General features: G+C 39.3%; 52 protein-coding genes and 1 pseudogene. 14 read left to right on the top strand and 39 right to left on the bottom strand.

Annotated elements, in window-relative coordinates; translation table 11 throughout:
- Positions 1-55 precede the first annotated feature (55 nt).
- The 7 genes and pseudogenes from hslU to JW794_01600 all read right to left on the bottom strand — a co-directional run bounded on the left by hslU (position 56) and on the right by JW794_01600 (position 8,117).
- Complete coding sequence (hslU, locus tag JW794_01630; GenBank protein ID MBN2016826.1) at positions 56-1,447, bottom strand: ATP-dependent protease ATPase subunit HslU; 1,392 nt, start codon at positions 1,445-1,447, stop codon at positions 56-58.
- On the bottom strand, positions 1,447-1,986 hold the full coding sequence (hslV, locus tag JW794_01625) for an ATP-dependent protease subunit HslV (GenBank protein ID MBN2016825.1): 540 nt from the start codon (positions 1,984-1,986) through the stop codon (positions 1,447-1,449). The genes hslU and hslV overlap by 1 nt, the downstream gene beginning before the upstream one ends.
- A 61-nt stretch (positions 1,987-2,047) precedes the next feature.
- A pseudogene (gene ftsH / locus JW794_01620) lies at positions 2,048-3,898 on the bottom strand (ATP-dependent zinc metalloprotease FtsH).
- Positions 3,899-4,435: a hypoxanthine phosphoribosyltransferase gene (gene hpt, locus JW794_01615; GenBank protein MBN2016824.1), complete on the bottom strand. Its 537-nt coding sequence runs from the start codon at positions 4,433-4,435 to the stop codon at positions 3,899-3,901. It lies immediately after the preceding pseudogene.
- Positions 4,436-4,514: 79 nt separating this feature from the next.
- Entirely contained in the window at positions 4,515-5,927 is a 1,413-nt protein-coding gene (gene tilS / locus JW794_01610) for a tRNA lysidine(34) synthetase TilS (protein ID MBN2016823.1), read from the bottom strand.
- Between the two features lie 3 nt (positions 5,928-5,930).
- Positions 5,931-6,515: an indolepyruvate oxidoreductase subunit beta gene (locus JW794_01605; GenBank protein ID MBN2016822.1), complete on the bottom strand. Its 585-nt coding sequence runs from the start codon at positions 6,513-6,515 to the stop codon at positions 5,931-5,933.
- A gap of 12 nt (positions 6,516-6,527) precedes the next feature.
- Positions 6,528-8,117: an indolepyruvate ferredoxin oxidoreductase gene (locus JW794_01600; GenBank protein ID MBN2016821.1), complete on the bottom strand. Its 1,590-nt coding sequence runs from the start codon at positions 8,115-8,117 to the stop codon at positions 6,528-6,530.
- A gap of 136 nt (positions 8,118-8,253) precedes the next feature.
- Here JW794_01600 and JW794_01595 point away from each other — a divergent pair, with 136 nt between their 5' ends.
- The 4 genes from JW794_01595 (at position 8,254) to JW794_01580 (ending at position 12,024) form a co-directional block, all read left to right on the top strand.
- Positions 8,254-8,673 carry a GNAT family N-acetyltransferase gene (locus JW794_01595; protein ID MBN2016820.1) on the top strand — a complete coding sequence of 140 codons (420 nt, stop codon included), beginning with the start codon at positions 8,254-8,256 and terminating at the stop codon, positions 8,671-8,673.
- A gap of 50 nt (positions 8,674-8,723) precedes the next feature.
- A complete protein-coding gene (locus JW794_01590; GenBank protein MBN2016819.1) occupies positions 8,724-9,545 on the top strand; it encodes a hypothetical protein in 822 nt (273 codons plus the stop codon).
- Positions 9,546-10,404: 859 nt separating this feature from the next.
- Positions 10,405-10,839 (top strand): nuclear transport factor 2 family protein, encoded by a 435-nt coding sequence (locus JW794_01585; protein MBN2016818.1) that lies wholly within the window; start codon positions 10,405-10,407, stop codon positions 10,837-10,839.
- A 3-nt stretch (positions 10,840-10,842) separates the two neighbouring features.
- Positions 10,843-12,024, top strand: coding sequence for a YcaQ family DNA glycosylase (locus JW794_01580; GenBank protein ID MBN2016817.1), 1,182 nt, complete (start codon positions 10,843-10,845; stop codon positions 12,022-12,024).
- A gap of 18 nt (positions 12,025-12,042) precedes the next feature.
- On the opposite strand, the gene JW794_01575 is transcribed toward JW794_01580, so the two are convergent.
- On the bottom strand, positions 12,043-12,291 hold the full coding sequence (locus JW794_01575; protein ID MBN2016816.1) for a hypothetical protein: 249 nt from the start codon (positions 12,289-12,291) through the stop codon (positions 12,043-12,045).
- Positions 12,292-12,484: 193 nt separating this feature from the next.
- Here JW794_01575 and JW794_01570 point away from each other — a divergent pair, with 193 nt between their 5' ends.
- Positions 12,485-13,117 (top strand): DUF998 domain-containing protein, encoded by a 633-nt coding sequence (locus tag JW794_01570; GenBank protein MBN2016815.1) that lies wholly within the window; start codon positions 12,485-12,487, stop codon positions 13,115-13,117.
- A gap of 205 nt (positions 13,118-13,322) precedes the next feature.
- Here JW794_01570 and JW794_01565 read toward each other — a convergent pair whose 3' ends face one another.
- The 6 genes from JW794_01565 to JW794_01540 all read right to left on the bottom strand — a co-directional run bounded on the left by JW794_01565 (position 13,323) and on the right by JW794_01540 (position 18,733).
- Positions 13,323-14,009 (bottom strand): deoxynucleoside kinase, encoded by a 687-nt coding sequence (locus tag JW794_01565; GenBank protein ID MBN2016814.1) that lies wholly within the window; start codon positions 14,007-14,009, stop codon positions 13,323-13,325.
- A 256-nt stretch (positions 14,010-14,265) separates the two neighbouring features.
- A complete protein-coding gene (gene era, locus JW794_01560; GenBank protein MBN2016813.1) occupies positions 14,266-15,159 on the bottom strand; it encodes a GTPase Era in 894 nt (297 codons plus the stop codon).
- Positions 15,152-16,162, bottom strand: coding sequence for a DNA polymerase III subunit delta (gene holA, locus JW794_01555; GenBank protein ID MBN2016812.1), 1,011 nt, complete (start codon positions 16,160-16,162; stop codon positions 15,152-15,154). The genes era and holA overlap by 8 nt, the downstream gene beginning before the upstream one ends.
- Positions 16,155-16,754 carry an SMC-Scp complex subunit ScpB gene (scpB, locus tag JW794_01550; GenBank protein MBN2016811.1) on the bottom strand — a complete coding sequence of 200 codons (600 nt, stop codon included), beginning with the start codon at positions 16,752-16,754 and terminating at the stop codon, positions 16,155-16,157. The genes holA and scpB overlap by 8 nt, the downstream gene beginning before the upstream one ends.
- 3 nt (positions 16,755-16,757) lie before the next feature.
- Positions 16,758-17,555: an undecaprenyl-diphosphatase UppP gene (gene uppP, locus JW794_01545; GenBank protein MBN2016810.1), complete on the bottom strand. Its 798-nt coding sequence runs from the start codon at positions 17,553-17,555 to the stop codon at positions 16,758-16,760.
- Positions 17,552-18,733, bottom strand: coding sequence for a divergent polysaccharide deacetylase family protein (locus tag JW794_01540; protein ID MBN2016809.1), 1,182 nt, complete (start codon positions 18,731-18,733; stop codon positions 17,552-17,554). The genes uppP and JW794_01540 overlap by 4 nt, the downstream gene beginning before the upstream one ends.
- A 218-nt stretch (positions 18,734-18,951) precedes the next feature.
- Here JW794_01540 and JW794_01535 point away from each other — a divergent pair, with 218 nt between their 5' ends.
- The 4 genes from JW794_01535 to JW794_01520 are packed head-to-tail and all read left to right on the top strand — an operon-like array spanning position 18,952 to position 21,839.
- Positions 18,952-19,503, top strand: a complete 552-nt coding sequence (locus JW794_01535; GenBank protein MBN2016808.1) for a pyruvate ferredoxin oxidoreductase subunit gamma — start codon at positions 18,952-18,954, stop codon at positions 19,501-19,503.
- A 13-nt stretch (positions 19,504-19,516) separates the two neighbouring features.
- Entirely contained in the window at positions 19,517-19,822 is a 306-nt protein-coding gene (locus JW794_01530) for a 4Fe-4S binding protein (GenBank protein ID MBN2016807.1), read from the top strand.
- Positions 19,819-20,967 (top strand): pyruvate ferredoxin oxidoreductase, encoded by a 1,149-nt coding sequence (gene porA / locus JW794_01525; GenBank protein ID MBN2016806.1) that lies wholly within the window; start codon positions 19,819-19,821, stop codon positions 20,965-20,967. Before JW794_01530 ends, porA begins: the two co-directional genes overlap by 4 nt.
- Positions 20,964-21,839: a 3-methyl-2-oxobutanoate dehydrogenase subunit beta gene (locus JW794_01520; protein MBN2016805.1), complete on the top strand. Its 876-nt coding sequence runs from the start codon at positions 20,964-20,966 to the stop codon at positions 21,837-21,839. Before porA ends, JW794_01520 begins: the two co-directional genes overlap by 4 nt.
- Positions 21,840-22,023: 184 nt before the next feature.
- Here JW794_01520 and JW794_01515 read toward each other — a convergent pair whose 3' ends face one another.
- The 9 genes from JW794_01515 to JW794_01475 all read right to left on the bottom strand — a co-directional run bounded on the left by JW794_01515 (position 22,024) and on the right by JW794_01475 (position 31,887).
- On the bottom strand, positions 22,024-24,405 hold the full coding sequence (locus JW794_01515; GenBank protein ID MBN2016804.1) for a DNA internalization-related competence protein ComEC/Rec2: 2,382 nt from the start codon (positions 24,403-24,405) through the stop codon (positions 22,024-22,026).
- Positions 24,406-24,424: 19 nt separating this feature from the next.
- Positions 24,425-25,555, bottom strand: coding sequence for a 1-deoxy-D-xylulose-5-phosphate reductoisomerase (locus tag JW794_01510; protein MBN2016803.1), 1,131 nt, complete (start codon positions 25,553-25,555; stop codon positions 24,425-24,427).
- A 3-nt stretch (positions 25,556-25,558) separates the two neighbouring features.
- On the bottom strand, positions 25,559-26,377 hold the full coding sequence (locus tag JW794_01505) for a phosphatidate cytidylyltransferase (GenBank protein MBN2016802.1): 819 nt from the start codon (positions 26,375-26,377) through the stop codon (positions 25,559-25,561).
- Between the two features lie 3 nt (positions 26,378-26,380).
- A complete protein-coding gene (locus JW794_01500) occupies positions 26,381-27,100 on the bottom strand; it encodes an isoprenyl transferase (GenBank protein ID MBN2016801.1) in 720 nt (239 codons plus the stop codon).
- A 132-nt stretch (positions 27,101-27,232) separates the two neighbouring features.
- On the bottom strand, positions 27,233-27,751 hold the full coding sequence (locus JW794_01495) for a hypothetical protein (GenBank protein ID MBN2016800.1): 519 nt from the start codon (positions 27,749-27,751) through the stop codon (positions 27,233-27,235).
- A gap of 80 nt (positions 27,752-27,831) precedes the next feature.
- On the bottom strand, positions 27,832-29,172 hold the full coding sequence (locus JW794_01490) for a replication-associated recombination protein A (protein ID MBN2016799.1): 1,341 nt from the start codon (positions 29,170-29,172) through the stop codon (positions 27,832-27,834).
- Entirely contained in the window at positions 29,165-29,941 is a 777-nt protein-coding gene (locus JW794_01485) for a hypothetical protein (GenBank protein ID MBN2016798.1), read from the bottom strand. Before JW794_01485 ends, JW794_01490 begins: the two co-directional genes overlap by 8 nt.
- Positions 29,942-29,977: 36 nt before the next feature.
- The gene (rpoN, locus tag JW794_01480; GenBank protein ID MBN2016797.1) at positions 29,978-31,411 is read right to left on the bottom strand and encodes an RNA polymerase factor sigma-54; all 1,434 of its coding nucleotides are present in this window, start codon (positions 31,409-31,411) and stop codon (positions 29,978-29,980) included.
- A 131-nt stretch (positions 31,412-31,542) separates the two neighbouring features.
- The gene (locus JW794_01475) at positions 31,543-31,887 is read right to left on the bottom strand and encodes a hypothetical protein (GenBank protein ID MBN2016796.1); all 345 of its coding nucleotides are present in this window, start codon (positions 31,885-31,887) and stop codon (positions 31,543-31,545) included.
- A gap of 121 nt (positions 31,888-32,008) precedes the next feature.
- On the opposite strand from JW794_01475, the gene JW794_01470 reads away from it, so the two are divergent.
- From JW794_01470 to JW794_01455, 4 genes are read left to right on the top strand one after another with little or no spacing between them, the layout of a single operon-like run.
- Complete coding sequence (locus JW794_01470; protein MBN2016795.1) at positions 32,009-32,491, top strand: adenosine-specific kinase; 483 nt, start codon at positions 32,009-32,011, stop codon at positions 32,489-32,491.
- Positions 32,491-33,072, top strand: a complete 582-nt coding sequence (thpR, locus tag JW794_01465) for an RNA 2',3'-cyclic phosphodiesterase (protein ID MBN2016794.1) — start codon at positions 32,491-32,493, stop codon at positions 33,070-33,072. The genes JW794_01470 and thpR overlap by 1 nt, the downstream gene beginning before the upstream one ends.
- The gene (gene recA, locus JW794_01460) at positions 33,072-34,115 is read left to right on the top strand and encodes a recombinase RecA (GenBank protein MBN2016793.1); all 1,044 of its coding nucleotides are present in this window, start codon (positions 33,072-33,074) and stop codon (positions 34,113-34,115) included. Before thpR ends, recA begins: the two co-directional genes overlap by 1 nt.
- Complete coding sequence (locus JW794_01455) at positions 34,081-34,719, top strand: RecX family transcriptional regulator (GenBank protein MBN2016792.1); 639 nt, start codon at positions 34,081-34,083, stop codon at positions 34,717-34,719. The genes recA and JW794_01455 overlap by 35 nt, the downstream gene beginning before the upstream one ends.
- A gap of 135 nt (positions 34,720-34,854) precedes the next feature.
- Here the strand turns inward: JW794_01455 and JW794_01450 are convergent, their stop codons facing one another.
- From JW794_01450 to JW794_01400, 11 genes are all read right to left on the bottom strand, one after another.
- Positions 34,855-36,078 (bottom strand): FtsX-like permease family protein, encoded by a 1,224-nt coding sequence (locus JW794_01450; protein ID MBN2016791.1) that lies wholly within the window; start codon positions 36,076-36,078, stop codon positions 34,855-34,857.
- The gene (locus JW794_01445; GenBank protein MBN2016790.1) at positions 36,075-37,232 is read right to left on the bottom strand and encodes a glycosyltransferase family 2 protein; all 1,158 of its coding nucleotides are present in this window, start codon (positions 37,230-37,232) and stop codon (positions 36,075-36,077) included. The genes JW794_01450 and JW794_01445 overlap by 4 nt, the downstream gene beginning before the upstream one ends.
- A 1-nt stretch (position 37,233) precedes the next feature.
- The gene (locus JW794_01440) at positions 37,234-37,974 is read right to left on the bottom strand and encodes a polysaccharide deacetylase family protein (GenBank protein MBN2016789.1); all 741 of its coding nucleotides are present in this window, start codon (positions 37,972-37,974) and stop codon (positions 37,234-37,236) included.
- A gap of 28 nt (positions 37,975-38,002) precedes the next feature.
- Positions 38,003-39,913: a hypothetical protein gene (locus JW794_01435; GenBank protein ID MBN2016788.1), complete on the bottom strand. Its 1,911-nt coding sequence runs from the start codon at positions 39,911-39,913 to the stop codon at positions 38,003-38,005.
- Positions 39,914-39,917: 4 nt separating this feature from the next.
- The gene (locus tag JW794_01430) at positions 39,918-40,898 is read right to left on the bottom strand and encodes a hypothetical protein (GenBank protein ID MBN2016787.1); all 981 of its coding nucleotides are present in this window, start codon (positions 40,896-40,898) and stop codon (positions 39,918-39,920) included.
- Positions 40,895-43,144 carry a glycosyltransferase gene (locus JW794_01425; protein MBN2016786.1) on the bottom strand — a complete coding sequence of 750 codons (2,250 nt, stop codon included), beginning with the start codon at positions 43,142-43,144 and terminating at the stop codon, positions 40,895-40,897. Before JW794_01425 ends, JW794_01430 begins: the two co-directional genes overlap by 4 nt.
- Positions 43,144-44,370 (bottom strand): glycosyltransferase family 4 protein, encoded by a 1,227-nt coding sequence (locus JW794_01420; protein MBN2016785.1) that lies wholly within the window; start codon positions 44,368-44,370, stop codon positions 43,144-43,146. Before JW794_01420 ends, JW794_01425 begins: the two co-directional genes overlap by 1 nt.
- Entirely contained in the window at positions 44,354-45,844 is a 1,491-nt protein-coding gene (locus tag JW794_01415; protein ID MBN2016784.1) for an O-antigen ligase family protein, read from the bottom strand. The genes JW794_01420 and JW794_01415 overlap by 17 nt, the downstream gene beginning before the upstream one ends.
- Positions 45,845-45,918: 74 nt before the next feature.
- Positions 45,919-46,989 carry a hypothetical protein gene (locus JW794_01410; protein MBN2016783.1) on the bottom strand — a complete coding sequence of 357 codons (1,071 nt, stop codon included), beginning with the start codon at positions 46,987-46,989 and terminating at the stop codon, positions 45,919-45,921.
- Between the two features lie 3 nt (positions 46,990-46,992).
- Entirely contained in the window at positions 46,993-47,658 is a 666-nt protein-coding gene (locus JW794_01405) for a CpsD/CapB family tyrosine-protein kinase (protein ID MBN2016782.1), read from the bottom strand.
- A 3-nt stretch (positions 47,659-47,661) separates the two neighbouring features.
- The gene (locus tag JW794_01400) at positions 47,662-48,825 is read right to left on the bottom strand and encodes an SLBB domain-containing protein (GenBank protein ID MBN2016781.1); all 1,164 of its coding nucleotides are present in this window, start codon (positions 48,823-48,825) and stop codon (positions 47,662-47,664) included.
- A 152-nt stretch (positions 48,826-48,977) separates the two neighbouring features.
- Between JW794_01400 and JW794_01395 the strand changes: the two genes are divergently transcribed.
- A complete protein-coding gene (locus JW794_01395; GenBank protein ID MBN2016780.1) occupies positions 48,978-49,823 on the top strand; it encodes a sulfotransferase domain-containing protein in 846 nt (281 codons plus the stop codon).
- Positions 49,824-49,885: 62 nt separating this feature from the next.
- Here JW794_01395 and JW794_01390 read toward each other — a convergent pair whose 3' ends face one another.
- The 5 genes from JW794_01390 to JW794_01370 all read right to left on the bottom strand — a co-directional run.
- On the bottom strand, positions 49,886-50,974 hold the full coding sequence (locus JW794_01390) for a polysaccharide pyruvyl transferase family protein (protein MBN2016779.1): 1,089 nt from the start codon (positions 50,972-50,974) through the stop codon (positions 49,886-49,888).
- On the bottom strand, positions 50,974-52,455 hold the full coding sequence (locus JW794_01385; GenBank protein ID MBN2016778.1) for an oligosaccharide flippase family protein: 1,482 nt from the start codon (positions 52,453-52,455) through the stop codon (positions 50,974-50,976). The genes JW794_01390 and JW794_01385 overlap by 1 nt, the downstream gene beginning before the upstream one ends.
- A gap of 55 nt (positions 52,456-52,510) precedes the next feature.
- Positions 52,511-53,722 (bottom strand): ATP-grasp domain-containing protein, encoded by a 1,212-nt coding sequence (locus tag JW794_01380; GenBank protein ID MBN2016777.1) that lies wholly within the window; start codon positions 53,720-53,722, stop codon positions 52,511-52,513.
- Positions 53,722-54,804 (bottom strand): NAD/NADP octopine/nopaline dehydrogenase family protein, encoded by a 1,083-nt coding sequence (locus tag JW794_01375; GenBank protein ID MBN2016776.1) that lies wholly within the window; start codon positions 54,802-54,804, stop codon positions 53,722-53,724. Before JW794_01375 ends, JW794_01380 begins: the two co-directional genes overlap by 1 nt.
- Positions 54,804-55,030: hypothetical protein (locus tag JW794_01370; protein ID MBN2016775.1), on the bottom strand; the 227-nt coding region annotated here is incomplete at its 5' end. The genes JW794_01375 and JW794_01370, both read right to left, overlap by 1 nt.

Here is a 55,030-nt window from a genome sequence, read left to right as displayed (position 1 = left end):
ATTCAATAATGGTTTATTACTAAACGATAGTTGGGATACTGAACCGAAGTTTTATCTATAAAATATATTTGGTAAGATCTTCGTCTGTGATGATCTTTTCGAGTTTCTGAGTAACCAGTTCCTTTGTAACCTTGATCTTTTCTGTTTTGCTGTCCGGCAGTTCATAGAGATAATCTTCAAGAAGAATGGAAAGGACAGTATGCAGGCGTCGTGCGCCGATATCTTCCATCTTTGTATTTGCCTGTGCAGCAAAATGAGATATCTCTTTGATCGCTCCTGCCGTAAACCTCACATCCACACCTTCGGTTTTCAACATTTCAGTATATTGTTTGATCAATGCATTTTTGGGGAGTGTGAGTATCTTTGCAAAATCTTCTTCAGTCAGACTTTTCAACTCAACGCGAATCGGGAAACGCCCCTGCAGTTCAGGTATGAGGTCAGAAGGTTTGGAAACGTGAAATGCACCAGATGCAATAAAGAGAATGTGTGTTGTATCGACCATGCCGTATTTTGTTGGAACATTTGTTCCTTCGATGATCGGAAGTAAATCTCTCTGAACTCCTTCGCGTGAAACATCCGGACCATGCTGGGATTTCTCACCTGCTATTTTGTCTATTTCATCCAAAAATACAATACCGTTCTCCTCGACACGGGTGATCGCGATCTCTTTGACATCATTCATATCCACGAGTTTTTTGGATTCATTGTAAAAAAGATAATCCAGCGCTTCGCTGACCTTCATTTTTTTACGTTTATTTCCAGAACCGTGACCGGGCATGAAACCAGCAAGGATCTCACCCATATTGATATCGAAACTATCCATTCCCATACCGGAAAAAACTTCGATCCTCGGCTCAGGCATGTCATCGAGTTTCATCTCAACTTCTCTGTTATCCAATGAACCGCTTTGAAGCATTTTTCTGAACTTATCCCTGTTACGCTTATGTTTTTCCTGTTCCTCTTCGAATTTTTGACGCTCGAGCTTTTGTTCTTCGATGGAGAGGTTTGTTCTTCTCTGCCGTTTTAGGGGAGGAAGGAGGAGATCGAGGACCTTTTCTTCGGCACGTTCACGCGCCTCATCTTCAACTTCCATGGTCAGCTCATCGCGAACCTGGTTGATCGAAAGACTTACCAGTTCACGAACGATCGATTCCACATCACGCCCCACATACCCGACTTCAGTGAATTTAGACGCTTCAATTTTGATAAAAGGAGCATTAACCAGATTAGCAAGACGGCGAGAAATTTCAGTTTTTCCGACACCGGTAGGACCAATCAGGATGATGTTGTTGGGAAGGATCTCATCGCGTAGATCTTCCGGTACGTTCTGGCGTCTCCAGCGATTTCTGAGAGCAATTGCAACTGCGCGCTTTGCTCTGTCCTGGCTTATCACATATTTATCGAGTTCTTTTACTGTTTCCTTTGGGGTGAGTTCGTGCATATCCATTACATTTCCTCTATGACCATCTGATCGTTGGTATAAATACAGATATCAGCTGCAATTTTCAGTGCTTCTGTGACGATGTCTTTTGGATTTTTTTTCTTATCTTTGATGAGAACCATGGCTGCAGCTTTTGCATAGGGACCACCGGAACCGATCGCTGCAATGTTGTGATCAGGTTCGATCACATCACCAGTACCGGAAAGTATAAGTAAATGCTGCTCATTACCCGCAATGATCATTGCTTCGAGTCGACGTAGTATTTTATCGGTTCGCCATTCCTTTGCGAGTTCGACAGCTGCCCTCATGAGATTCCCTTTATATTCATTGAGTTTTTCTTCAAATTTTTCAAAAAGCGTAAAGGCGTCGGCAGTTGCACCTGCAAAACCTACAATGACTTTTCCATCATACAGTTTGCGCACTTTATGGGCAGTTGCCTTGAAGATCGTATCGCCAAAGGTAACCTGTCCGTCGCCGCCGATTGCAACCTTTTTACCGATCTTCACGCCAAGAATCGTTGTGCCTTTAAGTGTTATCTTTTCCATTGTCTGTATCCTGTGATTTTGCACGTTTCTTTTTCTGAATTTTTTCTTCATTAACCTGCTTGCCATTGAGATAATCTTGATAGATCAAATCGATCTCTTCGCCGGTCAGTGTTTCTTTATCGAGCAGTTCATTTGCAAGTGTGTGAAGGAGTGGTTCGTTATCCGTGAGAATTTTCATACATCGCTGGAATTGTCCTTCGATGATTTCCCGGATTTCTGAATCCACGAGTTTGGTCAGTTCTTCACTGTGATTATTCGGTCTGCCGAGTTCCTTGCCCAGGAAGACATTTTCATCTTTTTCACCGATCGTCATGGGACCGATCTTCTCGCTCATACCCCATTCGCAAACCATTTTCTTCGCTAGTTCTGTTGCACGCTTGATGTCATCACCGGCACCTGTTGTGGGTTCTCCACTTGCCACTTTATCTGCTGCACGTCCACCAAGAAGATGGGCTATCGTTGCCTCGCAGTAGCTCTTTGAGTAGGTGAGTCGATCATCGAGTGGGAGGAAATGTGTGGAGCCGAGTGAACGTCCACGCGGAATGATTGTTGCTTTATGGATAGGATCGCTGCCAGGGATAAATTTGGCAACCATGACATGTCCGGTTTCGTGGTAAGCAGTATTTCGCTTCTGCTCGTCTGTGAGGACCATGCTTCTGCGCTCTTTACCCATGAGCACTTTGTCCTTTGCAGTTTCGAAATCTTCCATTTTAACGGATTTATGACCAACACGTGCTCCCCAGAGTGCAGCTTCGTTCACAAGGTTTTCAAGATCTGCACCGGAAAAACCAGGAGTGCTTTTTGCTATGACGGATAGATCAACATCTTTTGCAAGTGGGACTTTCTTAACATGCACTTTCAGGATGCCTTCACGACCTTTCACATCAGGTCTGTCCACGACAACCTGTCTGTCGAAACGTCCAGGTCGAAGCAATGCCGGGTCGAGAATATCGGGTCTATTCGTAGCTGCAATGATGATCACGCTTTCATTATCCTCAAATCCGTCCATTTCCACGAGAAGCTGGTTGAGTGTCTGCTCGCGCTCGTCATGACCACCGCCAAGCCCTGCACCTCTATGGCGACCAACTGCATCGAGCTCATCGATAAAGATAATACATGGAGAATTTTTCTTACCCTGTTCAAACAGGTCACGTACACGAGAAGCACCCACACCAACGAACATCTCTACAAAATCAGATCCGCTGATGCTGAAGAACGGGACTTTTGCTTCACCAGCTACTGCTTTTGCAAGCAAGGTTTTTCCTGTTCCGGGAGGTCCAAGAAGGATAACTCCCTTTGGGATCCTGCCGCCCAATCTCTGAAATTTCTTCGGATCTTTCAGGAACTGGATGATCTCTTCGAGTTCTTCCTTTGCTTCATCAACGCCAGCTACATCTTTAAAGGTCTTGTTCGAGCGGCTGCCGGTGAACATCTTAGCCCTGCTTTTGCCAAAGCTAAATGCCTTGCCTGCACCACCTTGCATTGACCGCATAATGAATATCCAGAATACGATGAAAACGATGAAGGGTAGCCAGTAAGAAAGAAGCGTTGTAAAGATCGAGGGTTTTTTGGATATGATTTCTATATCCTTATGTTCATTTGCAATGCGCTGAACAAGGTCGGGATCATCAAAAGGAATATTTGTTTCTTTTTTTGTGTTGCCAAGAAAATAGGTTATATCTTTTCCGCTGAAAACGATCTTTGTTATCTGACCTGAATCCAGATCACGAACGAACTGTGTATACGATGGCTCAGTCGATCCACCTCCTCCACCAGAAAAGAGTTGGAAGAAAGCGACCACTGCGAGGATCACGATGAGCCAGACGAGGAGAGAGCTTCCTTTTGGGGTTTTTACAGGTAATTTATTTTTGGGAGGTTGATTTTTATCTCCCGGAGGTGTTTGATTTGCCATTTATTGATAGATCTCCTTTTTCAAAATTCCAATATAGGGAAGATTCCTATATTTTTCGTCATAGTCCAATCCGTATCCTACGATGAATTCGTTCGGTACATCAAAAGCTTTGTATGCCATCTCGATATCCGGCTCATGGGAATCGACCTTATCCAGAAGCACGCACATCTTAAGGGATTTGGGACTTTTTCCCTGCAGATATCTGGTGATGTAATTGAGCGATAAACCCGTATCGACAATGTCTTCTATAATGAGAACATGACGTCCGTATATGTCTATATTACAGTCTTTCGTGATCTGCACGACTCCGGAACTTTTGGTCGAATTGCCGTAACTTGCCACACCCATGAACTCGATCTCAATAGGAATAGTGAGTGCGCGCATGATATCCGCCATAAAGACGACTCCGCCCTTGAGGATGCTGATAAGGATAGGATTCTTGCCTTTATAATCCCGTGAGATCTGCTCACCAAGTTCTTTTACCTTCTCCTTGATATCTTGCTCAGAATAGAGGATTTTTTCTACATCTTTATGCATACGATTTCCTTTTGGTAAATTTGGTTAAAATTCATATAGGTATAATATATTCAAAAGCGTTGTTTGGTAAAACATTATTTCACAAGCGGCGCGCTCTGCGATAGTCCTCGAGTTTTTTCATGATCTTGATCCTAAGCACGTGGGTTGTTCGAGATGTGATCTTAACCGATTCGCTGATCCGCATTCCTGCAATCCAGATGATTTTCTTTTGATCCTGGATAATGATCTTTTTCTTGCGCTCGAGACGGGGCACTTTTTTATCGATGAAGAACTTTTTCAACGTTTTAGGATTCTGCATACCAAGCGGGAAGAAGCTGTCACCCGGTCTTCGATATCGTGCAATAAGCGGGAATGTTACTTTATCAAAATCGATGTAGCAGGTATCTTTCTCATTATAATTAAAGCCGTGGATCGGCATGACCTTTATTTCTGATTGTGTGATATAATAGTCATCGAAAAGGATCTGGCGCGTATAATGATTGATTTCCCTGGAATAAGCGGAAGCTGTATAGTCAGGAGGGGATGTTTTGAAGATCAATGTATTGGCATTTTTGATCACATATACATTGTGAGGTAGGTGTATGAATTTTCCGCCCGATCTTCGCAGGAGTTCATAGATTTCCGACAGATGTGATGAGTAGAAATCTGACTCAGAACCGGTCAAGAGCCCGAAAACTCTTCTGAACACATAAAAATAGAGAACTTCGCTTTGTCTGAGCTTGTCGAGGAGTACGACGTATTCATCGTCATGCTGTAAGACAACATCCCTGAAAATATCTTTGCTGTAGGTCTGTAGAAATGTGTCTGTTTTCTGGAAGATGTGGGAGCTGTCATAGATCTTATTGATGACAGTCGGGTTGAACTGCTCCTGAATCACCGGCAGGATGAGATGTCTTATTTTATTGCGGTCGTAATCAAGCTCGTCATTTGAGGAATCCGGAGAAAATTGTATCTTATGCTTCTCTGCATATGCCTCGATCTCATCACGCTTGAAACCAAGCAGGGGACGTATGATGTCACGACCTTTGGGAAGCATTCCTTTTAATCCTGTAAAACCACTCCCGCGGAAAAGGTGCATCAGAAAAGTCTCTGCCTGGTCGTTCATATTATGCCCAACCACGATCTTGTGAAAATTGTATTTCTTCAGAAGGTCACGGAATATACCGTATCGAATCTTGCGCGCAGTATTCTCGACATTTACATTATCAGCGATTGTTACATTATGAACAATGAGTGGAATACCCCATTTATAGCAGAGATCTTTTACGAATCGTTCATTCTCTTTTGATTCATCACCACGGAGATTGTAATTGATATGAGCGGCAAGCGTGGTGAGTTTAAATTCGGCAGTGATCTTCTTAAGCAGATAGAGCAGCACTGTTGAGTCAATACCGCCGGATACTCCGATAAGCAGCTTGTCTCCCTGTTCGATAAGATCTTCATGGTGGATGAACTGTTTCAGGCGTATGACAAGATTTTTTCTGTTATTCATGAGTTATGTTCTATGCTGTTCTGCGTAATCTCTTCCCCGATGCAATGCATCGAGATTTTTTTGTACGATGTCTTCACCTTTGCGACCAAAAACGGCCTTAATACCTTCCTCGAGCATTTCAATAGGAATATCGAGGAATGGTGCAGATGCACCGAGCATGACCATATTCATTGAACGAGGAGAACCGATCTCTCTTGCAATTGCATCTCCATCGATAGCAATACTATGTTTATGCCCATGTATCTCTTTAAGGAGGTGCTCGACTTTTGGATAATCAGGAATATTCACAAAAGGAGTGATATTTGTAATGAGCCAGCCATCGTGTTTGAGATAGGGAAAATAGCGTAGAGATTCCATAGGTTCCATGGATACGATCATGTCCGACCGCCCATGGGGAACGAGATCGGAATGGATTTCTTTGTCTGAAATACGCAGATGTGATTCTACTGCACCGCCACGCTGCGACATACCGTGAACTTCCGCCTGCTTCAAATATAAATTCGATTTCACTGCTGCATATCCGATGATCGTTGCAATGGACAGAATACCCTGTCCGCCGACGCCTGCAAGTATGATATCTTTTTTCATGATGACCTCCTGCTACTTTTTCCTGATCTTTTTTACAATATGAATACAGGGACGACGGGGAATAACTACAGAAACACCATTATAGTCTATCTCTTCTTTTATGATTGCCACGTTTTCATCATGATGGTTTTTGAGTGGATTGATTACGCGGATGTGCTCTTTTTCAACGCCGAGTCCGAGACAAATATCCTCGATCTTGCCTGTTACTGCAGAAGCCTGCATACCCGTCATCGCAACGATGCTGTTATCAAGAATGAACACGACTACATTTGCTTTCGAGTTGACCGCATCGAGAAGTGGTGTCATGCCGGAGTGTCCAAAAGTGGAGTCACCGATCACAGCAATAGACGGGAAAAGTCCGGCATCAGCCGCACCAACTGCCATGGATATTGAAGCACCCATATCAACACAGCTATTGATCGCATTGAAAGGAGAAAGGAAACCGAGGGTATAACATCCGATGTCTGCAAACACATGACCGGGTCCGTATTCTTTCATTGCTTCATTCAGTGCAAGATATGTATCTCTATGAGGACATCCCTTACATAGTTCGGGTGGACGTCCTTTAACCACTTCAGGAATTTCTTTGGTTGGATGAGGTGTGAGTTTCAGTGCAGTGCGAAGTTTTGCAGGATCGAGCTCTCCCACGCGGGGAAGTGTGCCGTCCATTCTGCCCTTGATATTGAGACTATTATCGAGATAACCGCGCAGCCATTCTTCGACCACCGGCATACCATCTTCGACAATAAGGATCTCATCGCATTCCTCAACCATCTTAACAATGAGTTTTCTCGGAAGCGGGTACTGGCATATCTTCAGAATGGGAAATTCACATTCTGCTTCCACATGATTCTCTTTAACATAATTGTAACCAAGTCCGCATGCAATGATGCCGAGTGATTTGTCTTTACCGTCATGATACACATTATATTTAGAATTTTCAGACTCTTCTTCGAGTAGTTTATTCTTTTCAACCAGTTTTTTGTAATTTTGCCGTGCAAAAGCAGGAAGAAGGACGAACTGGTTCGGATTCTCAGGAAGTTTGATCTTGTTCTCATTCACCCGTTTCGTTCTATGGATACCAGCTCTCGAATGAGAAAGACGGGTAACCAGCCGCATGATGACTGGAGTTTTGAGGTGCTCTGAAAGTTCAAAAGCATCAAAGGTCATGTCATATGCTTCCTGCTGGTTCGAGGGTTCGAATACTGGAATAAGAGCGAATCTCCCGTAATGGCGTGAGTCCTGTTCATTCTGGGATGAATGCATAGAAGGATCGTCTGCCACTGCAACGATGAGACCGCCGTTCGTGCCGGTAATGCCTGAATTTACAAAAGGATCGGCAGCAACGTTAAGACCAACATGCTTCATGGTGACGATTGCGCGTTTGCCCGTATAGGACATACCAAGCGCTTCTTCCATTGCGGTTTTCTCGTTTGCAGACCAGGTGCGGTGTACACCTCGCTGTGCAGCTTCTTTGTTGTGTTGAACATATTCGAAAATTTCGGTTGAGGGTGTGCCGGGATAGCCGTAGGCGCCGGACAGACCGGCATCAAGTGCGCCTTGAGCCAGAGCTTCATCACCCAGGAGCAATAATTTGTCCATTAATCCTTCTCCACAAGATTTTTTTCAAAGAAAGAAAAGGCAGGGAGTTTGTGTCAATGAAATCTTGCTCTTGCCTTTTCCTGTTGATATTTTATGCAAAACTTGAAAGAAAATAATGAGGATGTGTATTAGTCCCATGAACGAAACAAAAGATAAAACAATTATTTCAGAAATATGTAGATTAATTACTCTCATTCCCGAATTCTCCCACAAAACAAATGCCGAGGAAATCCAAAAAAGGATTGAAGGCAGAGATCACGAATTTTTAATAGCAGAAGATAAAGGGCAGCCGACAGGATTTCTCATTGCGTATGCATTGGATGAAAAAACATATTATAATTGGATCATGGGAGTGCTGCCCGAATTCAGAGACAAGGGATACGGCAGGCAGCTTATCGAGTTGTTTGAGTCCATTGCAATGCAGAAAGGATATAGAGAAGTAAAAGTCAAAACCATGGAAAATTTTCCTGCAATGAGACATCTGCTTGCTGCAATGAAATATGAGGAAACCGGAATTGATGAGGATGGGAAAATGATATTGAGAAAAAACTTGTAAGAAAATTCGATCATTTTATTCTTTTTTTATCATCAAACGGAGGTATCTTTATGGCAATGGAATTACCTGAGATGACCAGAATTGCCGGACAGCTCAAGAAAGAACTTTTCGGCAAAAGCTTTAAAGAATTGATCTTTACGGACAAGGTGAACAAACTAACAGAATGGGGGTTTATAAATCTGAAGCAGCGCGATATAACCAGATCAAAGATAACCGATGTGCACTCGAGAGGACACTATATTTTTATCGATATGGAGAGTGGATTCAGTCTTGTATTTGGTGATCTTGTCGGGAAGATATTGTATCATTCATCAAAGGACGACCTGCCTGCTAAATATACGATTGCATTTATTCTTTCAGACAATTCAGTGCTGACATTCCACACGAGCTTATATGGCTATGCAATTGCGTTGAGTGCTGAGGAGATCGAAGAGCACAAATACATCGGACATAGCGGGATTTCTCCACTCGATAAGAAATTTACTTTTGAATATTTCGAACGAATGCTTGCTGCAAACGAGACACAGAAATCAAAGAAAATACAGAGTTTGTATGATTACATGATCGGATTTCAGAACGGCTATTTCCAGGATATCCTGTTTTGTGCTAAGATTTCACCGCTCAGGAAGATTGAAGATCTTATGCCTAAAGATCGAGAGAATTTGTACAATTGTTTGTTAGACATCACAAAGAAAGCAATTGCAGAGAATGGCAGTAGTGACGAGATGGATATTTATGGAGAACCCGGAAAATACAAGCGAGTAATGGGAAACCATATGAAGAACCAGCCGTGCCCACGATGCGATTCACCGATAATTCAGAAAAATATCCTCGGCTCGAATTCATATTATTGCGAGAAGTGCCAAAAGTAGGGATAATTTTTAAAGAAAATAATAACCACAGAGGACACAGAGGTCACAGAGAAAAATTTAGGAAGCAATAACAATGCGAACTGTTTGTTACCTTCGCAATGTTTGCTTTGGAGTTATCGATGTAGGGTCAATTCCCCGAATTGACCGCAACAAAAATAATAAATTTTACCAGGATGGAATTAAGTGAAGACTGATTTGGGAATGTATTATATTTGATAATATATGTCCTTTCTTTTACCTTGATGCAAAAGAAAGAACGAAAGAAAAGATCAAGATTGCATGAAAATTATCTAAAATATCTTATCAAAACTATTCGATACCAAACTCATCCCGAAAAGAGGGATTCGGACATGGTATCTCATTTACGATTTGATTTCGATATTTCTTCATGAAAATTTTCATGAGGTCGTTAAAATATGATTTCTCTTTCTCTAAGACCTCTTTTGGAATGGAAGGAATTCTCAAGATGCGCTAACAAGCAGGGGCTTGGTAACGAGGATTTCAAAGTAATTTTTTAACACCTCGTCCCTACGAGTCGGGACATCTCTCTACAGTAGGGAATGCATAGCCAAGAATTTTCAGTCATGGATCGTAAAGATACAAAAATAATCAGGACTTCAGTCCAAGAATTTATATTTTGGGTTAAAACCCCGATTAATTTTTTACACCATCAACCCCGAGATGAATCTCCGGGCTATTCACTTCGGGAAATTGATAAAATCATAAGAGGTATATCTTTTCTCAACAAAACGAAGACTATTCATAGAAATTATTCATCTTCTTGGTCATATCCATTAATTTCTTGACGCCCAAATATCCATAAACGATGTGCAATCAATATCAAAATGCGGAGGATTCCATGAAAGAACAGCATGCATTGCACAGAGGATTGGAAGATATCCTCGAGGGCTACTGGCTTGCCTACGAGCAAAAAGATATCGAGAAGATAATGAAATTTTTGCCTGATGAAGGGAATATTCTTTTTATCGGAACAGGTCGTGATGAGAAGGTAGAATCGATCGATGAGTTTATTAAGGCGGTCAAGCGTGATTTTGAACAATCAGAAAAGATGGAGGTTGAACTTAAGAACTTCAATGCGGATTCTGCAGGCAGTGTAGCATGGACTGCTGTCGATCTTGATGCAAAGGTTACCGTTAGGGGAGAAGTTCTTCCACTTTTTGTGCGATTTACCGCAGTGTTGGAACGCATCAGCGGCTCATGGCTCTTCCGGCAGATGCACCTCTCTTTTCCTTCATCAGAACAGCAAGAAGGTGAGTCCTTTCCCGTACAATAATCGATGATTACACTCTCAAAAGATGAAGCACGAAATCTCGCGCTTCATACGCAACTTCTCAATGATGTGTCGAATATAACACCCGACAAAAATGGGCTTTATGACATTATCGACCATCTCGGTTATGTACAACTCGATACACTCTCAGTTGTTAAACGTGCCCATCATCATACGCTATGGAACAGGCACCCGGAATATGATCCGGAAATGCTACTCGAACTTCAACGTGATGACAAGCGTACTTTTGAATACTGGGGACATGCTGCATCATACCTTCCCATGAGGAATTACCGCTTCTACCAGCACAGAATGAACAATGCCGATGACCCGAATTCGAAATGGGAAAAGGATCGGCTGGAAAAGTACGGCTACCTCTTCGAACCCATCATGACTGAGGTTCGAGAAAAAGGACCATGCCAGGCAAAGGATCTCGAACTGCCCGGAATCTCATTCAAAAAAGCTAAGAATCTCCCATGGGAATCAACACAGGTGCGGTTTGCGCTGAATATGCTCGTGTTCATGGGAAAGCTCATGATCGCTGAGCGCAGGAAATTCCAAAAGTATTACGACTTAACCGAAAGAGTTTTGCCTCCTCATGTCGATACAACCTTACCGTCACGTACAGAACTTGGCAGGTTCCTTGTGAAGAGAGCGCTGCAAAGTTACGGGATCGCAACCGCAAAAGATGTAAAAGATCATATTTTTCTTGCAAGCACAGCTTTGATACACGAAACGATCAAAGAAATGGTCGGCAATGGTGAGATCATTAAAATTTCTGTCCAAGGTGATGAGAAGAGCACCTACTATGCATTACCATCAACAATAGAAAACCTTAAGAGGATTCCCGAACCAAAACGAACAATCATCCTTTCTCCCTTTGATAATTTGATAATTCTCCGCGATAGAATGCGCCGATTGTTTGATTTTGAGTATGCATTGGAATGTTATGTAACGCCGTCTAAACGTGTATACGGCTATTTTGTGTGCCCTATCCTGTGGAAGAATAAACTAGTCGGGCGTCTCGATCCGAAAGCAGACAGGAAAACAAATAAGCTAATTCTTAAAAATATTGTCTTTGAAGATGGGTTTGACGAGTATGATGAATTTTTGTCTTCATTCAAAAAGATGCTGACAGAGTTTATGATTTTTAATGAATGTGAGGAGGTTGAGGGTATGGGGTATTAGGTAATGGGTTTTGGATTTTCAGGAGAAGATATTCACTAATATTTTGATGATCAATCCGATCATGACTAACATCACTCCCACAATAGTCCCAAGTGTTTGAAGCGTACCGAATTCTCCCCATGTACCAAAACCAAGAACATCTGCAAGGAGTGAAATGATAGCCAGCATAAGCCCGATCACGAGGATTACAGAACTGGTGTTCAGGAGTTCCCTTTTCGGCGAATTCTCCTGGTACATATTCGATCGCAATGCGCCTTTATCTGTCATGATGTCCTCTCTTCGAAAAAGGGTGCTATTTAACTAATTAGTGTCAAGAATATGGTTATATCTCTTACATCTACTCATGCAATTTAGAGCTTGAGGACTACACAAAATTAGTTGATATGGGAAGAAATAGTCCACGAGAATCAGTTCAGAAGAAGGAGATAAAATGAAAGTGGATATAAAAAAGGTTACGTATATGACCGGTCTTGCTGGTGGAGGATTGATCGTATGTGTTTCAGTAATTACAGCGCTTGTTTATCATGGAACAAAAGGGGAGTTGTATTCTCCCTTCAATCATTTCATTTCTGAGCTCGGGCAGAGAGGAGTATCGCAGCTGGCACCTCTTTTCAATATCGGGCTCATGATCGGCGGAATGCTCTTTGCGTTGTTTATGCTTGGGCTCGGCATGTACATAAAGAAACTCTATGCGTATATTGCTGCCGGACTCGGTGTTATAACAGGCATTGCATGCGGTTTGGTGGGCATGTTCCCCATGAATAATATGCACATTCACGTACCGGTCGCCATGGTCTTTTTCCGTGGCGGGTTGATCACGATTTTGTTTTTTTCGTTGATTTTCCTTTTTGATACACAGAAAAAGATCTCCAAATGGATGGTCATTCCCGGCGGGATTACTGTGCTGGCTTTTGCCGCTTTTTTGACCATTCCGAAATTGCTGGGGTATGCAACAGGCAGGTCACTTTCTGTTCCGGATGTACGCCCTGCGTTCTGGTTGAATCCCTTTCTCGAGTGGCTGGTTTTCCTGACGGTGATCTGCTGGATAATCTCATTGTCGGTGTATTTGATGAAGAAGAAAAATACCACTTAATTCTTTTCCTGACTAGCGTTAGGAGGACATGAATGGGTGAGGATTAAAAAACATTTGACAAAAAAGGTATGAGTTAACAAAAAGTAAACACTTGAGTGGAATTTGGATGTACCTCTGAGATTGAGCGGAAAGAAATGTGGATAGAATAGTCGTAATACATATTTAATATTTATTGTGCCTTTTCGTGTTTTTTGTGGTAAAGATACTACCTATCAAAAATCGACGGTGGGCAGAATTCCTCGATTCTTTCAATAATCCGTTCTGCCTGGGCAATAATTTCCTCTTCAGTACAATTGTTTGTATTAATTTCCAGCACTTGTGTCATTTTTTTCGCACGGGGGATCCAGCTTTCGTAGGCGTCGTTCAATTCCTGCAGGTAGCTTTTGGCAATGGTTTTTTCGCTTTCACGTCCACGCTGCCGTATGCGCTCGACCAGTTCATCCACATCGGCACGCAGGTACACGATCAGGTCTGGATCCTGCAGGTAGTAGGTCATATTCTTGAAAAGGTCCTGGTAATTCTCGAAATCCCGTTCGGTCATGGAGCCGTTTTTGAACAGGGTGCGCGCAAAGATTTCTGCATCTTCGTAGATGGTTCTGTCCTGGATGCACGAGATGTTGTTTTCGACAATCTTTTTCTGCATCTCAAATCGCTTTGAGAGGAAGTACACCTGCAGGTGGAAGCTCCATCGTTTCATGTCTTTGTAGAAGTCGTCGAGGTAGGGATTGGTAATGACCGGTTCGTAGTATGCTTCCCACTCCAGTTTTTTGCTGATAAGTTCGGTCATGGTGGTTTTGCCCACACCGATATTGCCGGCGATTGCAACGAAATAGTGATCTTCGGTTGAGCCGTCTGGGTCATTAATACGGTGGAAATCTTTTGCTCTGATCATGTGCGATCCTCTGCGATCTATTCTTACGTGATGATTAATTTCTGGAATTCACAAGCAGAATTGTATATTGAGAATATTTTGTCAAAATTTATGGATGTTTAGTATTAATCTCAGTCTGAGCATTTCGAAGACTGAGAGATATGAAGCTTTTCATGTCGCACTTCGACAGGCTCTGTGTGACATTTATTTTGAAATTTGTCATTTGACATTTTATTTGTCATTAGAAATTAGGATTTAGAAATTACCGAAGGTTCTTTTACTTATATCCGAACTCTTTGAGGACTCGTTCTTTTTTTCGCCAGTTTTTACGAATTTTAATCCAGAGATTAAGCCGTATTTTCTTTTGAGTAAGGTAATGAATATCGCGCTGTGCAGCGAGGCGTATCTCTTTTATCATTTCTCCGTTTTTGCCGATAATGATCTTTTTCTGCGAATGTGATTCCACAAAAATATTTGCCCACACTTCTGCCCTATCCTCTTCTTCTTCGTACATGTCCACCGTAACTGCAGTGGAATAGGGAATTTCCTGGTGAAGATGAAGGAAGATTTTCTCGCGAATGATCTCCTGCGCGAAGAAACGCATGTTGCGGTCTGAAATATTATCAATAGGATAATATGGCGGATGAATCGGGAGAAGTACGAGAATTTTTTCCAGCAATTCACTTATCCCGATGCCCTTTTTTGCTGAAATAAGAAAGATATTTTCAAAACCCCAATCGGTGAGTGTGGTATTTGCTTCAGCAAGGACTTCCTGGTTTTTTTCATGATCGATCTTGTTAATGACTGCCAGTTTAGGAATTTTCGATTTCAGGATAATACCACTCACCTGTGTGTCATATTCCGTAGGAAATGTCTCGATATCGATGATAAAAAGAAGGACTTCCGCATCCTTGAGCGCTTCCGATATCGAGGTCTGCATTTTCTCCTGCAAGAGGTATCGGGGTTTCAGAAAGCCGGGAGTATCAATAAAAACGATTTGGTACTCATCGTGGGAGAGAATACCAAGTAGATTCTGACGTGTGGTCTGAGGTTTGGGCGTTGTAATGGAAAGTTTTTCACCAAGAAAAGCATTCATCAGGGTGGATTTACCAACATTCGGTTTGCCGATTATCGAGACGAATCCCGCTTTAAAATTCAGCTGTTCAGACATCTTTACACATTTTATAGATCATCATCTCGAGGATCGTTTTGTTTAATTTGGTATCGACTGATTTGAGTTTTCTGTCTGCTTCGAGCAAGAGGGCGAATATTTCATCGAAATTTTCAAGTGAGTAGAATTCAGCAGCATTCATAAAGGATTTTGTATTCCAATTTCCAAGTGTCCGTTCGATCTCCGTCTTTGATCTGTTCTGCTGGAATCGTTGTATGAGGATATCCCAAAGCGTTGTATAGAATCGCGTCAGCATGATCACAATAAGTACAGGCGACATATTATTCGCCATCAAGTTTTCCAGGACTTTCATTGCCTGTTGGAAATTTCGCTGCGTAAGGGCTCCCTGAAGTTCGTAAATCGTATTCCCTTTTGACGCTCCTATGCATGCTTGAACATCCTCAGGAGTGATGTGATTTCTCCCGCCTGAATAAAGGGCGACTTTTTCGAGTTCGCTGTGAAGTTCCTGGCAATCCAGCCCGATATAATCAACCATGATCCGTGCTGCATCATTATCGATTGATTTATTAAGGGCGACGGATTCCTCTCTGAGGAACCTGATCGCTTCGCTTTCATTATATGGGTGATAAAAATAATATGTATCAGCCAGCTTTGCTATCTTTGCGTAGAGTCCGGAGTAGGTGTTTACCTTATCCGCTTCGATTACCAGAACTGCTTCTTTAATGGGTTTTTGAAGATAGTCGACTATTTTTTTCTTATAGGTAATATGCATTGTCTGGAAATTTCTGAGGATAACAAGTTTCGTGTCCGAAAGCATGGGGGGACTTTGCAGAGCTTCCATCACTTCATTGGCTTTTGTTTCCTCACCATAGAAGATCTCATAATTGAAATCGATAACATTTAAAGGAACGAGGGCATCCTTGAGGAGTGCAAATGCTTTATCCTTAAGGTAGCTCTCATCGTCGGTAAAAAAGTAGTTATTATGAAATATTCCCTTTTGAACTTCTGCCTTTAAGTCCCAGTATTTGAGTTTTTTATTCATCAGATTCTTCGGTTAGAAGTTCGAGCTGTTCTTTTTCTTTCATATTTTGTGGTTCTGCAATATCCGTCGCCATGAGTTCACGTATCTGGTGGAGATTGGGAAGATCTTCTATAGAGTTGAGCCCGAAGAATTCGAGAAATCTATCGGTCGTGGCATAAAGGAGAGGTCGCCCAAAGGTTTTCATCCTTCCGGCAATTTTAATGAATTTAACTTCCAGCAGGTTCTTGATATGATATTGAGAATTCACTCCTCTGATGGCATCAACTTTTGGACGAGTAATAGGTTGATGATAAGCGACAATTGCGAGGACTTCGAGTGCGGAAGAGGTCAAGCTGACGTCCTTCTTTTCTTCATAGAGGCGCTCGATCAGGTGATAGTATTGCTTATCTGTTGCAAATTTATAGCCACCGGCAACTTTCCTGATGCAGAATGTGCGTCCCTGGTCGCTGTATTCAAGATTGAGTTTTTCGATAAGGCTTTCTATCTCTTTGCTGTTTTCAATGCTGAGAAATCCTGCTATTTGTTCTGCAGAGATGGGCTTTTCTGATGCAAAAACTAGAACTTCGATAGATTTTTTAATATTCTGTGTCATAATTTATATAAAGAAAATAGTAATGATGCCGATAATCCAGCAGTAGATAGAGAAGTAGTACAACTTTGATCTTTTGATCATTTTTATGAGTACCGCAATGGCGAAGTAACCAACGATCGCTGCAGCGATGCCGCCGAGTATAAAGTTGATTCCCATTGTTCCGCTTGAGATAGCAGAGCTGAGGTCTTTGAATTTCAGAAGCGTTGCACCAAGGATCGCAGGTATAGAAAGAAGGAATGAAAACCTTGTGGCAAGGTCACGGGTTCTGCCAGTAAAGATACCGGTTGTAATTGTCGCCCCGGAACGAGAAATTCCCGGAATAATAGCCACACTTTGTGCAAAACCAACAAGAAGGGATGAGGGTACGCTCATTTTATTCTTTGTTGTATTCTTTATCTTATCGGAAACAAAGAGTACCCCCCCAGTGACGATCAGCATAAAACCAACAAGGAGTGTATTCTCAAATAGAGATTCCAGCTTTTCCTTGAAAGTGAATCCTATAAATGCAGTCACAGCCGAGGCAATGATCAAATGAAGAAGAAGATGATGGGCGTTTTTTATTTTGTCGGAAGCATCCTTTTCCCAGATAAATATCGATTGAATAATTGCCCAGATATCTTTTCTGAAATAGATAATAACAGCGACAAGAGTTCCGAGATGTACGGCAATCTCAAAGAGAACACCCGGATCATTAAATTTCAGAATCTTCTGAAAAATGACAAGATGCCCAGAGCTGCTTACCGGGAGGAATTCTGTCAGTCCCTGAACAATACCAAGGATCAAGGATTTCAGCCATGTCATAGAACATATTCCTCGGGAAGTACTATTTCCGAAATCGGAACAAGTTTAATATTGCTATCCTGCAGATCGATCAGTATCTTTTTCAACTCTTCGAGGCTTTCTTTCTTTGCATGAGAGATAACTACGATTTTATCCTTTTTTGCTGCAAGGTTAAAAATATCATGTGCTTTTGCTGCGGATCTGTCCTCATATTCTCCTGCGTCCAGAAAGATGTCCCTTTGACAGGTTGGGATATTCATATCTTCTGCCAGGGAATATCCGACCGTTTTTGCAGATGTTCTGCTGTCGATAAAATACATATCATTATCTTTAAGAACTTCGAGAACCGGCTTCATCACATACTCATGCTGTGTGGCAAGCGAGCCCATATGGTTGTTTGCACCGATGCAAAGGGGAAGCTGTTTGATAAATTTTTTCATCTGTTTTTTGATCTCGTTCTCGGTCAGATTAACATAGATCGCATCTTTTCCCGGATCATCCTTAGGATAGGTTTCCGGTTCCATAGGCACATGAATAATACTTGCTCTTCCCTGGTTATATGCTTTGTGCATGACCTCTTCGCTGAACGGGAGATCGGGAAGTATGGCAAATGTTATAGATTTATCAAGAGCCAGGAATTCGTCGAGAAGGGGACCGTTAAAATAGCCGAAATCATCGATAATAATAGAAAGTTCTGTGATCTTGTCATAAAGACCGGACACATCATTTTTCAGAATGAGAATATAGTACTTCTTCTCAGCAGGATCGAAGATCTCCATCTCGACCTTGTTTCCATCATCAGATTCATTCACATTGAGAATCTGTCCCCCTTTTTCCTCAATTTTATCTGTTATGAAAATATTACTTATCGTCAAGCTGAGCTGGTTCGAATTGATCGTGATCTCTTTATAGGTTTTACCATCGATTTCATATGTTTTGATGAATTGCTCAGGAATCTCAAGACGGTTCAGCGCATAGTCGATAATGTTACCCACACCCTCAACCTCTGTTGTATCCTCAGGTACGATAAGGGTGCCATCTTTTTGAGGTTTTTGCAGTGCGACGATCACCTGCCAGACAATAAAGACAATAATTATAAAAGCAGCAATTGCAAGTAATCCCTTAAATTTCTGAAGGGCATTATCCTCTTTCTTTTTGGAGGTTTTTTTCTTGTATCTTTTACGTTGATTATTTGCCATATAGACTGAAAATGTTCAGTGCCCATTCTTTGTCAAAATAATTGACAAAGATTTGAGAGGCTTTGAAGTCTGTTTATCAAAATCAGAATAGAACTGATTCATTCATGAAAAATATGGTGAGTAGTTCATATCAAGATGTTTCATAAGGCAAAATCCCAATATAAGACAAATTGCATGAATGATTCATTTTTTGAAAATAAAATATATCAGGAGGAAGCATGATAGAGATCCGTATGCATGGCCGTGGCGGTCAGGGAGCGGTGAAGGCTTCTTTTGTGCTGGCTGAAGCAGCTTTTCAGGGTGGAAAGTATGTTCAGGCATTTCCTCGATTCGGTGTGGAGCGGCGTGGTGCGCCCGTGGAAGCATTTACCAGGATCGACGACAAGCCGGTACAGATCAGATCACAGATCTATTATCCCGATGGCGTGATCGTACTCGATCCCACCTTAACTGAGGTGGTTGACGTCACAAAGGGATTAAAAAAGGGAGGGTGGATTCTTATCAATTCTGATAAGAGTGCAGATTATTATGATTTTGGAGATGAATATAAGGTCTATACTGTTGATGCGACAGACATTGCTGTTCAAAATAAACTGGGATCCCGCACTGCGCCAATTGTGAATACAGCGATTGTTGGTGCGTTTGCCAAACTTACCGGCATTGTAAAGATAGATGCAGTCTTCAAAGGGATTGAAAGTTCTATTCCACGCTCACAGGAAGCCAATAAAAAGGCAGCCAAACAAGCCTATGACTCGATCGTGAGCGAATAGAAAGGATGTGAATATGGTTATTAAATTTCAGAAAAATGATAAGCCGGTAAAGATCACCGGTGCAAAGGATATGCCGCCTATGGCTGCTGCTCTTGGCTCAATGCTTCAAAATAAGACCGGCAGCTGGCGAAATGTTCGTCCGATTATCGATTATGATAAATGTATCAAATGTTTTATTTGCTGGAAGATCTGTCCAGAACCAGCGATCAAAATCGTGGATGAAATACCTGTTATTGATTATGATTATTGCAAGGGATGTCTTATGTGTCTTGAAGAATGTCCCAAAGATGCGATTGATTATGAAAAGGAGGGCAAATGAAAAAGACGATGATGGGAAACTTTGCAGCTTCATGGGGTGCGCAGCTTGCACGCGTGCAGGTTATTGCAGCATATCCGATAACACCTCAGACGCTCATTGTTGAAAAATTATCTGAGATCGTTGCAGACGGCGAACTGGATGCAAAGTTCATCAAGGTTGAATCCGAGCATTCTGCTATGGCTGCCTGTATTGGAGCTTCGGCTACCGGCGCACGAGCGTATACCGCAACAAGTGCCCAAGGGCTTGCTCTTATGCATGAGATGCTTCACTGGGCTGGTCTTGCTCGTCTGCCGATTGTTATGGCGAATGTGAATAGAGCGATGGCACCGGGCTGGTCCATCTGGGCAGATCAAAATGACAGTCTGTCTCAGCGTGACACAGGTTGGATGCAGATCTTTGCTTCAAGTGCACAGGATATTCTCGATTCAACATTACTGGGATATAAGGTGAGCGAGAAAGTGTTACTTCCAACTCTCATTTCTTTTGATGCCTTCTTCCTTTCACATACAATGGAAGTTGTTGACATGCCGGAAATAGAACTTGTTGATAAATTTCTCCCGCCCTATAATCCTGATTACAAATTAGATGTTAAAGATCCACGCTCTTTTGGCGCATTGACGGATGAGCAGTACTACTATGAATTCCGCTATATGATGCAGCAATCCATGGATGAAGCAGTTGGCGTTATCAAGGAAGCAGGGAAAGAATATGAAAAATTGACTGGAAGATTATATGATCTGGTTCATTCTTATAGATGTGAGGATGCGGATATGATCCTCGTAACATCAGGCACGATCGGAGAGACGGCGAACGTTGCAGTTGATGAGCTTCGTGCTGAAGGCAAGAAGGTTGGCAACATGCGCATACGTGTGATCCGTCCTTATCCAAAGAAAGATATTATTGAAACGATCAAAGATGCAAAGAAGCTTGCGGTTATCGATAGAAATATTTCTCCGGGATATTCGGGCATATTCTCACAGGAACTCAAATCTGCTCTGTACAATGAAGTTGATGTGCCTATCCGCTCATATATTGCAGGTCTCGGCGGACGCGATGTCAAGATCGAGGATATTAAGGAATTGGCTTACGATGCACTTAAGAATGACACACCAAATGATTTGATATGGAAAGGAGTCAAACGATGAGATTAACAATTCCGGAACGCGAAATAATGACTCCCGGGCACCTTGCCTGCCAAGGTTGTGGTGGCTCGCTTGCAATGCGCTATGCGCTGAAGGTTTTTGGAGAAGACACCATGCTTTCCATCCCGGCGTGCTGCTGGGCGGTGATCGATGGACCATTCCCATACACAGCTGTAAACGTACCGGTTTTCCATACTGCATTTGAAACTGCAGCAATCATGGCATCGGGTATTAAAGCTGGTCTCATGGTGCAGGGAAAAGAAACGACCAATGTTGTTGCATGGGCTGGTGACGGCGGTACGTTCGATATTGGAATCCAGGCAATTTCAGGTGCTGCAGAAAGAAACGATGATATCACGTATATCGTTTATGATAATGAAGCATATATGAATACTGGTATCCAGCGAAGTTCTGCAACTCCCCATGGTGCGTGGACGACAACAACTCCAGTTAAACACTATAAAAAGGGACCTAAGAAAAACATGGCTGAGATCATGGCAGCCCACCGAGTTCCTTATATTGCCACAGCATCAGTAGGCTATCCAGAAGACTTTTGTAAAAAGCTGGAAAAAGCAAAGAACACGAAAGGCTTCAAATTTATCCATGTCCTTGCTCCATGCCCAACAGGCTGGAAATCCGATCCGAGATATACAATAAAGCTTGCAAAACTCGCCGTTCAAACCAATAATTTCCCGCTCTATGAAATCTTTGATGGAATAACGTATAAGCAGAGTATCAAGGTCAAAGAACGTAAACCTCTTAAAGAATACATGAAATATCAAGGTCGATTCAAACATCTCCCCGAAGACGAGTTGCAATTTTTGCAAGGCTGTGTAGATGAAAATTATGAGCTTCTTACAGTGAGATTTGAATAAAATAAGCTGGAAAATAAGATACAAAGCCCCTTTGCTAAATATCGAAGGGGCTTACCTTTTAAAAAAGAAAAAAAATGTTAATTAAAACTTGACACGCTTTTTTATATGATAATCAATCAGGGTCCTCATAATTCCCTCCTTTACTCTTAGTAGAGTCGAGCCGCTTCCCCGGCGGCTCGTTTTTTTATATATCACAATCAATAATTTCTCTTTCAGATGTGATGGTTTTTATATCCAAAGTATTTCCACCTGAAGAAAAGATAACTGCACCATCTTGATCAGTTCTGAACAACCCTTGTGCGCATTCTTCTAATCTCATAATAATGTTTTTATCAGGATGATTATACCGATTTTTTTCCCCAACTGAAATAACAGCATAGTCGGGTGTGACGTATTCAAGAAATTTTGCAGTCGATGAACTATTACTACCATGATGTCCGACTTTTAAAAGGTCTGAATCAAGAGAAGTGCCCCAATTGTCGATAAGAATGGACTCAACCTCACGTTCGGCATCACCGGTTAAGAGTATTGAAAAATCCTTATACTCAGCTTTTATCACGACCGAGTAATTATTTACATTTGTTTCATTCTTATACTCGTAGGTGGGATGAAGAACTTTAACATGTACGGGTTCAAATTCTTCGAATACAAGTGAAGTATCTGCAAAAATTATCTCGATTTCATTTTTTTCAAGAGATGTTAGCACATCTCCGTACATTTCAGATTCGTATTCACAAAGCGGGAGCAGCACTTTTTCAATATTGACATTTTCTAGAACTGCACATGCACCTCCAATGTGGTCGGCATGAGGATGAGTCAGAACAAGCAGATTGATATGTTTTATCCCATGTGATCTCAAATATGGAACAACAACCATTTCGCCATAATTTTTCTGAAGCGTTTTATCACCAGTGTCTATCAATATGGTCTTACGATCTGGAGTTCGAAGTACGATTGCATCTCCCTGACCTACATCCAGAACAGTAATTTCAAAATCTTTATTCTGGAAAAATCCCGGGACGAAAAGTATCATAAGAATCACAATTGAGAATGAAATGCATTTATAGAGTCTTGTTGTTAAAGTATCTGATTTCTTCCACAGTAGGATCAATAAAACAAGTACAATATAGAGTGCAACAACCTGGAAGATGCTCATATTAAGGAAGTCAAAGAGTAGTATTTTGTGTGAAGCAACAAATCGAGAAATCCCGAAGACTAAAAAAAGCATGAGTTTGTTAGCTGCGGCATATATACTACAAATAGCGGAGAATGGGAAAAAGATAGAGAGTAATGACAGTGGGAGAACAAGTGAAATAAGTGGAATTGCAATGACATTTGCCAGAATGCCACCAAGCGCAAGCGTATGAAAGTAATGGATCGTGAGTGGTGCTAAAGCAAGCTGTACTAACAAGCTAAGAATTACTAGATTTAAAAGCCAAAATAAAATTGAATGATTTTCTCGCAATGGCTTGAGAAATCGGGACAGATATTGAAAGAGAACAAGTATGACAAAGACAGAAATGAAAGAAAGTTGGAATCCAACACTGAAAAGCTGGAACGGATTAATGCAGAGGATTATGAATGCTGCAGCAAAGAGAATATTGATCGTGTTGGCACGTCGTTGAAAAATTTTTGCGAGTAGGACAAGACTGATCATGATGACCGCACGTTGTACCGAAGGCACAGCATGAGCTAAAAGCATATAATAAACGAGGAGAATTATTGTAAACCAACGAGCGAGATTTTTGTTTCGAAATATGATCTGAAAGATTGTTAGAAAAATTAGCGCTATTACGCCAGTATGCAATCCACTGACTGCAAGAATGTGTGAAAGTCCGGAATAGGCAAATTCCTGTTTTAATTGGGCGGGAAGAGAATTTTTCTCACCAAGTAAAATTGCTTTGAGAAATCCAGAATATTGTATAGAATAAAATCTATCGATCCTATGCCTGATCCACTCTCTCGGTATAATAACAGCGTAATAATATAAATTCTTAGTCTCTTTTGTTATTTCGTAACGCGATGTGTAAAGGTAGGATAGACCATGAATATTTTTATTCTGTAGATATTCCCTGTAGTTGAAGCTGTAAGGATTGTTGTTTTTAAGTGGACGGAAGATTGTTCCAGAATATGAAATATGATCACCATAGGATGGAAGCGCTCCCAAATTTTGACTCTTTATTGTTAGGAGTATGTTGCCGGTCGCTGGTACACCCTCGAGATTTGTTAGTTGAGTCATAAAGGTAATTTTATCTGAATATTTAAGCGGTTCTTCAGCAATCGTTCCCTCGATCTGTATGTTTTCACCACCAAGATCCTCGATAAAATATGAAATATGATTTGCGGGACGCAGTTCGGTAATTGTATATCTGAATATTCCGAAAAGAATCAAGAGTATGATAACAAAAATGAGCGGTCGCTTATGGATTATTAGAAGTGTTGATGTGACGACAAGCAGTGAAAGTATCGTTATCCAGACCGGAATCCTCAGAAATGAACCAACAAGCAATCCGGCAATAAAGCAAGAAGTGATTGGAACAAAAGGATGAGAGAATATCTTCCTCATAAAGAACCCATGAATTCTCTTAATATGACGTATATATCTTTTCTTTTATCTCGTTATCTTTTTCAAGGATCGTCTCAATATCGGGATGAGGAATGTTTTGGATGGAAAGTTCTTTTTCAATAATTTTCGGTATTTCTATGAACTGAATTTTTTCTTTTAAGAATAGATTAACCGCTGCTTCGTTCGCTGCGTTGAAAACGGTGGGAAGGATGCCGCCCTGCTTCCCGACATCAGAAGCGATACAAAGAAGAGGAAATTTCTCAAAATTAGGCTTATAAAACGTCAATTCATGAATTTCAGCCATGTCCGTGTAACGAGCTGTTGCATTGAGCCGGTCCGGATAGCTCAGCGCATATTGTATCGGGATTTTCATATCAGGAAAACTCAGCTGAGAAATGATTGAGCCATCGATGTACTCTACCATGGAATGGATAACAGACTGTGGGTGAATCACCACATCGATTTCATCGAAAGGTACATTAAAAAGGTGATGAGCTTCTATCACTTCCAATCCCTTGTTTGCCATGGTCGCAGAATCGATCGTGATCTTATCTCCCATAGCCCACGTTGGATGCTGGAGTGCGTCTTTGAGCGTGATGTTTTTAAATGCCTCGATCTTGAGATTAGAAAATGGTCCGCCCGAAGCCGTCAGGATGATTCTCCGCACTTGTGATCTGTCCTGCGCACCTTCCAGACACTGCATAATGGCACTATGTTCGCTGTCAACCGGAATGATCTTGCAGTGCTTTTGCTGTGCCATTTCAGAAATGATATCCCCAGCCATAACAAGAGATTCTTTATTTGCAAGCGCGATCGTGTGCCCGGCCTCAATACCCGCAATCGTATATTTCAAACCCGCTGAGCCAACGACTGCATTGAGCAAAATATCATAATCTATATCTTTTAAAAGGGCAAGTAACTCATCTTCACCATGATGTATTTTGTTTGATTTGTTCGATTCACTATAGCCATTCTCACCTGTAATAACAAAATGATCGATAGGAACAATATCTCCGTATTGAATCAGCTGTTCGATCCGGCTATGTGCTGATGCGAGTACGATCTTGAATTCGTCGGGATGATTTTTTACAACGTCGATCGTTGACTGTCCGATGGAGCCGGTTGCACCTATTAACGCTATTTTTTTCATAAGTTATCCTAACAACGTAAAATAAAAGTAGAGGAAAGGAGCGCTGATCAGAAGACTGTCAAAACGATCGAGTATGCCGCCATGCCCGGGCATAAGGTTTGATGAATCCTTCACTCCAAAATCACGTTTGATATTTGATTCGAGAAGATCGCCAAGTTGTCCAAGCAAGCCTACGATAATGCCGAACGCAATGATGTCTAACCACGAGTAGAGCACAAAGTAGCCGAAAATAATAAAAACGAGCTGGTTAAGAATATATGCACTCAGAAAAGCAGTAATGATTCCCGTAATAAAACCTTCGATCGATTTATTTTTGCTTGATTTAAAAATATTCCGATGCTTTCCCAATCGTGCGCCGATAAAGTATGCCATGGAATCGGTCAACCAGATGCATCCATAGAGAATGATAAGAAGAAATCTGCCATGCTCGAGCGCGCGAATCAGGAATATGAATGAGAGCAACAAGGGAATATAGATCAGCGAAAAAACGCTATATGATATCTTATCAATAGCATAATGATCCTTATTAGCAAAGACATCCCATGCAAAAATGATAAAGAAAAAGAGTATAAGAAGCGAGATCACATACATAAGTTGGAAGAAGAATATCGACCAGGTAAGGCATAATCCGCACACGATCAAAAGAGGTAAATGGAGCGTAACATTCTTTTTCTCTTTTGAAAGAAGATAAAACTCCCGAATGCCGAGGATCGTGACAACCGAAAGGAGTATTTGAAGCAGATAACCGCCGAACCATGCACATACCAGCATAATCGGACCATAAACTAATGAACTCAGAACACGAACAAATGCCTTTTTCATAACCTATACACCTCCAAACCTGCGTGAGCGCGTTTGATAATCAAGGATTGCCTGCAAGAACTCTTCCTGAGAAAAGTCAGGCCATAAGGTTTTTGTGAAGTACATCTCAGAATATGCAGTCTGCCATATCAGATAATTGCTGATCCTCATTTCTCCGCTGGTTCGAATAAGCAGATCGGGATCAGGTACGTCTTTTGTATATAAATAATGAGGAAAATCTTCCAGCGAAATTGACGTTGCATTTTCTTTGAGAAGTTGATTGATGCCGTCTATGATCTCGAGACGTCCTCCATAATTCACTGCAACGAGCAGATGAAGTCCCGTGTTGTTTTTCGTCATCTCATATGCATCAGACATTTTTTGTGCAAGAGAGTCAGATACACCATCTCTTGAGCCGATGAATTTAATAACTACATTGCTTTCGTACAATTCCTTGATCTCTTTCATGAGTGTGTTTTCAATAAGTGTAAGAACTGCCTTTGGTTCGTTGTTTGGACGCTTCCAGTTTTCTGTTGAAAAGGCATAGATCGTCAGGTAATTCAGCCCGATTTCTCCGGATACTTTGACGATTCTTTTCACTGCCCGAGTGCCTTCGTAGTGTCCTTTTATGCGTGGCAGGTTCTTTGATCGCGCCCAGCGACCGTTCCCATCCATGATGATCGCAATATGCTGTGGAAGGGGATGTTTTTTGATCTCGCGAATAAGTTCTGATTTTAATTTCATAGCAAAGATAATTGTTGTAAAAGCCCGATGTGCCTGTCAATAAAAGTATGATTGGTTGCTATATCTATTTATATGAGACAAATAAAAAAGGGACACCGTAGAGATGTCCCTTCCTTGTTTGAGGGAGAATGTTTATTTATCCCACGTAGGATGCTTTGCGGGAGGAACGTGAGTTTGTGGTTTATGTAATGTCTTGAGTTTTGCGATTTGGTCCTCGGCAAGAACCGAGTCTATCTTCTCTTTTAAGGTGATCTTTTCTTTCGCAAGATTTGCCCTTTTCAGATATATCTGGTCAATGATCTTACGCGCTTCTTTGTAGTTACCGTCCTGTATTGCATTTTTCTCATCGATCTGAAGCTTGTCGATATCGGCTTTCAAATCGATCGAAACCTTGTGTGAGTCATCCTGATAATCATCGACCTTATCGATTTGTGACTCGGTGAGTTCGAGTTCTTCAGCCAGCCAGAGAGGAAATCCCATGTGTTGATCCCTGCCTTCTGTTCCCTGATTTTTCATACAATGACCTTGGGGGAACTGCTTATGATGCATCATGTTCATGTTTTCGCGAGACTCTGGCATGTATGCATTTTGTGCGAGCAATGGGGTGGCCAAAAGTCCTAAGATTATTGTGAGTACAAGATATTTTTTCATCTGTACCTCCATGTGGTTTTTGATTTCACTTATTTGCATGTTATGATGAGAGGAGATGAAAAAGGTTTAAAAATATTAATTTATTTGTTTTTGTCTGTGTCCCGTTCTTTCAGTTTCTTCCACCAATCCAACCGCTTCTTTATCTCTTTTTCAAATCCAAATTGCGAGGGTTTATAATATTCTTTCTCGTTCATTTTATCAGGGAAGTATTTCTGGTATGAGTAGCCCTCATCAAATTCATGAGAATATTTGTAATCCTTCCCATACCCGAGCTCTTTCATGAGTCCGGTTGGTGCATTGCGTATATGATAAGGAACACTGAGATGACTGGTTTTTTGAGCGTCTTCTGCAGCAGATTTATATGCAGTATAGAGCTTGTTGCTTTTCGGAGCAGTTGCAAGATACACGACAAGCTGAGCCAAAGCAGTATTACATTCCGGCATACCAAGAAAATGAACCGCATCCTTAACTGCTAGTGCCTGAACCAATGCCTGTGGATCAGCGAGCCCAACGTCCTCGGATGCAAAACGAACCAATCGTCGAGCAATGTATAATGGATTCTCACCAGCTTCCAGCATACGAGCGAGCCAGTAAAGCCCTGCCTGGGGATCGCTACCGCGAAGAGATTTATGCAATGCAGAAATGATATTATAATGCTCTTCCCTATCCTTATCATAAAAAAGATTGTTCCGCTCAAGCAATTTCTTGATCGAGGTTATGGTCAGTTTCTCTTTCTGCTTTCCGTATGCTTTAATGATCAGCTCGATCGAGTTCAGTGCGACCCGAGCATCACCGCATGAATAATCTGCAAGGAAATGCAGGATCGTATCATCAAACATGAACTCGTATTCCTTGATCTCGCTGTGAGGGTGTGAAAAACTTCTCTTGATGATGGTGTAGATGTCCTGTTCCTCGAGCATCTGAAGAACGATGACTTTACATCGCGAAAGCAGAGGAGCGATAACTTCGAAAGATGGATTTTCAGTTGTTGCACCAATAAGAACGATCACTCCTTTTTCCACATAGGGAAGAAATGCATCCTGCTGGGCTTTATTGAAACGGTGGATCTCATCCACAAAAAGAACGGTCTTTTTATGATATTCACGCAGATTGTACTCAGCTTCCTTCATCGCATTGCGTACTTCCAGTATTTTGGACATCACTGCACTAAAAAAGATGAACCGGGCTTGTGTCTTGTTTGCGATAATCCGTGCAAGTGTGGTTTTACCCGTTCCCGGAGGTCCCCAGAAGATCAGCGATGTTAATTCATTGTTTTCAATAATATTTCGCAGGATTGTGTCTTTTTCAAGGATTTTGTGCTGACCCACAAATTCATCCAATGTTTGGGGACGAACTCTCTCTGCAAGGGGCATGTCCTTGTAATCGATTTCTTTCTCGTTCTGAAATAATCCGTTATTCATGGCTGAGGAATTCTGTTTTGTACTGGTGATAATTTCCCTGTGCTATGCGTGTGAACTTTTCTTTTGAGAAAAAGGAATCGAGCTCATTTTCAGGTATCACTTTTATCTCATCATGCTCAAAACCATCGTGTGCCGATTCGATCTTTTTAACGACCTCAGTGGAATTCAGGAATGTTTTTGTATAAAAAACTAGTTCGGGCTTGAAATAAACAGCATCTCGTATCAATCCCAAACAAAGGCATTGTTCAATATCACTTTCTGCTAACGATCCTTCCTCAAATAATTCTTTGAAAAGAATCTCGAACGCAGTCAGGGGGTGTGCTTCATCATTTTCGATTGAGAACTGCCCTGCGATAAGATGCCATAACCCTTCACCCATATACACATTATGGCTTCTTTTAACAAAAATAAATTTTCCGTCTGATGTTTCTAAAAAAGTACACAATGCAATAGCATTTGACAGGTACGATGTACCATACACCTCTGCCAATTCAGGATGGGCAAAGTTTGTTCCCATCAATTCTTTAAAATTTGTGTGCGAAACATAAACGATCAGAAGTCGACCCCTCTTTTCGTAATTTTCAAGCCGGTATATGGGACCATTAAAGAGCAGCTTATTGTTTTCATGGGCACATTGAAGTTCCTTGTCCCAGTTAGATTCTATTAATCCGAGAGTCTTATCATCATATGAAAGTGTGCAGGTTGTACGAACGATTTTCAAATCGTGGCGATAAAAAATACCGGACGCTAAGACTTCAAAGGATTTCATAGTTTGTGAGAATATATTCCCTGGATAGTATTAACGTCATAAATGTTTTTTACGAAATCGGCTGGCAGGAATTCCCATCTGGTTTCTGTATTTGGTAACAGCACGGAGAGATACCTCAATCCCCTGTTCATTCAACAAGTCCATGATTTTCTGGTCACTCAGGGGCTTTTTCTTGTTTTCGTTCTCGATGATCTTTTGAATTTCCTTTTTAATAAGCTGAGATGAGAGTTCACCGATCTTGCTCGTAAAAAACCATTTCATAAGATACACACCGAGTGGAGTTTCGATGTAGTAGTTATTCACAACACGACAGATTGTAGAGACATCCCGTTTGATCTTTTTAGCTACATCCTCATATGTCATTGGCTGAAGGATTTTTTTCCCTTCTCTGAAAAAAGCAGGCTGCTGACCGATAAGCTCATCGGTGATCCTGAGGAGTGTTTCGCGTCTCATCCAGAGTGCTTTCACAAAATTCTCGGCTGCAATAAGTTTTGATTTGATATATCTCAGTGCATGCTTTTTATCTTTGCTTTGTTCGAGGATACGCTGCGCATAGTCTTTGTTTACAACAATTTCCGGGATATATGTGTCGTTTACAATGATTTCGAGATCACCATCAATTTCTTTGATGATGATGTCCGGTTTTATATAGGAAAGCGTATGATTTGTTACCCGGCTCCTGGGCTTTGGATCGAGGTGACTGATGATATTTTTTATTGTGATGAGTTCTTCAAAGGAGATGTTATATTTTTTTGTCAGTTCTTCGAACTTATGGTTTTGAAGAACATCCAGATCATCCTCTATAATGGAGGTGATAACCGGATGGTTTGAAATTTCATTATCGAGCTGTGCGAGCAGGCATTCTGCAAGATTCCGTGCCCCTATCCCTCGAGGATAGATATCCATGATCATTTCATGTATCTGCTCAGCCCTTGCTTCAGAAAGCCCATATGATTCATACAATTCTTCGAAAGGGGTATCGAGATAGCCGTTGTCGTCCAGGGTGTTTAGTATTGAATCTGCGAAATCATATTCGACAGGGGAGAGGGGAAGTTCTCGAACCTGCTCAGTAAAATGATCCCAGATATTTTCTTTTGATGTTTCAAATTCTTCATTATCCCGGGAAGCGCGTGATTTGTCCTGGCGCTCATAACTGAATTGTTCATTCGACACATCATCGATGTCGTTTATGATCTTATTGAGCTGTTGTATTTGATCCGCAAGGTCGCCGTCATCATCTGATTGCTGGAACTCATCCATCTCATCTGGAATATCGGGATTCTCATTGCCCCCATCTTCGGAACTCAGATCCTGTAGGAAAGGATTAAGGCGGAGTTCTTTTTTCAGTACCATTTCCAGTTCTTGAATGGGCTTCTGAATAAGCTCCGCAGTGATAAGCATCTGTGGGGAGAGCTTGAGCTTTTGTTGCATCTGCTGAGATGTTCTAACGCCGACTTTCATCCTGTTCATAATTCTTATTTGAAAAATAAATGTGTGGTTGTCAATAATTATATTTTGGAATGTATTTTCTCAATATTTCATGGTTTTTTATTTGCTGAACTATTATCGTTTATTTCTAAAGCAAGTAAATAAATTAATTTCTAGCACGTCAGATGAAACGCTGCAATGATTTGTTTCCCTGAATTCAGCAAATGGTTAAAAACATCTATTGCACTCCTGGTATCTTTTATGATAAGGTCTATATCGTTTTGGTGACAAAGCTCAATGACTTCATCATCAACCTTCATCAAACCAAACTTGCCCGTTCCAACGATGAATACATCACATCTCTCTTTTTTGAGAACAGGAATATCTTCAAGAGAGAGGTGGTGTGAGCGTTTCCTCCACCACTCGGACTGTACTTTGTCGTTATGTAAGATCAGGTCATGTGTGTACGAAATCCCGTCTATGACCATCTTTCCAAATTGATATATTTCGATTCTCATGAAAGTTAACAAGAACGAGTTGCTTGGGGTGTCAAGAAAATGCATACAAAATTTGACAAACATATGGAGAATAAAATCTTTATTCTTACCATGCCATAATAAGCAAAAACAGGGAGCTATCATGGAATTAAAAACGGTGAAATTGGTCTTTCCAGAGGGTTGCAACATAATCCTGGGACAGTCACATTTTATTAAGACCGTCGAGGATATTTATGAGATCATGGTTAATGCAGTGCCGGGCATCAAATTCGGGCTGGCTTTCTCAGAAGCATCCGGTCCGTGTCTTATACGAAAAGACGGCACAGATGAAGAACTCATAGATGTCGCAGTCGAGAATCTTGAAATGATTGCATCAGGGCATTGCTTTTTTCTTGTTATGAAAGATGCTTTCCCGCTTAATGTATTAAACAGCCTGAAGCAGTGTTTCGAGGTGGTGAATATCTTCTGTGCTACGGCAAATCCGGTTGAGATCATCGTTGCTGAATCTGAACAGGGCAGAGGTATTTTAGGAGTCATCGATGGCTTTTCACCGAAAGGTGTCGAAACGGTTGAAGATGTGGCAAAGCGGAAAGAATTTCTTCGAATGATAGGATATAAGCGCTGATGAGATTGTTTTTCGCTATTGATTTTCCTGATGATCTGAAAACACGATTGGCAGATAATATTGAAATTCTCAAACAATTTATACCCAAAGGGATCAAGTGGGTCGACCAAAAAAATCTTCATGTGACCTTTAAATTTCTAGGCGATGTAAACGAACGCATCCTTGAAGATATGTATGAGTCAGTCAAAAAAGTCACTGACAGACACGCGCCTTTTACGATCTCATTTACACAAGCTGAGATGATACCCAATCCGGAAAACCCGCGTTTGATATGGTATGACATGAACGATGATCAGCATGCAGCTTCAAAGCTTTTCGGAGATATTGAGAGGACTCTCTACGACCTTGGATTTCATAAGGAAAAACGACCTCTTGCTTTACATACAACGCTTGGAAGGATTAAGTTTGCACGAAACATTCCGTGGACTACGATTCTTCCTCATCTTAAAATTATCAATGCTATAGTTGATTGCAACGAGTTGACATTATTTAAGAGTACACTCACACCATCAGGTCCAATATATTCAATTCTAAAAAAATTTCCATTTAATAATACAGAAAAAAACGGAGGTACGATATAATGAAAAATGAACAAAGCAAGGAATCCCTTGATACTGCGATGGGGCAGATCCGTAAAAAATACGGTGAAGGCTCGATCATGCGTCTTGGCGATGGAGCACGTATTGATATTGAGACAATTCCAACCGGTGCGATCAACCTCGATGCTGCTCTTGGCGTTGGAGGAATTCCACGTGGCAGGATAACAGAAATTTACGGTGAAGAAGCATCAGGTAAAACAACGCTGGCTCTACATATTGCTGCAGAAGCACAGAAAATGGGAGGTGTGATAGCCTTTATCGATGCGGAACATGCACTCGATCCATCTTATGCGCGCAAACTTGGCATCAACACGGATGAGATGCTTATCTCTCAACCGGATAATGGTGAGCAGGCACTTGAGATCGCAGAAACTCTGGTTAGAAGCAATGCGGTTGACCTCATTGTTGTTGACTCGGTTGCAGCACTGGTTCCTCAAACTGAAATCGAAGGTGATATGGGTGATTCCCATGTTGGGCTTCAGGCACGTCTTATGTCACAAGCACTGCGTAAGTTAACGGGCATTATCAATAAATCGAACTGTGCCCTGATCTTTATTAATCAGACACGTATGAAAATCGGCGTGACTCCCTATATGAGTCCGACCACAACAACTGGTGGTGTGGCATTGAAATTCTATTCCTCGGTTCGTATAGAAGTAAAATCAGGACCAAAGATCAAGAGCTCTTCAAATGAAATTCTCGGAAATGTTATTTGGGTGAAGATAGTTAAGAACAAACTCGCCCCACCATTCCGTTCAGTGCAATTTGATATTATTTACGGCAAGGGAATCTCCTCACTCGGCATTATTATCGACGAAGCTGTAAATGCCAAGATCATTCAGAAAAAGGGATCATGGTATTCCTATGATGGCACACAACTCGGTCAGGGAAAAGACCAGGTCAAGGACTATCTTGTCGAGAATCCCAAGGTCAAAGATAAGGTCGAAAAGCAAGTAAAAAAGGCGCTGGGAATCGAAACGCCTGCCAAGAATGAAGATAACAAGGATAAGCAAGAGAAAAAATAGACGCTTATATGATATTTTCATCGATGATGAACCGATTATGTCGGTTTCATCAAAGAAGGTATTAGATAAATTCGGGCTGGAACCGGGATTGGTCATCCAGCCCGAGGAGTTTTATGAGGTTAAAAAAAACATAGAACTCTTCGAAGCAGAGAATATCCTTCTTCAATTTTTAAGCTATAGGTTCCGATCGAAAAAAGAAATTCAGCAAAAACTCAGAAAAAAAAGGATATCACAATCCGCAATCGATCAATTGATCGAGAAGTATGAACAGAAGGGGTTTATCAATGATGATAATTTTGCTGAATCCTATATACTTGATCTCATCTCCCATCACCCGCAGGGAAGTTATTCGATAAAGCAGAAGCTAAGGCAAAAGGGAATTTCCAATGAGATCATTCAGAGATTGAGCGAGGAATACTTGTCTCAAGAGAATGAATATGACATGGCAGTAAAGGAACTTACGAAAAAAAAATCAAAATATATGAAAATGGAACATCATGAACGTCGTAATAAGGCATTGGCTTTTTTGCAGAGGAAAGGATTTTCATATTCCTGCGCAAGGGCATCGGTTGAGGAAGTTCTGTCTGGATCTGAAGAATCTTGAAGACTAATTAATCATAATTTTTTGTAGTTTCAATATTATATTCTTTTGATGAACATATCTTTATAAACTCAAGAATTTATCATTTGATACTTACATTGAATATTCAAAATAATCCTCTGAGAAAAAGAACGTAAGTTATTCTTCAGCTTCCTGTATGACTTTTATAGCTTCGATATTCATGGTTCGACGTGCTGGAATGAGTGTTGTAAGAAGTGTAATAGCAAGAGAAACAAATGCCACAAGTACCAGATCAATAACTTCGATCTTTACAGGTAATGACTGAAAGGGCATTCCCGAAAGAGGAATTTGTATAAACTGCCACTTCATCTGAGCAAAAAGAAGACCGAGCGAGACGACAAAACCGGCAAGTGTACCGATTACATAGATATATAATCCATTATAAATGAATATTTTCATGACATCTTTTTTCTTTGCGCCAAAGGATTTTAAGATACCGATGTCCTGCCGTTTCTGTGCAACAAGTTTTAGATAGTTGCCGATCATATTGAATGCCGCAATGAGGAAGATAAGTACAAGCACAAGGAACATGATCTTTTTCTCGAACCTGATAGCTGTAAAAAGATGTTTTTCAAATTCCCGCCAATCGAGAACATTATATGAGTTTCCAAGCTCTGACCTAAGGTGTTTTGCAACATGAAGCGATTTTTTAGGAGAAGTCGTTTTAACTCCGAGGTAAGAAATACGATCATCCATTTTTTGGAATTGCTGAAGCACACGCAGGTCTGTATATGAATATTTCATGTCATATTCTGGGATACCTGTATAGAACAATCCAACGACTTTCAATGCTTTACTTTTTGGCATTAATCCAAAGGGGGTTGGCTGATCTGCGATCGGGGAAGAGAGTGTAAGTTCATCACCCCAATTCACACCAAGTATCAAGGCGAGATCGGAACCGATAATAATGCCTTCCTCCAGCTCCTGCTGATTCGGTGCACCAATATAGATCCTTTTCATCAAATTCGCGATTGTATCATGACGTGCGAGTTCTATGCCCTGGCATATAGTTCCGCTTACTTTCTTATCATGAAGCAGCATAAGCTCAGCTTGAACGATAGGGCTAATTCCTATTATCGATTTGTCTGATATTTTATTTTCAATCTGCTGCCAATTTGATATCGGTGAATAATCATGCGAGAAAATCTTTATTTCGGAATGGAGTCCTATAATGCGCTCTGTGATGTCATCTTCCAAGCCGTTCATGACTGACATCACAACGATCAGTGCAAAGACCCCGAGGAAAATCCCTATTACTGATATAACATTTTCGAATGAGAGCGATTTGCGATTTTCCGACCTGAGATATGTACGGGCAAGACGTGTATAGTATGTACTCATGAAGGACGTTCCCAGGTTATTTTCTGTGTATGTAGTATATATTTGAATAAGCCGATGAGAGCAGCGTAGTTGATAATTGTAAGGTAAAATGGAAGAGTGATAATCTTTGGCATTTTTTTATTTTTGAAAAACAATATACCGATCATTGCTAATGCATAAAACAGAATTTGAAGAAGGAGAAATACCTTAAATCCTTTAATCGGGATGAAAATATTTGATAAAAGTAATGAAAGCATAAAAAGGAAAGAAAAGCTTCGAAGAAATTTGTGTGAGAGAAATTCAAAAGCGATCCTACCGCGGAAAGGATTGAGTAATTTTCTGAGAAGGAAGAGCTGTTGGAAATTTCCAACTGAGATACGAATTCTACGTTTCATCTCACCACCAACAGATGTAGTAACTTCTTCAATTCCGATTGCAGATGGCTCATAAACTGCACGTTTGTTTTGCTCGACTCCGTACATAGGAAGTATATAATCATCATTGATTGCATTGTGAGGAAGTGTTCTTACAAGAGATTTTCTCATAGCATATAATGCGCCGTGAGCACCGAGGATCGAGTAAAACTTACTTTCATTTGTTTTCAGGTTCGTTTCATAATGCCAATAAAATCCTTCACCCTCTGCACGGGATGTTGAGGAGGAATCTCTGAGAATATAAAGTCCTGAGACGCTGCCTATATTTTGATCTTTAAATGGGGAGATAAGATTTTTAACAGCATTGGCTGCAAGCATTGCAGAGGCATCAGAAAAGACAACGATTTCTCCTTTGAGTTGAGGTATTGTTTTATTGATGACGCCGGTTTTACCTTCCCGAATTTCATAGGCAATAAGCTTGATCTGTGAAGCGTAGAGCTCTGCGATCTCATTTGTTCGATCATCTGAGCCGTCAGAAGCTACAACGATCTCGATCTTATCTTTCGGATAGTCGAGTTCCAGTGTATTGCGGATCTTTTTTTCTATAATATGTTCTTCGTTATAAGCAGGTATAAAAAAGCTGATTGAAGGCAGATTTTCATGATTTGCTAGATCTTGTTCTGAGTATGTAACATAGTGTTTTGGTACAAGCTGTGACAGGAAAAGGATGAGTAGAGGGTAGCCGAGATAGACATAAAAAAGTACGATTGCCGATATCCAGAAAGTAATGATCCATCCCATATTATTCGTACCTTAATTTCCAGATAGAATCGTATAGTTTATTACCCAGAATTCTCTGTATGACATATTTCATATCCTGCTTGAACTTCATAGATTTCCATACACGTTTGTCCTGTATTACTATTTTTTCAAATAATTCCAGAGAATAGTTGCGTTTTATTGGAACACGTCCAAGCGAAAAGGGATCTGTGTTTTCGTCATTTGGATGATAGACGGAGGTGCATATGCTTTTATACCCGGCTTCGTGTGCGAATTTCAAGATTTTTTTATTGCCACGACCTCCAGGTAACGAAAGACTCAAAACAGGTTTGTTAATAATGTCTTCGAGTTGCCTTTTTGATTCTTCGAGTTCAAAGCGCAAAGCATGATCCGGAAGATTGGGTAAAAAGGCATGATTTACTGTATGCGATCCTATCTCCATATCTTTTTCTGATAGAGAATAAATCTGCTCTTTTGAAAATCCTCTTCCCAAATCAATTAGAGAAGTTGTGATAAAGAAAGTCGCTCTGAAGTTATATTTTTCAAGTTCGGGCAAACAATAGATATAGTTATTTGCATACCCGTCATCAAATGTTAAACCGAACTCCTTCGTTTCTCGTAAATTCTTCTGATCCTTTATTGATAAGAAATCACTAACTGAAATTGCATGATAATTGAGCTCATTAACGAGTGCCATTTGCTGTTTAAACTGCTCTTTTGTTATTGTATAAGGATCGCCGTTCGTAAGGATATCATGATACATAATGAATGGGACCGGTTGAGACATGACACTATTTTGAGATAAATTCGACCGGATTGAGAAAAGACTCTGCCACTTCAGTTGTTCTTAATTCCTCGACATCGCTTGTATGGAAATAGATAAGCACATCATGCGTTCTGTCAAAATCCTGGTTTCTGCAGAAGTCATAATTGGTCTGCATTTTATGTTGAAGTGTATATTTAATATCGATTTCCTGAGAGTAAGGAGGCCAAAGCATGAGAGTTACATCGTTTTTTTGTATATAATATCCGAACTGACTGAGATCCCAGAATGGTTTTATTGCAACCATAACTCCACCGACCACATTACTTGCATCGACCCAGCGTGAAAGGTTCTGATCGAAAAGCAGCTTGCGCCCCTGATTGCGTACTTCCGACTTCTCAACATCAGACTGATAGATCATTACAGGTAGGTTCATCTGCACACCAGTGTTTGGCGAATAAACCTGGGTAATATCCTCTGAATAAGGCACATAGAGTGCTGCGGACTCGATAGGGGCGGTCTTGGAAAAAATGAAATTTAATGTGACTTCAACAAAACTCTGTTCTGCAAAAGCAGTTATCAAAGCTTCATACTTACATAGATCATATCCGCTATTACTTCGAAGATATCCGTCAGCCTGAAATGTTGTGCGAAGGGGTCCAGCTTCTATCATTTCGATTGAGTAGGTGGAATAGTCGAATGAGCTTTGATAGAAAATTCCATTATGTGTCATGATAATATCTTGATTTTCTGAAACAAGTTCATTATCTGAAAAATAGCCATCGTCATTTGAATCCAGCCACACTTTATCCAAAAGTGTAAAATGATTTTTACTCAGGTTGAAACGGAACTTTCCTGTGCTTATCTGTATCACGTCTTCTTTATAGCGGACGGTAATAACCGATTTAAAATTCATTTTTGCGAGATCTTTTCCAAAGAGAAGCAAGAACTGTTTTTCCTGATTTGATTGAAAGTCTGCCTGGAAATCGAGCTGTGCCTGCTTAAAACTGTTATCCTGCCAGGTGTTTAGAGGTTTTATCTGGTAAGGAATGTCGTGCCCATCTGGCCCTTTAAGGAGCATCGTTGTTTTATCGAAAACTTTTCCCTGAGGGAAGTCTACATTGCCTGTACAAGGCGTTTGCCTTAAATCAATTTTATTCGGATTTTTTACCCTGAATGTTATTGTATTTCCTTCTGAATGAAATGTTTTTGATATCTCATATTCGGGCTGGGTTGTGATGTTTTTTACTTTCTGCTGAGTTTGAGCAGGGGTAACATATACCTGCTTATCTTCATATTGAGAACTAATCAATTTTACATCATCCACATAAATTGTTTCATCCTGGGATGGTTTCCATCGGAAAAAATTGAGATCAACGATCTTATCTACATTCACTTTGTCCGACATATCATCAATAGCTATTGAATACGTATTCCATTTCTGTGGCTCAAGATAGAGGTCATATTTGAATCGGTTCTCACTGCGGTCTTTTATCTGAAGTATGATCCTAACTTTCTTTTCGGATGGATTATATATTTCGAAATTCAGGGCTTCGAAGTTTGACCACCGTTTTGGGAAATACTGCAAGAAAAGTTTTGGTGCTGAACCTCTATTAGCGAGGAATTCAACTTTTCCCGATTGGTTGCCGCTGGAAACATATTGATTCGATTGATAGAGTATAACATCTTCATATCTCCACTTTTGCAACTCTTCTGGCGTCTCAAAATCGCTGAGCATGAAGTAGCCTTCTTCAGGATTATAACCTGCCTGCTCTGTTTCATCAAAAATATCTCCAGCATCTTCGATTGTATCATATACCTTGTTTTGAATGGGTGAGAATAGTTGAGAGATGTAAGGGAAAATATTCAAAACGTGGAAAACGATGATGACAATCACAACGATGATAATTGAAATAAAATCTCGTGTATAAATTTTCATGATATTACTCTTCTTTGAAGTATTTTAATGCATCTCGTAAAAATATGCCCTTATAGTCATATTCTCTTGCAAGTCTCAATGCAAGTTCGATCTTTGCCCGGACTTGTTCATGTAATGTTTCATTTTTTGTATAAGGGGAGGTGCCAAGCCCTAGCTCATTTGAATGGAACATAAAATTTACCCACTGGAGTCCTGATTCAAATAAATTTCGAGCTAAAGTTTCAAAAACGTTAACAGGAATTCTTACATCCGACGGGCGGAACATCATGTCGCCAACTCCCTTGTAACCAAGAGGATACGCAAGATTTCTTATGATCGTTGCTCCTTTTATATTATGAAGCGAATCTCCCTTTATACCAGTTACGGGAACTTCGAGAATATATCTTAGCTTTTCATCAATTTCCTTCTCATAAATATCCTCCTTCGAAGGGAAGTAAGGAGTGTTAGGAATTTTATCAATATTATGAGAAATTGTCTTTTTGATACCTTTAACTTTACCGATAATCCCAACTGGTGCCAAAGAGCTGTCGGCTAAATAGTCATGTCGATGCAGCCAAAGGAGGGTTCTTTCGTCAATACCCCATTTACCCGCACGATGAGATCTTGGAGTAATACCGAAGTTCTTTTCAATTGCATCATGAAGGGATTGCATTTTCTGGTCAAATAACTCTTCAGGCAATTCTGCTTGGATTGCTTCGAGAAGTGATTCTTCAACACCAAATTCATTGGCTTTATAATAGGGGGGTGCACTCCACACATGTAGGTGATGCCCGATCTCGCAGAGATCTTTCTCAAGATATCGTCTCAATATATTTACCGATTCATTCTTAGTCGCAATCTCGTACGTGACCAGGTAGGTAGGTTTCATGTCATATTTATCACAAAGTTCCTGCAGGTAATGAACACCAAAAATGTTCGTCACTCTGTTTTCTTTGAATGAAAACCAATCAGCCTCTGTGTCTACCGTTATAAGAAAGTACTTCATATTCTCTTTTTATTTTTCAATGTATTTTTATATACATCAATCGTATCATCAACCATTTTATCCATAGAAAAGAATTCTTTAACTCTTTGTTGTCCATTTTTTCCGAAAAATTCACACCTTTCAGGATTACTCAGTAATTGCATTATCTTTTCTGCTAGCTTTTCGGGTGCTTTTGGAGGAACAAGATAACCTGTTTTTCCATCTTCAACGAGTTCTGGGTTTCCCCCGACCGATGTCGCAACCACTGGTTTTCTTAACGCCATTGATTCAAGAATGACATTCGAACAACCCTCAATTAAAGATGTCAGAACACTAACATCCACAGAAGCAACGTTATCAAGATAATTATTTGAATGATCGAGAAGGATGACCTTATCTTGTATGCCAAGTATATCGACTTGCGACTGCATAGCTTCATCACTCATTCCATCTCCCATCGCAAGAAATTTAACCTTCTTGTGCTTAGATAGGATGATTTTTGCTGCTCTGAAAAACGTCATATGGTCTTTTATTGGGTCATTTCGTGCGAAGATTCCAACGAGCCTTTCATTTTCATGTAAATGGAGCATTTGTCTTACAGGGATGTCGGATATATGGGACAGAATGTGTTCAAGGTCGATGCCATTGTAGATTGTATGAATCTTCTGAGATGCGATGTGTTCTCCATCCGCTAGAAATGGAATGATAGATTTTACATTAACGATTATTATATCTGTGATCTGTGCGAGTATTCTGTCGACTAATATGTGGAATGGATTTTTCCAGGTATCAACACTCCTCAAAGAACAAATTATACCCGGAGTATGTGCACAAAAAGCTGCGATTCTACCGTAAACATCGGAAGTAAAAAGATAAGTATGAACTATATCAAAAGCATGACCTTTTATAATTTTATATAATGATAGTAATGCTTTAGTATCGAAAAATCCATGCTGATTTATCGAATATAGCGGAATTCCCAACTCTTCGATTTCATTAGCAAGTGAAGATCGTGCGCCATCTAGACTGCACAATGAAATGTCAAATGACGATCTTGGAAGACGCTTTATAAGCTCGATTATCTGTCGTTGTGCCCCCCCGGGATCAAGGTGGTCGATTACAAGAAGGAGTTTTATTTTTTGTTTCTTTATGACTTGTTTACCATAAAGCCTGATGAGCATCTGTTCTGTATTTCTCGTCATAATCTGAGAAGTGAAATGCTTTTGGACAGATGACTGAGCTTTGTTAGCAAAAATATCTGCTTCATCGGGATGCTCAATATAATATTCGATCCTTTGAGTTAATGCTTCAACATTATTTGGTTCAATGATAAATCCATTTCTTCCATCTTTAATTATGTCTGAATTGCCTCCCACATCTGTTGCAATAACTGGAATTCCAGAAGTCATAGCTTCGAGAAGTGTAATAGGAAAACCTTCACGCTCAGAGGGAAGAATAAAGAGATCGAGGATCTGGTATAATTCAGGTATATCGTTCCGGAATCCAGCAAAAATAACATGATTTTCCAGACCAAACTCACGGACAATTTCTTTTATCTGATCTTCAGTTGGACCACTGCCAACAAAAAGCACTTTTATGTTTGGATATTTTGTTATTAATTTCTGTAGTGATTGAAGAAGAACTTCATGTGCTTTTGCTGGAACAAAACGCCCGAAGAGTCCAATCACAAAATCAGTTGGGATAAAACCAAATTCCTTCCTTTTGTCTTCTTTATTGATTTCAACATTAAATTTCTTTATGTCGATACCGTTATTGATTACTTCGAATTTACATGGTGGAATATGAGATCTGTTTTGATGGAATGCTTTTACACTTGTGGATACAGCGATGATCTTAGTTGAGATCTTGGCAAGAATCTGGTCAATGAGGTGATAATACCAGGGACGATTTTCATCTGTTGTATGTTCTGTTGCAATAATTACTTTTACTCCGGAGATGAAAGCTGCAATCCTTCCCCAAAAATTAGATGTCCATAGATGAGTAATGACAATATCAATATGTTTTTTTTTGATCAGTCTGCTAATTTTAAATATGATGAACGGATCGAGTTTTGGTAGCTTGTGTAGGGGTATAACCTTTATACCTGCTTTTTCTGCTTCATGTGCATAGGTGCCCTTTTCATTCAGGCAGCAGATGGTTACGTTGAATTGTATTTTGTCTGTATTTTTTGCCAGATCTATAACAACCCGTTCAGCTCCTCCCTGATCGAGTGACCAAATGATATATAGGACGTTCAGCTTGTTCATCACAGTTGAGCTTGATTAATAAAGATCGAAACCAATTCCCGAATATTCTTTTTGATATCAAATTTCTCTTCTACTAACTTGCGTCCATTTTCAGTATACATAAAAGATTGTTCTGGATTACGTAGCATTTCGATTATTGCATCAGCTAGTTGAGCTGAGTTTCTTGGTTCAACAGTCAAACCTGTAACATGATCAATAATAATCTCAGGTACACCAGAAACTGTTGTAGAAATGACAGGTGTTCGCATTGCAAGTGCTTCGATCATAACATTTGGAATACCATCACGATCCCCATTTTTAGATATAACGCATGGAAGTACGAACATTCGCGCTTTATTGAACATTTCAAAGATATATGATTGGGGTTGCATGCCCATCAGAGAAACGCGGTCGGTTAGATTTAATTGTTCAATTGTATTGCTTAGTGATTTTCTGTTCGGGCCTTCGCCAACAATAAGGCATTTGATATCAATTCCACGATCTCGCAACAATGCACATGCTTCAAGAAGGAAAGGAAATCCCTTCTGTTCACATAAACGCCCTATAGAGAATATCAGATTCTCTTCGATATTCTTATTTACTTTAGGTAATGTCTCAAAATCGATGCCGTGATAGTTAAGGAATATATTATCATTCACTCTTTGATCGAGTAGTGAATCCAGATATCGCTTGTTGTATCCAGTGCATGTTGCTACGAATTCAGCACGACGCACTTTTTCTTTAAGCATAGGATTCGGCAGAAAAATGTCCCATGCATGGGCAGTAAAGCTAAAGGGAATGTTCAGGATAGTGGAGATTATAATAGCACTTGTGGTCGGGATTGTTGCCCAATGTGCATGGATATGCGAGATACCTTTCGAGGATATCTGTTTTGCATAATATAGCGAAATGGGGAGTATTCCAAGAGATTTTTTCAGGAATTCAAAAGATGAGATGTTTTTTTTAACTAAATAGGCTAGAAGATTAAAGCATGTAAAGGGTTTTTTCCATAGAAAGAAAATAAGTGATTTTATGATTGGAATTGAAATTAGAGAAGAGTAATGTGTATTGCTCAGGAATTGCTGAGCAAGGGGGTGTATGACTTTGTCTTTACATTTTTTAAGAGAAAATATTTCTAAAATGATATTGTTTTTTTTTAGTTCTATAACTTCTCTCAGTATGAAGGTTTCGTGAGTTTCCGGGAATTGTGATAGGATATAAGCTATTTTCTTATGCGGTTTGTGCATTGGTTTGAGCTCTCTCTTTGTTTTTGTCTATCATTTCCTGTGTAATGATCATTTTCAGTCGTTGCATAAGTGCTGCGATAATCCAGAATTGACCAGCTATTTCGAGAGAATTCATTCTAGAGCCAAACATACAAGCAACTGCAAGCCCCACAATTCCGCCTAAATATCCTATTGAACATCCTTTGAAGAAAGGATCCTTTGTGTGTCGGAAGACCCATAAAGTAGTTAGAAAAACAATTACAAGGAGTGATAGAAAAACCAACAAGGCGAATAGCCCCATTTCAGAAGCAATTCGGAGATATGTATTGTGGGCATCACGAGGTATTTCAATTTCAGAATAATCCATTATATAATAGTTGAATGTGCCGAAACCAAAACCTAGGATCGGGTTTTGCTTTATCATGTTCAAAGCACCTTTCCAGATAATGATTCTATCTGAAGCACTTTTTTCAACTTTTTCTTCAACCGATTGCTCAAGATAGGATTGCTCGCGGGTAAAAGTTGATCTGAATCTTCCTTCAATACTTTCAGGAAGTACAGACGGATTAATTATTATCAAACCAACAAGCAGAATTCCAGGAATGATTAACTTTTTGCTTTTTGATAATATTGTAATAAACAATGTGCCCGTAGCAAAAGCTAACCATGTACCTCTTGAGTATGTTACATGAGCTCCCCTTGCACATAATAAGTAAAGAAACATGAAGAACCAACTGCGAATTCTATGAGCATTATAAATAAAAACACCTAGAAGTAAGGGTCCATAATTTACGAAAAATGTTCCAAGAGTATTCGGATTTCCAGCGATACCTCCTATTCTTGCCTTTGTCCATGTTGATACATTACCGATGTTAGCATGTTCTCGAATAGTAATCAGTGCAACAACAACAGCAGCAATCATTATAATAACCAAACACTTCTTAACAGATTCTTTATCACGAATATTGTTTACGACAATAACATACAAGAACATTGGAACATACCAGCGCCAGAATGAGAATATTACATTTCCACCTCCGACTTGTTCAAGAAGAAAACTACCTTGAACAAGAGAAATCAGACCCATTAATGCAAACAACAATAAGGGAAAATTAAGGGGAGTACGAGCAAAAAATCGTTCTTCAGTCGACTCATGGCTGATAAACCAGGAGAAGAAGGTGATGAGAAGTAGAACGTTTGTGAAATTTATTGCTGTAGAAAGGTCACCGATTATAATCTTGCTAAAAGGAACATATAATGTAATTGCAAAAATGGGAAGTTCAGGTTTATTTAAAGAGAAAAAAAACAAAAGGACCAGTGTTAGATAGCAAAATCCAATGAACATTCTTGATTCAATATCAAGATAAACAACCACTGCCTGGAGAACTATAAAAAAAGATACAACGAAATAAAATAGTCTCGTGTTCGAAACTGGCTGATAATAGGGGTTAATCTGATATCTTGCCGGATATGTTAATGTTCCTTGACTTGCCATAATATAATTAATTAAAGAATTTATGATGTTTTCAAAAAGATAATATTATTACTAATCTTTTTATCGTAAAAATATTATCTTTCCATGTTAGGAATAACACCAACGACAGGGACACTGAGGAGTCTTTCGATATCAATAGGTTTTTTGACATAATCTTTCAGATAATCAACCATGATTGGTAAGCCAATTGCAATAAAAAGTGCAAAGATGAATCCAATGAGCCTTGTCCTCATTGTACTTGAACCTGTTGGTCGATCTGGAACTTGGGGAACATCGACAACCTGAATATCACTTTTCACAAGCCTTTCCCATACGAGAATTTCTCTAAGCTTATTATACCATGCGTTGTAGTTCGCTCTGCTGGATTTAACTTCTGAGGACAATCGCGCGAGTTCGGGATCGACTTGTTCAATTTCCCATTCTTCTCGATAATCATAGTGAAGAGGAATTCCAATATACTCTTTATATTTAAGATAGTTATCTTCAGCAGCATTTAATTTTTGTGATGCAGTCTCTAATTCCTCTTCGATGAATTTCCTTGCAGATATAGCATCTTCCTTGTTTTCCTGTAGGTTCATACCCTGCCATAGTGTTATATATGCATTTACTAATTGATAAGATATTTCGGGATCCTCTGTTATAGCAGTAATAGTACAGACACCGTCTCCCCTATATCTGATAGAACAGCTTTGAACAATTTTATCAATAACTGTTTTTTCCATTTCCCGCTCATTATAGCTATCTGCTGAAGGTCTGCCTAGGAATCTCTTCAATGAGTTGTATGCCTTCGTGCCAATAATTTTTTTTATTCTCTGAAAAACACGTTCTTGCAAGCTGAGTGTATTATATAATTCGAAAAACGTTTTCTCGGGAAGTGCTCTCATAACAGCTTCTGTGAAATCCATTGATCGCAGCCGTATCATTTCTTTTGTAATATCTATACGTGATGAACCACGCCTGAATATAATCTCTTCAGTTTTCAGAGGAACTTTTTCAACAAACAATGTTGCTTCACTTTTATATGTAGAAACGATTTCAAAGCTGATAAAGAAGATAGGAATAAAAATACATAAAAAAACAATGATTATTTGTTTTTTATGTTCTTTAAGAACCTGAGTATATTCAGTTAAATCAATTTGTTGCATATCTTATTTTACCTGTAACATACCTTTCTTAGTTTTCTCTTTGGGAATATATTTGTTGTTCATTACAACACCGAATATTTCTCCCCCAGCAAGGTTAATAAGCTCATTTGATTTCAATACCGAAATCTTACGAGTTCTTCTAGCAAGAACAACAAGAATCACCGTATCCATAAGAGAACTTAATATAGCAGGATCAATATTTCCTCTATTTGATACAAGGATTGGCGATGATTCAAATATTACAAGATCAACTGATTGCCTGAACTCTTCTACAACAAACCTGAGATCATTGAATGATTGTGCAACAATACCGCTGTAAGTTCCACTAGTAATTATTTTTAGATTTGGGAAGTCAGTCGCTTTAATTGCTTCTTCAAAGTGAATTTTATCATTGATAATATCAGTGACACCGTTTTCTTTTGGTAGTCCGAAAACTTTATGTATTTCGGGATTACGTAAATTCATATCCACCAGCAGAATTCTTTGTGGCGTATTTTTGATAAAGTTCAATGCGAGATTAACTGCCATGAATGTTTTTCCTTCTGCTTCTCCACCACTTGTGAATAGAATTGTCTTACCATTAAGGCGCTGGGTTTCTTTTGAGATAATTTTGTTCATTCGGTTGAATTCAACGAAATTATAGGTTTTAAGATCTTTTGTAGGATTCATATTTTATTGTTTGGAAAGCAGATAGAGTGTTGTAAACGCAGAAATAAGATACATGAAGTCTTTTAAGAAATCGATGGAACCTTTCCATGCTTTATAAAGCCAAGTTTTTCTCTGTTCGGGTACATAAATCGTTTCACCCGAACCAACAAATGGAATATCTTGGAAATTTTTATCTTCAATGTATTTTTCAAGGTCTACTACTTTTGTTCGATAGTTTCCATCTTTCAATTTTTTTACGAGGAAAATATGTTTGAGATCTGCATCGTTAGTAGTGCCGCCGGCAGAGATAAGAAGATCAAGAACATTACTCCCCTTTACCGGCTCAATCATGCTAGGATTTCTTACCATTCCAGCAATTCTCACTTTTTCCTCAGTGTCGGTTTCTAATTTTTCTTGAGGAGGTGTATAGGCTCCAAGCGTTCTTTTTATTGAACCCAACCGTGGGGTCATAGGAACAACAATTATATCTTTTGATTTGATTTGAGGTAAAGTATTATAATCTGTAGAGGTAAGGAAAGTGAACATGTCGACCAGGATAGTCTTTTGTTCAGCCGACTTTAGACTATACATTGTTCTATATAAATTGATTTCATTAAGAATAGAGCCGTCAATCATACCCCCGGCTGCGACGAAAGCTCCCTGAATGCCAGCATTCTCCGGGAGAAGGTACCAGCCAGGAGTTACAACATAACCTAGAACCTGAATATATTTTCTCTTTTCTTTGATTTGCACCTGTACTTCTGCCTGCCTTCTGAGATAGAGGGGTAAACTGAAAAAAATTGATTTTTCCAATTCGCCAATTGTTAGTCCTTCCGCCTTGAAATTGCCAAGTTTGGGAAGTGTTATGTATCCTTCAAAGTTTACTTCAAAGGTGCTAAACTCCTCTTCGTCTGGCAATTTAATAATGAGGATATCACCGCCGGTTATATAATATGTTCGCTCCTCTGCAGACAGAAAATCAAGGTTGCCTTCCTGGAATTGTAACGATTTGTATTCTTCAGCGCTTATGGGTGGGTTAAGCCTGTTTAAGTTGGCGCTTATAATATCTTTTTCTTCTTCAATTATATCTATCCCATCTTTTGCAAGAGGTGCTTCAACACCTCCAGCATCAAGAATGCAGGAAAGTATAGATAAAATCAAGAAAAAAAATAGATATTTTTTTGGCATCTACAGAACTCCACATTTATTTCTTGGAACATAAAATGTTTGTCAACTTATTGATAAATAAAATCCTATTAATATACATATACATAAAGGATTACAAGAGTGAACATTATTCTTTCTTGACAGATTTAAACATTAATACTTTTCAGTTGTTTATGAAAATAAACCGAGTTTTTAAAAAAGCAAGATTTCGGGTATTTCTTGTTTTGAAAGCAATTCTTCAACCTATAGTATATTCCAAAAATGGACTCAAACAGATCGTATATGTTATTGCATGCCAAAGATCTGGTACAAGCATCATGGTCAAAGTTTTTCAAAGAGATTTCCAAACAAAGATATATGAGGATGAACATAGTGCTATAACCTCTGAGGATAAAAAGTCGTACATACGTTTCAATACGTTCGAGAGTCTAATAAAAATTTTCAGCAGGGTGCATGCAAAAGTTATCATTACAAAACCGTTAGTTGAACTTCAAAACATTCTCAGTTATTTTGACTATTTTCCCGGATCAAAGGCAATCTGGATTTATAGACATTATAAAGATGTTGCATATTCGAATATAACGCATTTCGGCAAGGATAACGGTCATAAAAATCTTCGCCCAATATTATATGCTGACAAAAATAATTGGAGGTCAGAAAATCTGCCTGATAACATCAGGAAAGTTGTGCTTGAACACTATTATGATCAAATGAGTTCTTATGATGCAGCAGCCCTTTTCTGGTATGCGAGAAATGCTTTATTCTTTGAGCTTGGATTAGATAAAAGAGACGATGTGACGATGTGTAAATATGAAGGTTTTGTTAATAAGCCAATTGAAAATATTAGAAGATTATATTCCTTTTTAAGGATTAAATATCCTGGGGATAAAATCGTTGATGAAGTGCATGCCAGAGCAACAGGTAAGGGAACAAAACTTGCATTGTTACCGGAAATTGATAAACTCTGTAAAGACCTATATGAAAAGATGGAGAAAGAATATTTAGCAAATTTGAGTTGAAATTTCGAAAATTATTAATTATTTGTAGAAAGTTTTTCGGGAATAAAATTTGATACTCTATACTATATAAGCTTATTTAAATTAATCGCTGCCTGCTTCTGGAGATTTTTATAATATTTGATTTTTCCTGATAGAAAAAACTGGTATTGTTCTGAAGTTTGATAAATTTCGTTGAGTAATGACATGACATGGTTCGGTTCGATCTGATCTGTTTTCACATTATACTTGTCCAGATTCATAGAAAGCATATAATCAAGGCATTTAGGCCTGTATTCGAGCATAATTGCCGGAGTGTAAGCACAATGGGCTAAAATGACTGAATGAAGTTTCATCCCGATTACGACGTCACATTTCTCAAGGAATTTTAATGTTTTTGCTATTGAACGAAATCCTTCAAATTTTGGTATTGGTTTCCCCACTTTTTCTATTAAGATATTAATAAGATCCACATCCTTATCCCATACAGAGAAGAGAGTAATATTCCAATCCTTCTCTATTAGTTTATAAATAAGTTCCGTCATCTTTTGTAATAGCAATTCCTCAGTACCCCATAATCTACCACTGCATGCACCGATATTGATAGCGACCGATTTCCTTTTTTGCTTTTTCATCATATTTTCCCCAGCAAGGGTTAGTGCAATATCTCCGATTAACTCAACTTTATCCAAGCCAGCATCATTTAGAATTTCTTTGGATAAAGGACCACGAACACTTACATATTCGCATTTTTTAAGATATTGTGCCCACTCAGATATAGTGTTACTCCATCCCTTAACATTTTTCCAGAATACTGGATTTTTCACGCCACTCCCAAATGAGAATTTAATACCATTAGTGTAATTTTTGAATGTGTTTTTAAAAATATCGAATGATCCTTGACTATTGATCAGTGTTCCGCCACCAAGCACGATTGCCGATAATTCTTTTGGGCGCAGCTTGCTTTCCATACGGGGATAACTCTTAATTTTACTATATGGGAAGATCGTGTGCGCCTTGAATAAGCTCTTGAATGCAATGAGCATAGCCTCATCACCCAGATTTTTATGTCCTACCCACCCTATATAGCCGATTGCTCTTTTATTAAGACCTGAAATTGTCTTCCAATGAGACATGGCAAAGCGCATCAATTGTATCCGATCAGAAATAATCATTATCTAATAACACCCCTAATAAGCAGTCTTTCCTCCTTGTTGAAAAAAAACAAATAGCAGATTGCAACAAATAAAGCGGTTTGTATTAATCCGATTATAAAAATGCTCATATACGATGGAACAAGAAATTGCCTGGCAATTAAAAAGAACAAGAACATAAATATTGCTGGTTTTAAGGTGTCCATCATAAATTGAGAATAGTAGTATTTGATATCTAAATGTAAAATTCTGGAAATATATATAGGTTGAATGATTAATTTCATAATAATCATCGGAATTGCAGTTCCAAGTGCAACTCCACTAATTCCCATCCTTTGCACGAAGATAAGGCTCAGGATAATGTTGAGAATGCCCTCTATAATATTAGAATAAGCCCAGAATTTATTTTTTGAAATTCCATACAGCACTGTTTTTGTTGGAAACTGAGCTAAAAAGATGATCGTCGCAATTGATATTATAAGAAGAACCATATAAGCATCTGAATAACTTTCTCCCATCCATCTTATGATAAATGCTTTACCATAAAAAATAAATGACAATCCAATAAAAACTGCAATATAGGAGGAAAGCTTAGTCATGAACATAAACTTATCTCTGATTGATTGATAGTTGCCAGCACCCTCTTCCTGGCTTATATATGTTTGGAATATACCTGTTGCATTTGTAAAGAACATGATAAAGTATACGATTAAACGGAAGCCAACATTATAGTGGGTCACGGCAGCCAGACCAATAAATGTTGTTATTACTATGGTATCAACTTTAAATCTTAGGGTATCTGCCAGCTGTGCAATAAATGTGAAGAAAGAGAATGAGAAAAGTGTTTTAAATTTGGTTTTATCAAAATATTTGATTTTGATTTTTATAAAGGGATATCGTGAACTAACATAGATGACATGGAATGCAGAAACGGTAATATTGCATATCAAATAAATCCAGGCAATGGATAATAAGCCGCTCCCGTTCTTAACAGCAAATAAGATTAAGCCATTTTTTATTAATAGTGTGACTATGTTGGCTATTTTTGAGACGCTGTAGTTCATATAAGCGTTCAAAATAGCGCCATATACACTCAAGGGTGGTGACAAAGCAGTATTTATTCCTAATATTAAAATCAGTACCTGAAATAATTTTAGGTTTGAAGGATTCTTAATTATGATTTCTGCGCCAAATATCAGTACTATTGTAAAAATAAGCATGGCAACCGAAACACCTAAATAGATAAAGAAAGAGGTGCTGGTGATTTTAGACAATCCCTTTTCATCCTTCTCTCCAATTGCTTTGGCGAGGAAGCGTACAACAGCTGTGCTGAATCCCATTCGTAACAATACATAATAATCTAAAAAAGTCATTACCAGGACCCAAAGACCATATGTCTTATCACCAAGATTGTGAACGAGGAATGGGAGCATGAAGAAACCAATAGCGATCTGAATGATAACTGAGATCGTTATCAGAATCGATCCACGAAATAGCTTCACACCACGATTCCTAACTGATATATCCATGTTACATTATGAAAATTATGTATTTCCTTTATACTTTAAAATACTTAAAAAATCTCGAGAACAATTTCTTAATAAATGGCTTCATATCTTTAGCATTTAAAATTCCAAAAGTTTTCTTTCCCCTGATAGAATAAAGCCATTTATGAAAAGATAAACTTTCGTCAGGATAACCCATCTTTTTAAAGCCAGATAAAGATAAAGATAGGTCATCAACAAGAGAAATCCACGTGATTTTTTTTCCATTATCTGCTTGTCTTCCAGAGGTAAAATGAAAATAGTCCTCATAAGATATAAGTGGAATATTTACTCCTGAAGCTTTTGCAGAATAATTCCAAACGCCACTTCTTGGATTGATTTCCATAAGCTTGTAGCTTTCATTGCGCTCATCTTTTTTATATTCGATATTTGATATCCCCCAGAATTTTGCTTTTCTAATCAGCATTTGACTTATGCGTAAAATTTCAGACACATTCTGTATTTTGCCGGAAGTAATTGTGCCAGCAAATGGCGGATCCTGCCTAATTTTGTGACCGATTGAATAGGCAATAATTTCATGATCTCTATTGGCATAAGATGTAATAGTATATAGTCGTGCTACACTTCCGGGAATGTATTCTTGAATTATAAGTGGTTGATGAGCAAATGGAGTCGATGCTAATTTTATTATAAAATTATCAAATTGTTTATATGTATTTATGATAAGCACCTTTTTCCCGAAGGCTTGTGTAAACCCAATAGTAATTGAAGGTTTTACGATAATAGGAAATTGAAGCTTACTTATCACATCCTTAATCCTTTCTATGCTTGAGGTCTTTACTGTAATTGGTGTATCGATTCCTATCTTATCTGCAAGTGTATATAGTTTTTCCTTATTGATTAAATTCTCCAGAATGTTCCATGAAGACATTGGGTAATAATAATATTTTTCTAAAATTTCCTGGTGCTTACTGGTAGTTATAAGAAACTTATCGCTTGTTGTTATCAAAAATCCTTTTTTTTTCAGTGTTAATCCAAAATGAACCAAGTATTCAATAAATTTCCTCTCATCTGATAAGGGATCGGGACAAATCAACCCAGTTGTATATTTAGAATAAAAAGCGTGGTCCTTATGTGTATCCAAAACAATGGATTTAATTCCTTCCTCCCCAAAGCTTCTAGCAATTCCCAATCCATTAATGCCACCACCAAGAATCACGGGTGTGCTATAGAGTGGTACTATTCTTTGGTGAGATGGAGTCATTAGTTTCTGTTGCTTAGTTTTTCAATAAGTTCATCAGTCGAAAGCATATTGAGCTCTAGATTTGTTAGATTGCGGCCACTTTCCCTGAAATCCGTGTTTAAAAGCATATGAGCAAGATCAATTATTATTGAAGTATATTTCATAGATAAACCAAGCTTCAAGCCCAGTGCTTCGAGAGGCACAAGACCTGTAGGTATGTCTTCAAAGATATATCTGTGCTGCAATGTTCTCGGGGCATCAATTGTTTCATAGGATTTCACATCATGAATGCAATCGTAAAGATTCTTTCCTTTGGCATTATAGCTTCTTTTTAACCACCCAATCAGAGATTCGACAGGAGAACAGAGAGCTTTGGATACCTGTACCCTTTCATCATCAACTTTTTGAAGAAACTCGGAGATTGTCTTGGTAATACCACTATAATAGTACTTAAAGCTTGCGGTCTCGCATTCTATCCAACCTGCATTGAGTAAAACCGGTGCACAGTGAAGTATCATGCCAACGTTTCCAATTGATGTTAACAACATAGAATTTGTAGGTTTGAAATTATCTTTTAAACATGCAGGGATCGAATTTATCAACGAAGTTATATCATTTTTTCTTAATGTCGATATTAAAACGCCTTTTTTCATCGCTAATATTATTGAGGTATCCTCGGAGGTTTTTCGGCAGGTAAATACAATGGTTTGTGTCTCTGCAATAGTTGGTATTTTTGAATTTGTTGATGAAAGGGTGTTGCCAAAATCTAAAGCACCAAAGGTTCTCCCCGGATTCAATATAATAGGAACATGAGGATCAAGTGTCTTACTCAATAGATTCGCTATTGAAACATGAGAAGTTGCAGGTGTTGTAACCATGATAAGAGCTGTATCTCTGGTTGCTTTTACTATATCAGTTGTTACTATATCCAGTTTTGCATCCTGATTTATAATGCCTTTCAGGTGGATCAATTTAGTGTTGATTAATTTCTTGATTGTGCTTTTTGAGCGGTTCCATAAACGTACTGAATGCCCATTAATTGAAAGATATGCAGCGGTCGCTAAACCTGAATTTCCAGCTCCAATGACTGTGATATTGTTCATTATTTCCTTTGTTTATCAGCTATTTTATCAAACACAAAGAATGTATTTCCATCATCACCTTTAAGATGTTTATCAATAATATTTGATAATGCAATGAAAATCTCATTTGTTAAACGAAAAAAGAAGTTGTTGTTAGCAATTAATGGTTCAGATTTGAAAAATAACCTGGTTATTGGTTTGATAATTCTAAATCTGCATTTGTTATAAAATGGAAAGATTATTTCTT

It is taken from the genome of Candidatus Cloacimonadota bacterium, assembly GCA_016932035.1.
Taxonomy (GTDB): Bacteria; Cloacimonadota; Cloacimonadia; order JGIOTU-2; family JGIOTU-2; genus Celaenobacter.
This window is presented reverse-complemented; position numbering and strand designations above follow the sequence as displayed.

Bases quoted from the DNA above. Each gene is read 5' to 3' on its own strand.
- JW794_01475 (MBN2016796.1), bottom strand. From the start codon at position 31,887: ATGAGAATCGAAATATATCAATTTGGAAAGATGGTCATAGACGGGATT.
- JW794_01410 (MBN2016783.1), bottom strand. From the start codon at position 46,989: ATGCAACAAATTGATTTAACTGAATATACTCAGGTTCTTAAAGAACAT.
- JW794_01535 (MBN2016808.1), top strand. From the start codon at position 18,952: ATGATAGAGATCCGTATGCATGGCCGTGGCGGTCAGGGAGCGGTGAAG.
- JW794_01430 (MBN2016787.1), bottom strand. From the start codon at position 40,898: ATGAAGTACTTTCTTATAACGGTAGACACAGAGGCTGATTGGTTTTCA.
- era (MBN2016813.1), bottom strand. From the start codon at position 15,159: ATGTCTGAACAGCTGAATTTTAAAGCGGGATTCGTCTCGATAATCGGC.
- JW794_01500 (MBN2016801.1), bottom strand. From the start codon at position 27,100: ATGAAATTAAAATCAGAACTTATTCGCGAGATCAAAAAACATCCCCTT.
- JW794_01440 (MBN2016789.1), bottom strand. From the start codon at position 37,974: ATGTATCATGATATCCTTACGAACGGCGATCCTTATACAATAACAAAA.
- JW794_01375 (MBN2016776.1), bottom strand. From the start codon at position 54,804: ATGAACAATATCACAGTCATTGGAGCTGGAAATTCAGGTTTAGCGACC.
- JW794_01605 (MBN2016822.1), bottom strand. From the start codon at position 6,515: ATGAAAAAAGATATCATACTTGCAGGCGTCGGCGGACAGGGTATTCTG.
- JW794_01515 (MBN2016804.1), bottom strand. From the start codon at position 24,405: ATGAGGAAGATATTCTCTCATCCTTTTGTTCCAATCACTTCTTGCTTT.
- JW794_01495 (MBN2016800.1), bottom strand. From the start codon at position 27,751: ATGAAAAAATATCTTGTACTCACAATAATCTTAGGACTTTTGGCCACC.
- uppP (MBN2016810.1), bottom strand. From the start codon at position 17,555: ATGACATGGCTGAAATCCTTGATCCTTGGTATTGTTCAGGGACTGACA.
- JW794_01455 (MBN2016792.1), top strand. From the start codon at position 34,081: ATGAAGATAACAAGGATAAGCAAGAGAAAAAATAGACGCTTATATGAT.
- JW794_01400 (MBN2016781.1), bottom strand. From the start codon at position 48,825: ATGCCAAAAAAATATCTATTTTTTTTCTTGATTTTATCTATACTTTCC.
- JW794_01520 (MBN2016805.1), top strand. From the start codon at position 20,964: ATGAGATTAACAATTCCGGAACGCGAAATAATGACTCCCGGGCACCTT.
- JW794_01425 (MBN2016786.1), bottom strand. From the start codon at position 43,144: ATGAACAAGCTGAACGTCCTATATATCATTTGGTCACTCGATCAGGGA.
- JW794_01420 (MBN2016785.1), bottom strand. From the start codon at position 44,370: ATGCACAAACCGCATAAGAAAATAGCTTATATCCTATCACAATTCCCG.
- JW794_01490 (MBN2016799.1), bottom strand. From the start codon at position 29,172: ATGAATAACGGATTATTTCAGAACGAGAAAGAAATCGATTACAAGGAC.
- JW794_01470 (MBN2016795.1), top strand. From the start codon at position 32,009: ATGGAATTAAAAACGGTGAAATTGGTCTTTCCAGAGGGTTGCAACATA.
- JW794_01540 (MBN2016809.1), bottom strand. From the start codon at position 18,733: ATGGCAAATAATCAACGTAAAAGATACAAGAAAAAAACCTCCAAAAAG.
- JW794_01590 (MBN2016819.1), top strand. From the start codon at position 8,724: ATGGCAATGGAATTACCTGAGATGACCAGAATTGCCGGACAGCTCAAG.
- JW794_01530 (MBN2016807.1), top strand. From the start codon at position 19,517: ATGGTTATTAAATTTCAGAAAAATGATAAGCCGGTAAAGATCACCGGT.
- thpR (MBN2016794.1), top strand. From the start codon at position 32,491: ATGAGATTGTTTTTCGCTATTGATTTTCCTGATGATCTGAAAACACGA.
- rpoN (MBN2016797.1), bottom strand. From the start codon at position 31,411: ATGAACAGGATGAAAGTCGGCGTTAGAACATCTCAGCAGATGCAACAA.
- JW794_01580 (MBN2016817.1), top strand. From the start codon at position 10,843: ATGATTACACTCTCAAAAGATGAAGCACGAAATCTCGCGCTTCATACG.
- JW794_01570 (MBN2016815.1), top strand. From the start codon at position 12,485: ATGACCGGTCTTGCTGGTGGAGGATTGATCGTATGTGTTTCAGTAATT.
- hslV (MBN2016825.1), bottom strand. From the start codon at position 1,986: ATGGAAAAGATAACACTTAAAGGCACAACGATTCTTGGCGTGAAGATC.
- JW794_01505 (MBN2016802.1), bottom strand. From the start codon at position 26,377: ATGAAAAAGGCATTTGTTCGTGTTCTGAGTTCATTAGTTTATGGTCCG.
- JW794_01565 (MBN2016814.1), bottom strand. From the start codon at position 14,009: ATGATCAGAGCAAAAGATTTCCACCGTATTAATGACCCAGACGGCTCA.
- hpt (MBN2016824.1), bottom strand. From the start codon at position 4,435: ATGCATAAAGATGTAGAAAAAATCCTCTATTCTGAGCAAGATATCAAG.
- recA (MBN2016793.1), top strand. From the start codon at position 33,072: ATGAAAAATGAACAAAGCAAGGAATCCCTTGATACTGCGATGGGGCAG.
- JW794_01450 (MBN2016791.1), bottom strand. From the start codon at position 36,078: ATGAGTACATACTATACACGTCTTGCCCGTACATATCTCAGGTCGGAA.
- scpB (MBN2016811.1), bottom strand. From the start codon at position 16,754: ATGACACAGAATATTAAAAAATCTATCGAAGTTCTAGTTTTTGCATCA.
- JW794_01405 (MBN2016782.1), bottom strand. From the start codon at position 47,658: ATGAATCCTACAAAAGATCTTAAAACCTATAATTTCGTTGAATTCAAC.
- JW794_01395 (MBN2016780.1), top strand. From the start codon at position 48,978: ATGAAAATAAACCGAGTTTTTAAAAAAGCAAGATTTCGGGTATTTCTT.
- porA (MBN2016806.1), top strand. From the start codon at position 19,819: ATGAAAAAGACGATGATGGGAAACTTTGCAGCTTCATGGGGTGCGCAG.
- JW794_01585 (MBN2016818.1), top strand. From the start codon at position 10,405: ATGAAAGAACAGCATGCATTGCACAGAGGATTGGAAGATATCCTCGAG.
- JW794_01390 (MBN2016779.1), bottom strand. From the start codon at position 50,974: ATGATTATTTCTGATCGGATACAATTGATGCGCTTTGCCATGTCTCAT.
- holA (MBN2016812.1), bottom strand. From the start codon at position 16,162: ATGAATAAAAAACTCAAATACTGGGACTTAAAGGCAGAAGTTCAAAAG.
- JW794_01600 (MBN2016821.1), bottom strand. From the start codon at position 8,117: ATGGACAAATTATTGCTCCTGGGTGATGAAGCTCTGGCTCAAGGCGCA.
- JW794_01415 (MBN2016784.1), bottom strand. From the start codon at position 45,844: ATGGCAAGTCAAGGAACATTAACATATCCGGCAAGATATCAGATTAAC.
- JW794_01595 (MBN2016820.1), top strand. From the start codon at position 8,254: ATGAACGAAACAAAAGATAAAACAATTATTTCAGAAATATGTAGATTA.
- JW794_01445 (MBN2016790.1), bottom strand. From the start codon at position 37,232: ATGGGATGGATCATTACTTTCTGGATATCGGCAATCGTACTTTTTTAT.
- JW794_01435 (MBN2016788.1), bottom strand. From the start codon at position 39,913: ATGAAAATTTATACACGAGATTTTATTTCAATTATCATCGTTGTGATT.
- JW794_01380 (MBN2016777.1), bottom strand. From the start codon at position 53,722: ATGACTCCATCTCACCAAAGAATAGTACCACTCTATAGCACACCCGTG.
- JW794_01485 (MBN2016798.1), bottom strand. From the start codon at position 29,941: ATGAAATCCTTTGAAGTCTTAGCGTCCGGTATTTTTTATCGCCACGAT.
- hslU (MBN2016826.1), bottom strand. From the start codon at position 1,447: ATGGATATGCACGAACTCACCCCAAAGGAAACAGTAAAAGAACTCGAT.
- JW794_01575 (MBN2016816.1), bottom strand. From the start codon at position 12,291: ATGACAGATAAAGGCGCATTGCGATCGAATATGTACCAGGAGAATTCG.
- JW794_01510 (MBN2016803.1), bottom strand. From the start codon at position 25,555: ATGAAAAAAATAGCGTTAATAGGTGCAACCGGCTCCATCGGACAGTCA.
- tilS (MBN2016823.1), bottom strand. From the start codon at position 5,927: ATGAATAACAGAAAAAATCTTGTCATACGCCTGAAACAGTTCATCCAC.